General features: G+C 28.2%; 60 protein-coding genes (1 of these 60 running past the window's edge). 56 read left to right on the top strand and 4 right to left on the bottom strand.

The window, feature by feature from the left end; all coding sequences use genetic code 11:
- From der to H9660_RS03030, 21 genes are all read left to right on the top strand, one after another.
- On the top strand, positions 1 to 302 hold the 3' portion of the coding sequence (gene der, locus H9660_RS03130) for a ribosome biogenesis GTPase Der (protein WP_191748455.1). It extends 1,015 nt beyond the left edge of the window; only the last 302 of its 1,317 coding nucleotides appear in the window; its start codon lies beyond the left edge, outside the window; its stop codon occupies positions 300 to 302.
- Between the two features lie 2 nt (positions 303 to 304).
- On the top strand, positions 305 to 1,300 hold the full coding sequence (locus H9660_RS03125; protein ID WP_191748453.1) for an NAD(P)H-dependent glycerol-3-phosphate dehydrogenase: 996 nt from the start codon (positions 305 to 307) through the stop codon (positions 1,298 to 1,300).
- Positions 1,301 to 1,483: 183 nt separating this feature from the next.
- Entirely contained in the window at positions 1,484 to 2,962 is a 1,479-nt protein-coding gene (gene spoIVA, locus H9660_RS03120; protein WP_191748451.1) for a stage IV sporulation protein A, read from the top strand.
- 255 nt (positions 2,963 to 3,217) lie between these two features.
- Positions 3,218 to 3,613 carry a PBECR3 domain-containing polyvalent protein gene (locus H9660_RS03115; protein WP_191748449.1) on the top strand — a complete coding sequence of 132 codons (396 nt, stop codon included), beginning with the start codon at positions 3,218 to 3,220 and terminating at the stop codon, positions 3,611 to 3,613.
- A 237-nt stretch (positions 3,614 to 3,850) separates the two neighbouring features.
- A complete protein-coding gene (locus tag H9660_RS03110) occupies positions 3,851 to 4,843 on the top strand; it encodes an asparaginase (RefSeq protein WP_191748447.1) in 993 nt (330 codons plus the stop codon).
- Positions 4,844 to 5,058: 215 nt separating this feature from the next.
- Positions 5,059 to 5,940, top strand: a complete 882-nt coding sequence (locus H9660_RS03105; RefSeq protein WP_191748445.1) for a YicC/YloC family endoribonuclease — start codon at positions 5,059 to 5,061, stop codon at positions 5,938 to 5,940.
- A 14-nt stretch (positions 5,941 to 5,954) separates the two neighbouring features.
- Positions 5,955 to 6,224 (top strand): extracellular matrix/biofilm regulator RemA, encoded by a 270-nt coding sequence (gene remA / locus H9660_RS03100; protein WP_191748443.1) that lies wholly within the window; start codon positions 5,955 to 5,957, stop codon positions 6,222 to 6,224.
- Positions 6,224 to 6,862, top strand: coding sequence for a guanylate kinase (gmk, locus tag H9660_RS03095; protein WP_191748441.1), 639 nt, complete (start codon positions 6,224 to 6,226; stop codon positions 6,860 to 6,862). The genes remA and gmk overlap by 1 nt, the downstream gene beginning before the upstream one ends.
- Positions 6,843 to 7,067 (top strand): DNA-directed RNA polymerase subunit omega, encoded by a 225-nt coding sequence (rpoZ, locus tag H9660_RS03090; protein WP_191748439.1) that lies wholly within the window; start codon positions 6,843 to 6,845, stop codon positions 7,065 to 7,067. Before gmk ends, rpoZ begins: the two co-directional genes overlap by 20 nt.
- 1 nt (position 7,068) lies before the next feature.
- Positions 7,069 to 8,268 (top strand): bifunctional phosphopantothenoylcysteine decarboxylase/phosphopantothenate--cysteine ligase CoaBC, encoded by a 1,200-nt coding sequence (gene coaBC, locus H9660_RS03085; protein WP_191748437.1) that lies wholly within the window; start codon positions 7,069 to 7,071, stop codon positions 8,266 to 8,268.
- 55 nt (positions 8,269 to 8,323) lie between these two features.
- The gene (gene priA, locus H9660_RS03080) at positions 8,324 to 10,522 is read left to right on the top strand and encodes a primosomal protein N' (RefSeq protein ID WP_191748435.1); all 2,199 of its coding nucleotides are present in this window, start codon (positions 8,324 to 8,326) and stop codon (positions 10,520 to 10,522) included.
- A 12-nt stretch (positions 10,523 to 10,534) separates the two neighbouring features.
- Complete coding sequence (gene def / locus H9660_RS03075) at positions 10,535 to 10,978, top strand: peptide deformylase (RefSeq protein ID WP_191748433.1); 444 nt, start codon at positions 10,535 to 10,537, stop codon at positions 10,976 to 10,978.
- Positions 10,979 to 10,990: 12 nt separating this feature from the next.
- The gene (gene fmt / locus H9660_RS03070) at positions 10,991 to 11,917 is read left to right on the top strand and encodes a methionyl-tRNA formyltransferase (protein ID WP_191748431.1); all 927 of its coding nucleotides are present in this window, start codon (positions 10,991 to 10,993) and stop codon (positions 11,915 to 11,917) included.
- A 25-nt stretch (positions 11,918 to 11,942) separates the two neighbouring features.
- The gene (locus H9660_RS03065; protein ID WP_191748429.1) at positions 11,943 to 12,641 is read left to right on the top strand and encodes a zinc metallopeptidase; all 699 of its coding nucleotides are present in this window, start codon (positions 11,943 to 11,945) and stop codon (positions 12,639 to 12,641) included.
- A gap of 11 nt (positions 12,642 to 12,652) precedes the next feature.
- Complete coding sequence (gene rsmB, locus H9660_RS03060; protein ID WP_191748427.1) at positions 12,653 to 13,972, top strand: 16S rRNA (cytosine(967)-C(5))-methyltransferase RsmB; 1,320 nt, start codon at positions 12,653 to 12,655, stop codon at positions 13,970 to 13,972.
- An 8-nt stretch (positions 13,973 to 13,980) separates the two neighbouring features.
- A complete protein-coding gene (gene rlmN, locus H9660_RS03055) occupies positions 13,981 to 15,012 on the top strand; it encodes a dual-specificity RNA methyltransferase RlmN (protein ID WP_191748425.1) in 1,032 nt (343 codons plus the stop codon).
- 14 nt (positions 15,013 to 15,026) lie between these two features.
- Positions 15,027 to 15,746: a Stp1/IreP family PP2C-type Ser/Thr phosphatase gene (locus tag H9660_RS03050; protein ID WP_191748423.1), complete on the top strand. Its 720-nt coding sequence runs from the start codon at positions 15,027 to 15,029 to the stop codon at positions 15,744 to 15,746.
- A gap of 1 nt (position 15,747) precedes the next feature.
- A complete protein-coding gene (gene pknB, locus H9660_RS03045) occupies positions 15,748 to 17,745 on the top strand; it encodes a Stk1 family PASTA domain-containing Ser/Thr kinase (RefSeq protein ID WP_191748420.1) in 1,998 nt (665 codons plus the stop codon).
- A 102-nt stretch (positions 17,746 to 17,847) separates the two neighbouring features.
- Positions 17,848 to 18,717: a ribosome small subunit-dependent GTPase A gene (rsgA, locus tag H9660_RS03040; protein ID WP_191748418.1), complete on the top strand. Its 870-nt coding sequence runs from the start codon at positions 17,848 to 17,850 to the stop codon at positions 18,715 to 18,717.
- Positions 18,711 to 19,355 (top strand): ribulose-phosphate 3-epimerase, encoded by a 645-nt coding sequence (rpe, locus tag H9660_RS03035; RefSeq protein ID WP_191748416.1) that lies wholly within the window; start codon positions 18,711 to 18,713, stop codon positions 19,353 to 19,355. Before rsgA ends, rpe begins: the two co-directional genes overlap by 7 nt.
- A gap of 4 nt (positions 19,356 to 19,359) precedes the next feature.
- Complete coding sequence (locus H9660_RS03030) at positions 19,360 to 19,995, top strand: thiamine diphosphokinase (RefSeq protein ID WP_191748413.1); 636 nt, start codon at positions 19,360 to 19,362, stop codon at positions 19,993 to 19,995.
- Positions 19,996 to 20,213: 218 nt separating this feature from the next.
- Here the strand turns inward: H9660_RS03030 and rpmB are convergent, their stop codons facing one another.
- Positions 20,214 to 20,405: a 50S ribosomal protein L28 gene (rpmB, locus tag H9660_RS03025; protein WP_008678335.1), complete on the bottom strand. Its 192-nt coding sequence runs from the start codon at positions 20,403 to 20,405 to the stop codon at positions 20,214 to 20,216.
- A 260-nt stretch (positions 20,406 to 20,665) separates the two neighbouring features.
- Between rpmB and H9660_RS03020 the strand changes: the two genes are divergently transcribed.
- The 6 genes from H9660_RS03020 to H9660_RS02995 all read left to right on the top strand — a co-directional run bounded on the left by H9660_RS03020 (position 20,666) and on the right by H9660_RS02995 (position 26,465).
- Positions 20,666 to 21,013, top strand: a complete 348-nt coding sequence (locus H9660_RS03020; protein ID WP_191748411.1) for an Asp23/Gls24 family envelope stress response protein — start codon at positions 20,666 to 20,668, stop codon at positions 21,011 to 21,013.
- Positions 21,014 to 21,024: 11 nt separating this feature from the next.
- Positions 21,025 to 22,668, top strand: coding sequence for a DAK2 domain-containing protein (locus H9660_RS03015; RefSeq protein ID WP_191748409.1), 1,644 nt, complete (start codon positions 21,025 to 21,027; stop codon positions 22,666 to 22,668).
- A 96-nt stretch (positions 22,669 to 22,764) separates the two neighbouring features.
- Complete coding sequence (recG, locus tag H9660_RS03010; RefSeq protein ID WP_191748406.1) at positions 22,765 to 24,795, top strand: ATP-dependent DNA helicase RecG; 2,031 nt, start codon at positions 22,765 to 22,767, stop codon at positions 24,793 to 24,795.
- 64 nt (positions 24,796 to 24,859) lie between these two features.
- Positions 24,860 to 25,414, top strand: a complete 555-nt coding sequence (gene rsmD / locus H9660_RS03005; RefSeq protein ID WP_191748404.1) for a 16S rRNA (guanine(966)-N(2))-methyltransferase RsmD — start codon at positions 24,860 to 24,862, stop codon at positions 25,412 to 25,414.
- A 16-nt stretch (positions 25,415 to 25,430) separates the two neighbouring features.
- On the top strand, positions 25,431 to 25,907 hold the full coding sequence (coaD, locus tag H9660_RS03000) for a pantetheine-phosphate adenylyltransferase (RefSeq protein WP_191748516.1): 477 nt from the start codon (positions 25,431 to 25,433) through the stop codon (positions 25,905 to 25,907).
- 21 nt (positions 25,908 to 25,928) lie between these two features.
- On the top strand, positions 25,929 to 26,465 hold the full coding sequence (locus H9660_RS02995; protein ID WP_191748402.1) for an ATPase: 537 nt from the start codon (positions 25,929 to 25,931) through the stop codon (positions 26,463 to 26,465).
- On the opposite strand, the gene ylbJ is transcribed toward H9660_RS02995, so the two are convergent.
- Both ylbJ and H9660_RS02985 read right to left on the bottom strand, forming a co-directional pair.
- Positions 26,451 to 27,638, bottom strand: coding sequence for a sporulation integral membrane protein YlbJ (gene ylbJ, locus H9660_RS02990; RefSeq protein ID WP_191748400.1), 1,188 nt, complete (start codon positions 27,636 to 27,638; stop codon positions 26,451 to 26,453). The two genes, H9660_RS02995 and ylbJ, sit on opposite strands and share 15 nt — an antisense overlap.
- Before the next feature lie 51 nt (positions 27,639 to 27,689).
- Positions 27,690 to 28,892 carry a nucleotidyltransferase gene (locus tag H9660_RS02985; protein ID WP_191748398.1) on the bottom strand — a complete coding sequence of 401 codons (1,203 nt, stop codon included), beginning with the start codon at positions 28,890 to 28,892 and terminating at the stop codon, positions 27,690 to 27,692.
- Between the two features lie 219 nt (positions 28,893 to 29,111).
- Between H9660_RS02985 and pta the strand changes: the two genes are divergently transcribed.
- The 19 genes from pta to H9660_RS02890 all read left to right on the top strand — a co-directional run bounded on the left by pta (position 29,112) and on the right by H9660_RS02890 (position 46,403).
- Positions 29,112 to 30,113 (top strand): phosphate acetyltransferase, encoded by a 1,002-nt coding sequence (gene pta / locus H9660_RS02980; RefSeq protein ID WP_191748396.1) that lies wholly within the window; start codon positions 29,112 to 29,114, stop codon positions 30,111 to 30,113.
- Positions 30,114 to 30,140: 27 nt separating this feature from the next.
- Entirely contained in the window at positions 30,141 to 31,337 is a 1,197-nt protein-coding gene (locus tag H9660_RS02975; protein WP_191748394.1) for an acetate kinase, read from the top strand.
- 200 nt (positions 31,338 to 31,537) lie between these two features.
- Positions 31,538 to 32,047, top strand: a complete 510-nt coding sequence (locus H9660_RS02970) for a YceD family protein (RefSeq protein ID WP_191748392.1) — start codon at positions 31,538 to 31,540, stop codon at positions 32,045 to 32,047.
- A 2-nt stretch (positions 32,048 to 32,049) separates the two neighbouring features.
- Positions 32,050 to 32,235 carry a 50S ribosomal protein L32 gene (gene rpmF / locus H9660_RS02965; RefSeq protein WP_008678357.1) on the top strand — a complete coding sequence of 62 codons (186 nt, stop codon included), beginning with the start codon at positions 32,050 to 32,052 and terminating at the stop codon, positions 32,233 to 32,235.
- A 56-nt stretch (positions 32,236 to 32,291) separates the two neighbouring features.
- Positions 32,292 to 33,290 (top strand): phosphate acyltransferase PlsX, encoded by a 999-nt coding sequence (gene plsX, locus H9660_RS02960; protein ID WP_191748390.1) that lies wholly within the window; start codon positions 32,292 to 32,294, stop codon positions 33,288 to 33,290.
- A 75-nt stretch (positions 33,291 to 33,365) separates the two neighbouring features.
- Positions 33,366 to 33,596, top strand: a complete 231-nt coding sequence (gene acpP / locus H9660_RS02955) for an acyl carrier protein (protein ID WP_191748388.1) — start codon at positions 33,366 to 33,368, stop codon at positions 33,594 to 33,596.
- 121 nt (positions 33,597 to 33,717) lie between these two features.
- Positions 33,718 to 34,416: a ribonuclease III gene (gene rnc / locus H9660_RS02950; RefSeq protein WP_191748386.1), complete on the top strand. Its 699-nt coding sequence runs from the start codon at positions 33,718 to 33,720 to the stop codon at positions 34,414 to 34,416.
- A complete protein-coding gene (locus tag H9660_RS02945) occupies positions 34,409 to 35,446 on the top strand; it encodes an elongator complex protein 3 (protein WP_191748384.1) in 1,038 nt (345 codons plus the stop codon). The genes rnc and H9660_RS02945 overlap by 8 nt, the downstream gene beginning before the upstream one ends.
- A 182-nt stretch (positions 35,447 to 35,628) precedes the next feature.
- On the top strand, positions 35,629 to 39,192 hold the full coding sequence (smc, locus tag H9660_RS02940; protein WP_191748382.1) for a chromosome segregation protein SMC: 3,564 nt from the start codon (positions 35,629 to 35,631) through the stop codon (positions 39,190 to 39,192).
- Positions 39,193 to 39,207: 15 nt separating this feature from the next.
- The gene (gene ftsY, locus H9660_RS02935) at positions 39,208 to 40,119 is read left to right on the top strand and encodes a signal recognition particle-docking protein FtsY (protein WP_191748514.1); all 912 of its coding nucleotides are present in this window, start codon (positions 39,208 to 39,210) and stop codon (positions 40,117 to 40,119) included.
- A 210-nt stretch (positions 40,120 to 40,329) separates the two neighbouring features.
- Positions 40,330 to 40,659 carry a putative DNA-binding protein gene (locus H9660_RS02930; RefSeq protein WP_191748380.1) on the top strand — a complete coding sequence of 110 codons (330 nt, stop codon included), beginning with the start codon at positions 40,330 to 40,332 and terminating at the stop codon, positions 40,657 to 40,659.
- A 19-nt stretch (positions 40,660 to 40,678) separates the two neighbouring features.
- Positions 40,679 to 42,031 (top strand): signal recognition particle protein, encoded by a 1,353-nt coding sequence (gene ffh, locus H9660_RS02925; RefSeq protein ID WP_191748378.1) that lies wholly within the window; start codon positions 40,679 to 40,681, stop codon positions 42,029 to 42,031.
- A 33-nt stretch (positions 42,032 to 42,064) separates the two neighbouring features.
- On the top strand, positions 42,065 to 42,310 hold the full coding sequence (rpsP, locus tag H9660_RS02920) for a 30S ribosomal protein S16 (RefSeq protein WP_066893821.1): 246 nt from the start codon (positions 42,065 to 42,067) through the stop codon (positions 42,308 to 42,310).
- A 45-nt stretch (positions 42,311 to 42,355) separates the two neighbouring features.
- On the top strand, positions 42,356 to 42,595 hold the full coding sequence (locus H9660_RS02915; RefSeq protein WP_066893819.1) for a KH domain-containing protein: 240 nt from the start codon (positions 42,356 to 42,358) through the stop codon (positions 42,593 to 42,595).
- 202 nt (positions 42,596 to 42,797) lie between these two features.
- The gene (gene rimM, locus H9660_RS02910) at positions 42,798 to 43,295 is read left to right on the top strand and encodes a ribosome maturation factor RimM (protein ID WP_191748376.1); all 498 of its coding nucleotides are present in this window, start codon (positions 42,798 to 42,800) and stop codon (positions 43,293 to 43,295) included.
- A complete protein-coding gene (gene trmD / locus H9660_RS02905; RefSeq protein WP_191748374.1) occupies positions 43,285 to 43,998 on the top strand; it encodes a tRNA (guanosine(37)-N1)-methyltransferase TrmD in 714 nt (237 codons plus the stop codon). The genes rimM and trmD overlap by 11 nt, the downstream gene beginning before the upstream one ends.
- Before the next feature lie 113 nt (positions 43,999 to 44,111).
- Positions 44,112 to 44,462 (top strand): 50S ribosomal protein L19, encoded by a 351-nt coding sequence (gene rplS / locus H9660_RS02900; RefSeq protein WP_191748373.1) that lies wholly within the window; start codon positions 44,112 to 44,114, stop codon positions 44,460 to 44,462.
- 263 nt (positions 44,463 to 44,725) lie between these two features.
- Positions 44,726 to 45,589, top strand: coding sequence for a ribosome biogenesis GTPase YlqF (gene ylqF / locus H9660_RS02895; protein WP_191748370.1), 864 nt, complete (start codon positions 44,726 to 44,728; stop codon positions 45,587 to 45,589).
- Between the two features lies 1 nt (position 45,590).
- Positions 45,591 to 46,403 carry a ribonuclease HII gene (locus H9660_RS02890; RefSeq protein ID WP_191748512.1) on the top strand — a complete coding sequence of 271 codons (813 nt, stop codon included), beginning with the start codon at positions 45,591 to 45,593 and terminating at the stop codon, positions 46,401 to 46,403.
- A gap of 4 nt (positions 46,404 to 46,407) precedes the next feature.
- Here H9660_RS02890 and H9660_RS02885 read toward each other — a convergent pair whose 3' ends face one another.
- Complete coding sequence (locus tag H9660_RS02885; RefSeq protein WP_191748368.1) at positions 46,408 to 46,779, bottom strand: YraN family protein; 372 nt, start codon at positions 46,777 to 46,779, stop codon at positions 46,408 to 46,410.
- A gap of 104 nt (positions 46,780 to 46,883) precedes the next feature.
- Between H9660_RS02885 and H9660_RS02880 the strand changes: the two genes are divergently transcribed.
- The 10 genes from H9660_RS02880 to H9660_RS02835 all read left to right on the top strand — a co-directional run bounded on the left by H9660_RS02880 (position 46,884) and on the right by H9660_RS02835 (position 57,473).
- Positions 46,884 to 48,407: a YifB family Mg chelatase-like AAA ATPase gene (locus H9660_RS02880; RefSeq protein ID WP_191748366.1), complete on the top strand. Its 1,524-nt coding sequence runs from the start codon at positions 46,884 to 46,886 to the stop codon at positions 48,405 to 48,407.
- An 11-nt stretch (positions 48,408 to 48,418) separates the two neighbouring features.
- Positions 48,419 to 49,459: a DNA-processing protein DprA gene (gene dprA / locus H9660_RS02875; protein WP_191748364.1), complete on the top strand. Its 1,041-nt coding sequence runs from the start codon at positions 48,419 to 48,421 to the stop codon at positions 49,457 to 49,459.
- 43 nt (positions 49,460 to 49,502) lie between these two features.
- Positions 49,503 to 51,593, top strand: a complete 2,091-nt coding sequence (gene topA, locus H9660_RS02870) for a type I DNA topoisomerase (protein ID WP_191748362.1) — start codon at positions 49,503 to 49,505, stop codon at positions 51,591 to 51,593.
- A gap of 196 nt (positions 51,594 to 51,789) precedes the next feature.
- Complete coding sequence (codY, locus tag H9660_RS02865) at positions 51,790 to 52,566, top strand: GTP-sensing pleiotropic transcriptional regulator CodY (RefSeq protein WP_191748360.1); 777 nt, start codon at positions 51,790 to 51,792, stop codon at positions 52,564 to 52,566.
- A gap of 225 nt (positions 52,567 to 52,791) precedes the next feature.
- On the top strand, positions 52,792 to 53,493 hold the full coding sequence (gene rpsB / locus H9660_RS02860; protein ID WP_191748359.1) for a 30S ribosomal protein S2: 702 nt from the start codon (positions 52,792 to 52,794) through the stop codon (positions 53,491 to 53,493).
- 87 nt (positions 53,494 to 53,580) lie between these two features.
- Positions 53,581 to 54,492, top strand: a complete 912-nt coding sequence (gene tsf / locus H9660_RS02855) for a translation elongation factor Ts (RefSeq protein ID WP_191748357.1) — start codon at positions 53,581 to 53,583, stop codon at positions 54,490 to 54,492.
- A 68-nt stretch (positions 54,493 to 54,560) separates the two neighbouring features.
- Complete coding sequence (gene pyrH, locus H9660_RS02850) at positions 54,561 to 55,277, top strand: UMP kinase (protein ID WP_191748355.1); 717 nt, start codon at positions 54,561 to 54,563, stop codon at positions 55,275 to 55,277.
- Between the two features lie 9 nt (positions 55,278 to 55,286).
- Complete coding sequence (frr, locus tag H9660_RS02845) at positions 55,287 to 55,844, top strand: ribosome recycling factor (protein ID WP_191748353.1); 558 nt, start codon at positions 55,287 to 55,289, stop codon at positions 55,842 to 55,844.
- Between the two features lie 56 nt (positions 55,845 to 55,900).
- On the top strand, positions 55,901 to 56,662 hold the full coding sequence (locus tag H9660_RS02840) for an isoprenyl transferase (RefSeq protein ID WP_191748351.1): 762 nt from the start codon (positions 55,901 to 55,903) through the stop codon (positions 56,660 to 56,662).
- A gap of 16 nt (positions 56,663 to 56,678) precedes the next feature.
- Positions 56,679 to 57,473, top strand: coding sequence for a phosphatidate cytidylyltransferase (locus H9660_RS02835; RefSeq protein WP_191748349.1), 795 nt, complete (start codon positions 56,679 to 56,681; stop codon positions 57,471 to 57,473).
- The last annotated feature ends 198 nt before the right edge of the window (positions 57,474 to 57,671 follow it).

Genomic DNA, 57,671 nt, shown 5'->3' with positions numbered 1-57,671 from the left:
AAGTTTTAGAAATAGCAAAAGAATGTTATGACAATTACTCAAAGAGAGTTCCGACTGGAATATTAAATGAAGTTATAAATAAAGCAGTACTTATGAAAGAACCGCCAATAGTTGGTCTTAAGAGATTAAAGATTTATTATGCTACACAAGTAGCAGCGAAACCACCTAAATTTGTTTTCTTTGTTAATGATTCAAATGCAAGACATTTCTCTTATGAAAGATATATAGAAAATCAATTGAGAGATAGTTTTGATTTTAGTGGTACTGGTATTCAAATAGAATATAGGGAAAGGAAGGAATAATTATGAGTAATGTGGCTTTTTTAGGAGGAGGTAGTTTTGGAACTGCCCTAGGTATCTTATTAGCTAATAAGGGATATAAAGTTAACATATATGATAGAGATAAAAATGTAGTTGACGATATAAACATTAATAGAAAAAATGATAAGTATATTAAGGAATTAAATATACCTAAAAATGTCACTGCCTATAATAATCTTCAAGAAACATTAAATAATTCTAAGTTTGTAGTTTTATCTGTACCATCACATGTAATAAGAAGTGTTTCAAGATCTTTAAAAGGTAAGGTAGATAATGATGCTATTATTATTAGCATAGCAAAAGGTATTGAAGAAGGAACTAATTTAAGGCTATCGGAAGTTATAGAAGAAGAACTTCCGAGTAATAAAGTTGTTATATTATCTGGACCAAGTCATGCAGAAGAGGTGGCCTTTGATATACCAACTACAGTTGTGGTTTCATCTAAAGATAAAGATGCAGAAGCTAAGGTTCAAGAACTGTTTATAACTAATAATTTTAGAGTTTATACTAATAATGATTTAGTTGGAGTAGAAATTGGAGGTGCAGTAAAAAATATTATTGCATTAGCTGCAGGAGTATGTGATGGAATAGGATATGGTGATAATTCTAAGGCAGCACTTATGACAAGAGGTATGGCTGAAATAGTTAGAATAGGTCAAAAGCTTGGAGGAAATCCAGAAACCTTTCTTGGATTAACTGGAATGGGAGATTTAATAGTTACTTGTACTAGTCCCCACTCAAGAAATAGAAGAGCTGGATTTTTAATTGGTAAGGGTGAATCTACAGAAGAAGCAATTAAGGATGTTGGAATGGTTGTTGAAGGTATTAAAGCTTGTAGAGCTTTTTATGAGTTGAAAGAAAAGCTTGGTGTAGAAATGCCAATAACTGATGTTTTATATAAGATTTTATTTGAAAATAAAGATCCTAAAGATGCTGTAGTAGCACTTATGGAAAGAGAAAGAAAAAGTGAAATATATTAAATTTATAGGAGAAAAGCATTTATTGTTTTTCTCCTATTTTTTCTTTTTAAATCATATTCAGTAATATTTAAAAAGAAAAAATAGTATATTACTATATAAAGAATTAAAAAGTTTAAAAAGTTGTATATTTTTTAATTGTTTAGAATATATATATAGTGTTAAAAATAAATAGGAGGTTACAACGTGGACAGCTTTAATATATATAAGGATATAGCTGAAAGAACACAGGGGGACATATATGTTGGTGTTGTTGGTCCTGTAAGAACTGGAAAATCAACATTCATTAAAAAATTTATGGACCTTATGGTAATACCAAAGATTGAGAACAATTATAAAAAAGAAAGAGCAAAGGATGAATTGCCTCAAAGTGGATCAGGCAAGAGTATTCATACAACTGAACCAAAGTTTGTTCCAAATGAAGCTGTAGAAATTACAATTGATGAAGAAATAAAATTTAAGGTTAGAATGGTGGATTGTGTTGGATATATTGTAAAAGGTGCTGTAGGATATATGGATGGTGAAGATGCTAAAATGGTAAATACACCATGGTATGAATATGAAATTCCATTTGAAGATGCAGCAGAAATTGGAACTAGAAAAGTTATAACGGATCATTCTACTATAGGACTAGTTGTTACAACAGATGGAAGTATAACAGGAATAGCAAGAGATGAGTACTTAGAAGCGGAAGAGAGAGTAATAGATGAGTTAAAAGCCATAAACAAGCCTTTTATAGTTGTACTTAATACAAAACATATAAACTCTTCTGAGACAAGAGCGTTAAAAAAAGAAATAGAAGAAAAATATGATGTTGCAGTCCAAGTAATGGATGTAGCAAATATGAATGAAGAAGATGTTGAAAATATCTTTAAACATGTACTTAAAGAATTCCCAGTTAAAGAAATAGAAATAGATATGCCATCTTGGGTAGAAAGATTAGAACCTGATAATTGGCTTAAGAAGGATTTCTTTAATGTTGTTAAAGAAATGTGTGAAAATATTAATAGAATAAGAGATATAAAAAGTGTAGTAAACACATTAAAGGATGAAGAAAGTTTAGCTCCAATTGAAATGAATTCAGTAAGTTTAGGAGAAGGCAAAGCTAATATAAAATTAAAACCTAAGGATGGTATTTTCTATAACATATTAAGTGAAATTTGTGATTTAGATGTAAAAAGTGAAAGTGATTTATTATCTTTAGTTAAAGATCTTAATTTTGCAAAGAAAGAGTATGATAAAGTTAAAGATGCTTTAATTGATGTTAGAGAAACTGGCTATGGGTTAGTACCCCCTCAACTTTCAGAAATGAAGTTTGAAGAACCTGAAATAGTTAAACAAGGAAATAGATTTGGCGTAAAATTAAAGGCATCAGCTCCTTCTTTACATTTTATTAAAGCAAATATAAAAACAGAAATAAGTCCTATTATGGGATCAGAAAGAGAAAGCGAAGAATTAGTAAATTCTTTAATGGAGCAATTTGAGGAAGATCCAGCATCATTATGGCAAAGTAATATGTTTGGTAAGCCTTTAGAAGTATTAATAAAAGACGGCTTACAAAACAAACTATATAAAATGCCAGAGGATGTACAAGTTAAAATTCAAAAGACACTACAAAAGATAATTAATGAAGGTAGTGGTGGATTAATTTGTATAATATTATAGAAAAAATATTTATTTAAAATATTTTTTAATGATATAAAAGATGTGTTTTTAAATTATAAGTATATATAATATTAAAAGGGTGATGTAGTAACAGCCCTTTTTTTATTTATAAAATTATATAGGTGAAATTTTAATTTGAAATTTATTATTAAATTTTAATAAGTCATAATTTTTAGGAAATTAAATTGATAAATTGAATATTATATACAAAGAACTTAAAAGCTAATATACAACTATAAAGAATTGGGGTGTATTATGGAAAATAGATTTTATACCTATAAGAGAGTGGGATATTTTAATAATAGAATGGCTGAAAACTTAGGGGTGAAATTTACAGGAACCATTTATGCTTCGCCAGGAGTAATAAAGCATATTAAAAAAAGACATGGAAAACATTTAGGTAAAAAAATAATAAGTAATATTATAGAATACATGAGAGAGATTTTAGAAAAACCAGATTATATAGGGGTATATAGACTGACAGAAAATGAAATTCATGTGGAGATTATAAAAAAAGATAAAGCAAATATATTAATAGGGATAGATATTAATTCTAAAAGAGATTATATTCACGTTTCAACCATGTATCCTATTACTGATAGTAAAATATATAATAGACTTTATAGTGGTAAAATAATTAAATGTAGTTAGTAAATAGAAGTTGAAAGATTAAAATGATAAATATATAATTAGTAATATAGGTTAAGATATATTGTTGAGGTGAGAAAGGGCTCCTCACGCGCTGGCTTTTCAGTAAAAAGAGATGTAGGATACGCCGACCTACCTACAATATATAATTTTATTTTAAACTTTTGGATAAACCAAGAGTTTTTATTTTGGTAATTATTAATATTTAATGTAATAAGTATAAAACTTTAGGAGGAAAAAATGAAGAAAGTAGCAGTTGTATTTAATGGGGGAACTATATCTATGAAAGTTGATGAAAGAATCAAGGCTGCTGTTCCTAGTTTGACTGGTGAAGAAATAATGTCTATGGTAACAGGAATAGAAAATTATGCAAATATAGAATCTTATAGTTTTTCAAGTAAGCCTTCACCTCATATGACTATAGAAAATATGTTGGAGCTTAGTAAGTTTATAAGGGAATTAGTTGATAGAGATGATATAGATGGTGTTGTATTAACACATGGAACGGATACTTTAGAAGAAACTGCTTATTTTTTAGATTTAACAATAGATACTGAAAAAGTAATAGTAGTAACAGGTGCTATGAGAAGTAGTTCAGAGCTTGGTTACGATGGTCCTTTTAATTTAGCAACCTCTATTTGTACAGCAATTTCAGATGATGCTAAAGGCAGAGGAGTTTTAGTTTGTTTTAATGGTGAATTAAATTCTGCAGCAGAAGTTACTAAAGTAAATTCAATGGCTTTAAATGCATTTAAAACGCCAAATTTTGGGCCTATAGGAATAGTTGATAATAATAAAGTGTTTTTCTATAGAAATACAATTAAACATAAGGTTTATCATGTTGAGAGTATAAGAGAAGATGTAGCTTTAATTAAATGTGTAGCTGGAATGACATCTGACTTTATTGATTTTGTAATAGATAAAGGTTATAAGGGGATAGTTATTGAAGCACTTGGAAGAGGAAATGTTCCACCAGAAATGGTTATGGGTATAAAAAGAGTTTTAAGGAAAAATATACCTGTTGTTGTAGTTTCAAGATGCTTTGAAGGAAGAGTACATGAATCATATGGGTATGAGGGTGGAGGAAAAATGCTTAAGGATTTAGGAGTTTTCTTTGAGGAAAGTATGCCAGGTCAAAAAGCTAGAATAAAATTAATAGTAGCCTTATCAAGTGAAAAGGCTATAGATATAAAAGAATCCTTTAAGAAAAATATAAATGATACTAATAATTAGTAGATATTAAGGTAAAGTACATACATCATAATATAATTAAATATAATATTTTAATCATATTAAAGGTTATAGTACAGAAATGCTATAACTTTTTTTGCTTAAATGTTAATAATTTGTGAACAAATCATTGACAATAATATAGATTATCTTTTATATTAAATGTATTCGCTATAATAATATATAAATTATGTTTTATAAAAGCTTTGGAGGCATATATGGTTAAAAGTATGACTAGTTTTGGTAGAGCTAGTAATGAAGAAGGAAGTAAACACTTATTTTCAGTAGAAATGAAGAGTGTAAATAGTAGGTATTTAGATGTAAATGTAAGAATGCCTAAAAGTATTATCTCACTAGAGGAAGAAATAAGAAAGTTAGTTAACTCAAAGCTTTCAAGAGGTAAAGTAGATATATTTATAAATCAAAAAAGTTATTCCAAAGGTGATGGTATTGCTAAAGTAAATATTAAGCTAGCAGAAAGCTATTTTAACTGTTTAAAAGAAATAGAAGAAAAACTGCAATTAAAAAATGATGTTACAGTACTTCAAATAGCAAGGTTTCCTGATGTAATTGATATTGTTGAAGAAGAAGATTCAGTAGAAGAAATTTGGCAAGTGATTAAACCTCTTATAATATCATCTTTAGATATGATGGATAATATGAGGAAAATTGAAGGTGAAAAGCTAAAAGAAGATATATTAGCTAAGTTAATTGAAATTGAAAATATAGTTTTAAGTATAGAGGAAATTTCATATACTGTACCTAATGCTTATAAGAAAAAAATAGAGTTAAGACTTAAAGACTTATTAGATGGAGTAGATATAGATGAAGGTAGAATTGCTCAAGAAATTGCAATAATTGCTGATAAGTCTGCTGTAGATGAGGAAATTACAAGATTAAAAAGTCATCTGAATCAAATGAGGATTACATTTGAAGAAGGTGGTCAAATAGGGAGAAAACTTGACTTTATTATTCAAGAAATGAATAGAGAAGCTAATACAATAGCTTCGAAATCTAGTGATATGGATATGACGAATTTCGTCATTAACATAAAAAATCTAATAGAAAAAATAAGAGAACAAGTGCAAAACATAGAGTAAGTAGGAGGAAAGTAATGGGAATAAAATTAATTAACATCGGATTTGGGAATATAGTTTCTGCTAATAGACTTGTAGCTATAGTAAGCCCAGAATCAGCACCTATTAAGAGAATAATACAAGAAGCAAGAGATAGAGGTATGCTTATAGATGCTACTTATGGAAGAAGAACAAGAGCAGTAATTATAACAGATAGCGACCATGTTATTTTATCAGCAGTTCAACCAGAAACAGTTGCACATAGATTAGTTGTAAAAGATGAAGTAGTAGAAGAGGTTGATGAATAATGCATAGCAATAGAGGCGTTTTAATAGTTATTTCAGGACCTTCTGGTGCAGGAAAAGGAACAATTTGCAAAGCTCTATTAGAGAAGCATGATAATATTTATATCTCTGTTTCTGCAACAACTAGATCTCCAAGAGAAGGAGAAATAGAAGGTGTAAATTATTATTTTTTAACTAAGGAAGCTTTTGAACAAAAAGTTAATGAAAATGGATTTTTAGAATATGCAAATGTACATGGAAACTTTTATGGAACTCCTAAGGTTAACGTTGAGAAGATGTTAGAAGAAGGTAAGGATGTAATTTTAGAAATTGACATTCAAGGAGCACTGCAAGTAAAGGAAAACTTTAAAGAAGGGGTATTTATTTTTATACTACCACCATCAATGGAAGAACTAAAGAAAAGAATAATTAAAAGAGGTAGTGAAACAGAAGAATCCTTAATGACTAGATTTAAGAATGCATATAAGGAAATTAATTATGTTTCAAAATATAACTACGCAGTAGTTAATGATACTTTGGAATTAGCAGTTTCAAAAGTTGAATCAATTATAGCTGCTGAAAAATGCAGAGTTGATAGAATAAAAGAAAATACAATTTTAGATTCTAAGGAGGGCTTAATTCATGAACAACTCTATGATTAATCCATCAATAATGGATTTACTTCAAAAGGTAGATGATAGATATTCACTAGTAATAGTAACTTCAAAAAGAGCTAGACAATTAATAGATGGGAGAGAACCATTAGTGGTAACAAAGTCTAAAAAGCCTCTTACAATTGCTATTAATGAAGTTAATGCAGGAGAAGTTGGTTACGAATCAACTGTAACAAAAGAAGGTAACAAGTAAAATGGATACAAAAAAATGTGTATGTATAGGAGTAAGTGGTGGAATAGCTGTTTATAAAGCTTTAGATATAATAAGTGCTTTAAGAAAAAAGGATATAGATGTAAGAGTTATTATGACTGAAGCTGCTACAAAATTTGTTACTCCTTTACCATTTCAATCTTTAAGCCAAAATATGGTGGTAACAGATATGTTTGCTGAACCAAAAGCTTTTGAAATACAACATATTTCTTTAGCTAAAAGAGCTGATGTATTTTTAGTAGCTCCAGCAACTGCTAATATAATAGGAAAAGTTGCAAATGGCATAGCTGATGATATGTTATCAACTACTATTATGGCAACTAAGGCAAAAGTTATTTTTGCACCTGCAATGAACACTAATATGTATGAAAATAAAATAGTTCAAGAAAATATACAAAAACTAAAAAATCTTGGATATGAGTTTATAGAACCTGATTCTGGATTGCTTGCATGTGGTGATGAAGGAAAAGGTAAATTAGCAAAACCAAGTGAAATAGTTGAAAAAGTAATGGAAGCATTGAATAATAGTAGTCTTGAAAAAGACTTAATTGGAAAAAATGTTTTAATTAGTGCAGGTCCTACTAATTCTAGTATAGATCCAGTTAGATTTATTACAAATAGGTCTACTGGGAAAATGGGATATTTCTTAGCAGAAGAGGCTAGAGACAGAGGTGCAAATGTTACATTAGTTTCTGGTCCAACTAATTTAAATCCACCAAGTGGTATTAAAGTTATTAATGTAGTCACTAATGAAGAAATGAAAAATGCAATTTTAGATAATTATGATAATAGTGATATAGTTATAAAATCAGCTGCTGTTGCAGATTATAAAATTAAAAATTATAGCAATAAAAAAATAAAAAAAGATGATGGAGAGCTAGTTTTAACTTTTGTTAGAGATAATGATATTTTAAAAATATTAGGTGATAACAAAAAACATCAGATTTTAGTTGGATTTGCAGCTGAAAGTAATGATGTAGTAGAAAATGCTAAAAAGAAGATTGTAAAAAAGAACTTAGATTTTATTGTAGCTAATGATATAACAAGTAGTGATACTGGATTTGCTAGCGATGATAATAAAGTTATTATCCTTTCTAAGGATGGAAAAGAAATATATTTAGATAAGATGAATAAAAGAAAAGTTGCATCTAAAATATTTGATACTATATTAAGAAAGCGCTAAAATGCGCTTTCTTTCATATAAGACTAAAATAGTACCTAATAAAAGGGTGATAAATTTGAAAATATATGCAGAAATTATAATTAATAGTGATGCTTTGGAAATAGATAAACCTTTTACTTATGAAGTACCAGAAGATTTTATTAATGATATAAGCATAGGGCAATGGGTTAAAGTACCATTTGGTATAAAAAATAATATTGTAGATGGGTTTGTATTAAATTTAAAAGAAGATAATATAAGTGGAGTTAGAATAAAAAAAATTAAAGCAATTTCTTTAATAAATCCACTTTTAACTAAAGATGATATAAAATTAGTTGAATATTTAAGAGAAAATTATTTGTGCAAATATATAGATGGAATAAGACTTTTAATTCCACAAGGAGTTCTAAAAGGTATAAATAATAAATATAAGATTGTTGTTGCTATAACAGATAAAAAAGTTCCAAGTGATATAGAAGAAAAATATAATGATATATTAAGTTTTATAAAAGATAATAATGGTAAGTTTAATAAAAGCGAATTAACAAAATTATATGGTTTATCAATTTATAAGATAAATAAGCTTATTAATGAAGGATACTTAAAAGTAGAAGAGGAAATAGTATATAGGTATAATTTAAAAGAGTATGTTAATTATAAGGAAAAAGAACTAACAGAAGATCAACTTAGAGCTATAAATCAAATACAAAAGTCTAATAAAAATGTTTTTTTGCTAAAAGGTGTTACTGGATCAGGAAAAACAGAAGTTTATATGAACTTAGTTAAAGAAGCTATATGTAATGAAAAATCTGCAATTATTCTAGTCCCTGAAATTTCATTAACTCCACAAATGATAGAGAGATTTAAAGGGAGATTTGGAAGGGAAGTAGCTGTTTTTCATAGTAAATTATCAGATGGTGAAAGATATGATGAGTGGTATAGAGTAAAAGAAGGTAAAGCAAAGGTTGTTATAGGCGCTAGAAGTGCTTTGTTTTTACCACTTGAAAACTTAGGAATAATTATTATAGATGAAGAACATGAGAATACTTACAAATCTGAACAAAATCCAAGATATGTTACAAGAGAAGTTGCAGAATATATAAGTACTCTTAAAAATTGTAAAGTTATTTTAGGATCAGCAACTCCATCAATTGAAACTTATTATAGAGCAATAAGTGGTGAAATAGAACTTATAGAACTTAAACATAGAGTAGATAATAAACCTATGCCAATTATTGAAATAGTTGATATGAGAGCAGAATTAAATAGTGGAAATGTATCTATGTTTAGTAGAAAATTATTTTCAGAAATGAAGCTATCCTTAGAAAAAAAAGAACAAATTATATTATTTTTAAATAGGCGTGGATTTTCTACTTTTGTATCATGTAGAAGTTGTGGCCATGTATTTAAATGTCCTAAATGTGATATTTCAATGACATACCATAAAAATGGATATTTAATATGTCATTATTGTGGTCATGGAGAAATGCAATCTAAAGTTTGTCCAAAGTGCAAAAGTAAATATGTAAAACATTTTGGAACAGGAACTGAAAGAGTTGAGGAAGAGGTAAAGAAGTATTTTCCGAAAGCTAAAGTTTTAAGAATGGATATGGATACAACAAGAAATAAAAATTCACATGAAACTATTTATAATTCTTTTAAAAATGGTGATGGAGATATACTTATAGGAACTCAAATGATCGCAAAGGGGTTAGATTTTGAAAATGTAACTTTAGTTGGTATATTGGCAGCAGATATGTCTTTGAATGTACCGGATTATAGATCGGCTGAGAGAACTTTCCAAATAGTTACTCAAGTTTCAGGAAGGGCAGGAAGAGGTAATAAAGAAGGAAAGGTTATTCTTCAAACATATAGTCCGAGTAATTATAGTTTAAATTATGCTAAAAATTATGATTATGAGGGATTTTATAATGAGGAATTTACTACTAGAGGTTTGATGTATTATCCTCCTTTTGGTAAAATATTATTGATAAACGCTTCATCAAAAAATGAAAGCTTATTAAAGAATTTTATGAATACATTGAAACAAGAATTGAATATTATATACAATAATGAAGATAATATAGAATTTCTAGGACCTGTTCCATGTATAATATCTAAAATAAAAGATAATTTTAGATGGCAAATAATATTTAAAGGTGATATATCTTTAGATTTTTGTAAAAAAATCAAAGATAAACTTTATCAATTAAATAAGAATGTATATAATGAAATAAAAGTAACAATTGATATAAATCCAAATAATTTAACTTAGGAGGTAAGTTTAATGGCAATTAGAAATATTAGAAAAAACGGTGATGAAGTTTTAAGAAAAAACTGTAAAAATATAACTGAAATAACACCAAGAACTATAAAATTAATAAATGATATGGCAGATACTATGTATGAAGCTGATGGAGTTGGTCTAGCAGCTCCACAAGTAGGAATACTTCAAAGAATATTTGTTATAGATGTATATGATGATTATGGACTTAGAGTATTTATAAATCCAGAAATATTAGAAGTTTCAGGAAGTCAAATAGGTGAAGAGGGATGTTTAAGTGTTCCAGGAGAAGCAGCAGAAGTTGAACGTCCAAACTATGTAAAAGTAAAAGCTTTAAATGAAAAAGGTGAAGAGTTTGTTTTAGAAGCTACTGAACTTTTAGCAAGAGCTATATTACATGAAAATGATCATTTAAATGGAAAACTGTTTATAGATTATTTAAAATAAAGGAGGTTTAACATGAAAATAGTATTTATGGGAACTCCAGATTTTGCAGTACCATCTTTAAGAAAGATAATTAATACTTTTGGGGTAGAATGTGTATTTACTCAACCAGATAAACCAAAAGGAAGAGGAAAGAAAATAGCATATTCACCAGTAAAAGAAGTAGCTTTAGAGCATAATATAAAGGTATTACAACCTATGAAGTTAAAAAATGATATAGAAGCAATAGAATATTTAAAGGAATTAAAACCAGATTTTATTATTGTTGTAGCTTTTGGTCAAATTTTAACTAAAGAGGTTTTAGATATACCAAAGTATGGCTGTATTAATTTACATGCATCCCTTCTTCCAATGTATAGAGGTGCAGCACCTTTAAATTGGGCTATAATAAAAGGTGAAAAGAAGTCAGGCAATACAACAATGCTTATGGATGTTGGATTAGATACTGGAGATATGCTTCTTAAAGATGAAGTAGAAATATCAGAGGATATGACAGCTGGAAATCTTCATGATATTTTAATGGAAAGAGGAGCAGATTTATTAATTAAGACTATAGAAGGATTATATGGTGGGGATATAATACCAGAAAAGCAAGAGGGTGAAACTTTTTATGCAAAGATGTTAAATAAAGAGTTAGCTTTGATAAATTGGAATAATTCTGCGATAGATATTCATAATTTAATTAGAGGACTTAATCCTTGGCCAATTGCTTATACTAATTATGAAGATAAAAGTATGAAAATATATGAAAGTAAAGTTTTAAAGGAAGATAGCAAAAAAGAACCTGGGACTATAGTTGGTGTTTCTAAAGAAGGCATAAAGGTTGCTACTTTGGATGGAACTTTACTAATAAAGAAAATACAATTTCCAAATGGAAAGCCTTTAACTATAGAACAATATATAAATGGAAACGAAATTAAGGTAAATAGTAAGCTTTACTAAAATATAATGTAAAGGAGATGGATATATGTTTTATCCAGGATTTTATTTTGATCCAACCTATTTAATTTTATTACCAGCAATGATAATAGCTTTTTGGGCACAATTTAAAATAGATAGTGCATATAAAAAATATAAGGCTGTTAGAATAGCAAGCGGTGTTACAGGAAGTGAAGTTGCAAGAAGTATTTTAGATGGAGCTGGACTTTTTGATGTAAGAATTGAAAGGTATGGAAAGCATCTTGGAGATCATTATGATCCTTCTTCAAGAGTAATAAGGCTTTCACCTGAAGTATATGATGGAGTTACAGTTGCAGCAGCAGGAATAGCAGCTCATGAGTGTGGGCATGCAATTCAACATCAAACTCATTATGCACCTTTAGTTTTAAGAACTAGAATAGCTCCAGCAGTAAATATAGCAAGTAATGCTTCAATATGGCTATTTATGATAGGTATATTTTTAGGGAATCCTTTATTTGCTAGGATAGGAATAATATTTTTTAGCTTAGCAGTACTTTATCAAATAATAACTCTTCCAGTGGAGTTTAATGCTTCAAGAAGAGCTTTAAATATTTTAGAAACAAGAACATTTTTATATGGTGACGAGATAAAGGGAGCACAAAAGGTTCTAAATGCAGCAGCCATGACATATGTTGCAGCAACTTTAATGGCTATTTCTCAATTAATTAGATTAATAGCCTTAAACAACAGATATAATGATAATTAAGAGGTAGAAGTATGAATAGTAGAAAACTTGCAAGACAAATAATACAAAGAGTATTAGAAGAAGGAGCTTATTCAAATTTAGTTTTATCAAAAGAATTAAATAGAGATGATATAGAAGAGAAGGATAAGGGACTTATTACAGAAATAGTTTATGGAACTTTAAGAAGAAAAAGAACTTTAGATGTGCTAATAGGAAATTTTGTTAAAGATATAAAATTAATAGATAAAACTGTATTAAATATATTAAGAGTTGCAATTTATCAAATGTATTTTTTAGATAAGATACCAGAATATGCAGCATGTAATGAAGCTGTAGAGGAAGCAAAAGAAGTTTCTATTGAAGCTTCAAAACTTGTTAATGGTATTTTAAGAAACTATATTAAAGATGAAAAAGAAATAATGGTTCCAGGAAATAGAATAGATGAAATTGCATATAAGTTTTCTTTTGAGCCATGGATGATAAGACTTTTTATAAAGCAATATGGTGAAGAAAGAACAAAAAAAATAATGGCTGGTCTAAATGAAACACCAAAAGTTACTGTAAGAGTAAATGAATTTAAAGGTGAGTATGACGAAGTTTATGAAAAATTAGAGCAAATAGGATATGACATAGAAGAGGGATATGCTTGTCCAGAGGCTATAACAATTAAAGGGGGAAAAGGAGTAGAAAATAACGAAGTGTTTAAAGAAGGACTTATTACAGTTCAAGATGAAAGCGCTATGTTAGTAGCTCCTTTATTAGAGTTAAAAGAAGGAGATAAGGTTTTAGATTTATGCGCAGCTCCAGGTGGTAAAACTACTCATATAGCTGAATTGTTAGGAGATACAGGGGAAGTTCTAGCATTTGATTTACATGAAAATAAATTATCTTTAATTGAGGAAAATGCTAAAAGATTAGGATTAAGTAATATTGTATGTAAAGAAATGGATGCGACTAAACTTAATAGCGAATATATTAGCTATGGAGATAAGGTCTTAATAGATGTACCTTGTTCAGGTCTTGGTATAATTAGAAAGAAACCTGAAATAAAATGGAATAAAACAAGACAACAATTAAGAGATTTAATTGAAATACAAAGAAATATTATGGAGAATGCATGGCAATATTTAAAACCGAATGGAATAATGATTTATTCTACATGTACTCTTAATAAAGAAGAAAATGAAGAAAATATAAAATGGTTTTTAGATAAACATAAAGATGCTGAAATAGAAAAAATATATATCGGAAATAATAATAATTTCATATATAATGCAGATAAAAGTTTAACTATATTACCGAATGATTCCATGGATGGTTTCTTTATAGCAAAAATAAAGAAGATAAAATAGGTGATATAATGGAAAATATTTTAGATTACAATTTAGACGAAATTTCAGTGTGGATGAAAGAAAATGGAGAAAGTGCTTTTAGAGCTAAGCAAATTTTTTCGTGGATTTATAAAAATGTTTGGGAATTTGATGATATGAAAAATTTACCAAAGTCTTTAATAGAAAAGATGAAGGAGAATTTTTACATAGGAGTTCCAGAAGTTGTAGAAGAATATGAATCAACTTTAGATGGAACAAAAAAGATATTATTTGCATTTAAAGATGGAAATATAATTGAAAGTGTTATTATGAAATATAAATATGGTAATTCTATATGTATTTCTACTCAAATTGGTTGTAGAATGGGATGTAAGTTTTGTGCTTCAACTTTAGAAGGTAGAGTTAGAAACTTAACAGCAGGAGAAATATTATCAGAAGTAATAGTTGCTCAAAAGGTTCTAGGTGAAAGAATTTCTAATATAGTATTAATGGGAAGTGGAGAACCTTTAGATAATTATGACAATGTAACTAAGTTTTTAGATTTAGTTAATGCTGATTATGGACTTAATATAGGTCAAAGACATATAACACTTTCTACTTGTGGTATTGTGCCTAAGATTTATGAATTAGCAGATAAGGGATATAGTATTACATTAGCAATATCACTTCATGCTTTTAGTGATGAGAAAAGAAGGCAAATAATGCCTATAGCTAATAAATATTCTATTAAAGAAATTTTAGAAGCTTGTGATTATTATTTTGAAAAGACAGGTAGACGTATAACTTTTGAATATTCTTTAGTATCTGGAGTTAATGATGGAAAGGAAGATGCAAAATCTTTATCCAAATTATTAAAGGGAAGACAATGTCATATTAATTTAATACCTGTAAATGAAATAAAAGAAAACACTTTAAAAAGACCTTCTAAGAAAACTATAGAAGAATTTGAGAAAATTGTAAGTGAACATGGTTTAGATGTTACAGTAAGAAGAGAAATGGGTAATGATATAAATGCTGCTTGCGGTCAATTAAGGAGAAACTTCTTAAAGACTAAAAATTAGAGGAGTGGGTGTTGGTGACTGGTATAAAAAGTGATTTAGGTAATATAAGAACCTTAAATGAGGATTATGCTGAGTATTATGAAGATGATAATTATAAGATTTATGTTTTAGCAGATGGGATGGGAGGTCATAATGCAGGTGAAATTGCAAGCAAAACGGCCTCTAAAGCTCTTATAAAATATATAAAAGAAAATATAAATCTTTATAACCATAAAGATTTATTAGAAAAAGCTATGAAATATGCTAATTTAAAGGTATATAATTTATCTCATTGCTCAGATACTTATAATGGGATGGGCACTACTTTAGTAGCATGTCTTATAACAAAAGAAATAAGTGTGGTAGCTAATATTGGGGATAGCTCCTGCTTTGGAATAAAGGATAGAAAGATTACAAAAATAACTAAAGATCATTCTTTAGTACAAGAACTTTTAGATTGTGGAAGTATTTCAAAAGAGCAAGCAATTAATCATCCTCAAAAAAATGTTATTACAAGAGCTGTTGGTACAGAAGAGGATGTGAAAGTTGATTTATTTGAAGTGGGAAAAAGTAAATTTGAATTTTTCTTAATGTGTAGTGATGGGCTTACTAACGAAATTAATTTGGAAAATGTATTAAATTTTGATATTGAAGAAAAAGAAATACAAAATATTTGTGAAAAACTTATAGAAAGTGCTAAGTTTAATGGTGGAAGAGACAATATAACAGTAATGTTATTTGGAGGAGAGGTGTAATATGAACGGAATTATTTTAGGTGGTAGATATGAACTTCTTGAAAAAATAGGGGAGGGCGGAATGTCTGAAGTCTATAAAGCAAAATGTAATAAGCTAAATAGATTTGTGGCAGTAAAAATATTAAAAAAGCAATTTGCAGACAATGAGGAAATAGCCCAAAAATTTAAGAGAGAAGCAACTGCCATTGCAAATTTATCAGATACTAATATAGTAAATATACTAGATGTTGGAACTCAAGAAGATATAGATTATATAGTAATGGAATATGTAAGCGGAAAAACTTTAAAAGAGTTAATTAATTATAGTGGAAAGCTTAGTTATACTACTGCTATAAAAATAGCTCTTCAAATAGCAAAAGCATTAGACTGTGCACATAGAAATAATATAATTCATAGGGATATAAAGCCGCAAAATATTTTAGTTACAGAAGCAGGTGAAGTAAAGGTTACAGATTTTGGGATAGCTAAATCTACTGACTCTCAAACAATAACTAATACTACAAGTATTATTGGTTCAGCTCATTATCTTTCACCGGAGCAGGCAAAGGGAACATATATAGATTTTAGATCTGATATATATTCATTTGGAATAGTGTTATATGAAATGGTAACAGGAAGGTTACCCTTTGAAGGCGACTCGCCAGTTACTGTTGCTTTAAAGCATTTACAAGAAGAGCCAGTTCCACCTAAAAATATAAATAGTGCTATTCCAGATAGCTTAAATAAATTAATACTTAAAGCAATTAAAAAAGAGCCGATAAAGAGATATCAAAATGCTAAGGAAATAATTCAAGATTTACAAAAAATCCAAGAGAATCCTGATATTATAATTGGAGATAATATTAATAATAATGATAACACAATTATAATGGCACCTATAAATACAATAAAGTCATCTAATATTTCTAAGGCAGAAGATGATTATTATGATGATGAAGATTTTGATGATGAATATGATGAAGATTTTGATGATGATTATGAGGATAAACCTAAGAAGAAAAATAATAAAAAAACTTTAAAGAAAATATTAATATCTATTGGGGTTATTTTAATAATATTAATTTTAGGTTCTGTAGGATTTTTCTTAGCAGGGGGAACTGGTAATAGCAAAGAGATAGAGGTTCCTAATATAGTTGGAAGTAAGTTTGATGATGCTAAAAAGCAATTTGAAGCTTTAGGTCTTAAGCTAGAGATTAAGACTACTGAGAAAAGTGATAAACCAGAAAATACTATATTAGAAACAGATCCTAAGGCAGGTATGAAGGTTAAAAAAGGAACTGTAATAAATGTTATAGTATCAGCTGGAGAAGAGCAAATAGATATGCCTGATGTTAGAAATTATGAAAAAACAACAATTGAGCAAACTTTAAAGTCTAAGGGATTAAATAATTATATTATAACTGAAGAGTATAATGATACTATTGAAGTAGGATATTTTATAAGACAAAATCCAGCAGCTGGAACAAAGATAAGCAAAAATACTGAAATAAATATAGTAATTAGTAAAGGGCCAGAAACTAAATTCATAGATGTTGCAAATGTAATAGATAAGACATTAGCTGATGCAAAGGAAGCATTAAAAGGCTTTGAGGTTAAAGTTATTGAAGAAGTAACACATGATGAATCTAAAGATGGTATAGTGCTATCTCAAGATAATCAGGGAAAGAAGTTACAAGAAGGAGCTACTGTTACAATAACAGTAGGAAAATATGAAGTGCCTCTAGTTGATATTAGAAATGAAGTTGGATTAGCTGAAAATCAAACTCTTATAGTGGCTAAGTCTAGAGCTGAAGGTGCTGGATTTAAAGTAGAGGTAAATGGACCTAATCAAGATGATGCAATAGTTACAGGTTTTACAGAGAAGGTTGAAAAAGGTGGAACCATTACTATAAACACTAAAAAAGTAGAATCAGAAAATCCTCAAAATAATAATGGAAATAGTGCTGGAAATAATAGTGGGCATAACGGTTCTGAAAATAATAATGGGAATAATAACTAAAGGAATCAGCTTTAAGCTGATTCTTTTTTGTGAAAAAATATTTGCATTTTTTATTGTAATCTGTTTATTATAAATATAAAGATAAAAATATTTGGAGGAATTATGGAAGGAAAAATAATAAAAGGTATCGGTGGGTTTTACTATGTTAAAACTAAAGATGAAATTATAGAATGTAAAGCTAGAGGGAAATTTAGACATAAGGATATGAAACCTATGGTTGGTGATAATGTTCTTATTAATGTTTCTAATGGAAAAGGTGTAATTGAAGAGATATTTGATAGAACTTCAGAATTAATAAGACCTACAGTTGCAAATGTTACTCAGGCTTTTGTGGTATTTGCAATAAAAAATCCAGATATAAATTTCGATCTTTTAAATAGATTTTTAATTTTATGTGAATATAATAATATAAAAGCAATAGTATGTTTAAATAAAGTAGATTTAGCAAGTGAAAAAGAAAGAGAAGAAATAAAAAATAAAATTAATGATATAGGATATGATGTTTTATTTATAAACGCTAAAGAGGGAATAGGAATAGATATGCTTAAGGAAAGGTTAAAAGGAGAGGAAACAGTTTTATGTGGTCCTTCTGGAGCTGGAAAATCAACACTTATAAATACACTTATAAATAGAACTCATATGGAGACAGGTTCTGTATCAGAGAAAATAGGTAGAGGAAAGCATACAACAAGACATAGTGAGCTTATTGAAATTGAGGAAGGCTATTTAGTTGATAGCCCAGGATTTTCAAATATAGATATTAGTTTTATGGATAAAGAAAATCTTAGATATAGTTTCCCGGAATTTGAAGAATATAATCATAGTTGTAAATTTAGAGGATGCCTTCATAATAAAGAACCACAATGTGCAGTTAAAAAAGCATTAAGTGAAGGTGAAATAAATGAATATAGATATAATTTTTATATTAGAATATTAGAAGAACTACAAGAGGGGGAAAAGTACAAATGGTAAAAATATCACCATCAATACTATCAGCTGATTTTTCGAAGTTAGGAGAAGATGTTATAAATGTAGATAAGGCAGGAGCAGATTTTATTCATATAGATGTAATGGATGGAAACTTTGTTCCTAATATAAGCTTTGGATTACCTGTAATAAAATCAATTAGAAATAAAACAGAAAAGATTTTTGATGTTCATCTAATGATAGAAAATCCATCAAGATACATAGATGATTTTATTGAAGCTGGTGCTGATATAATAACTATACATTATGAATCAGAAAAACATATAGATAGAGCAATTGAATACATAAAGTCAAAAGGAATTAAGGCAGGAGTTTCATTAAATCCTGGAACTCCAACATGGGTATTAAATGATATAATTGAAAAATTAGATTTAGTTTTAATCATGTCAGTTAATCCAGGCTTTGGAGGACAGAAGTTTATTCCATACTCTTTAAATAAAATTAAAGAAGTTAAGGAAATGAGTTTAAATAAAAATAAAGATTTGCTTATAGAAGTAGATGGAGGAGTTGATAAAAATAACTCTAAGTCTATAATCGAAGCAGGGGCAAATGTTTTAGTAGCGGGTTCTGCTATATTTAGAGATGGAAATCTTAAGGAAAATATAGAAGCAATAAGAGGTTAATAAAATGAAAGCAGTTATTATATCAGGAGGAAAAGAGCCTTCAAAAGATATATTGTTTAAGGAAATTAAAGATGCTAATTTAATAATTGGTGCAGATAAAGGCTGTGAGGTATTATATAAATATAATATTACTCCTGATTATATTTTAGGTGATTTTGATTCAGCTGATGCTAATATAATAAATTCACTTGAAAATAAAGCTAAAAGGAAAATTAAATTTAAAAGAGAAAAGGATTATACTGATACAGAAATAGCATATAATTTAGCTGTAGAAAAGGGAGCCACTGAAATAATATTATTAGGAGCTACTGGTACTAGGTATGATCATTCCCTAAGTAACTTTGGACTTATGCTAAGGGGGCTTAGAAAATCCATATTAGTAAAAGTAATAGATGATAATAATTATATTTTTTTAATTGATAAGCCTAGAACCTTATATGGAAATATAGGCGATACAATTTCTTTCCATGCATATTGTGAAGAAGTTAAAAATTTTAATATAAATGGAGCTAAATATAATTTAAGTAATTATAATTTAAAATTAGGTGATAGCTTAACTACATCAAACGAATTTATGGAAGAAAAGATAAATATAACTTTTGATAGTGGAATAGTAATGGTTCTTTATACAAAAGATTAAAAATTAATCACTCATTTTATTTATTTGCATACAATGTAATAAATAGATGAGTGATTTTTAATGGAGGAAAGTATGAAGATTATAGCTATTAAACTGCCTAAGTTTTTATCTAATTTAATTAAATTTTTTAGAAGGAAGTAATACATAGGAAAAATAAAAAATTTAATTTATAAAATAAAAAATGCAATTGATTAATCAATTGCATTTTTTATTTGAACTTATATTGCTCTTTGAACCTTACCAGATCTAAGGCATCTTGTACATACATGAACTGTCTTTGGTGTTCCGTTAACTAAAGCCTTTACTCTCTTTATGTTAGGAGCCCAAGTTCTCTTTGATTGACGATGTGAGTGGGAGTATTGAGTTCCAGATACAACCCCTTTATTACAAACTTCGCATCTTCTTGCCACTTGAAAACACCTCCTTGTTTTTGAAGATAATTTCTCTTCAATAGGACAGATTAAATTTTAACATAGTAATGCTTAGAAAAGCAAGGGGAAATAGTAAAAAAGTGAAAAAACTTTTTTTATTTTAAATTTAATAGATATTTTAATATATATTTTAATATATATATTGATATCTTCATATAATAGCTATGTAATATTTACTTGAATAATAAATATAAGTAATATAAAATAGAGAGTATAGATAATTATAAGGAGGATTCTGTATGGTAGGATATTCAAATGAACTTGGAAATATACATTACTCTGAAGAGGTACTTGCAAAGATAGTAGGATTATCAACAATGGAATGCTACGGTGTTGTAGGTATGGTTTCCAAGAATGCAACAGAAGGACTATGGGAATTAATGAGAATAGAAAATTTAAGTAAGGGTGTAAAATTAAAATTTGATAATGATAAATTAATTGTAGAATTATATGTTATGGTTGAATATGGAACAAAGATTTCTGAAATAGCCAATAATATTATACAAAAGGTACGTTATAGTGTGGAAAACTTTACTGGATTAAAAGTTTCATCTGTTACAGTAAATGTTCAAGCAGTTAGAGTCTAGGAGGTAAAAAGATGAAATATCAGACAATAAATGGCCATAATTTTTACAATATGGTTGTTAATGCTAGTAATAGATTGTTGGAAGAAAGTGAATATGTTAACTCGTTAAATGTATTCCCAGTACCAGATGGTGATACTGGAACTAATATGTCTGCTACATTTAAGGCAGCTGTAAAAGAAATAGAAGGACTTAATACTGAATCTATTGCTGAAGCTTCTAAAAAGCTAGCTAAGGGAGCTTTAATGGGAGCAAGAGGAAATTCAGGAGTTATTCTTTCTCAAATATTAAGAGGTATATCTAAAGGATTAGAAGGAAAAACAGAAGTGAATGCAGTAGAACTTGCTATTGCATTTAAAGAAGGTAGTAATTCAGCTTATAAAGCTGTTATGAGACCTACAGAGGGTACAATACTTTCAGTTATAAGAGCAGCATCAGAAGCAGCTATAGAAACAGATGTAAAAGATATAGTAGATTTAATGGATGTAGTTGTAAATGCAGCTAAAGTAATGCTTGACAAAACTCCAGAATTATTACCAGCTTTAAAAAAGGCAAAAGTTGTAGATTCAGGTGGAATGGGATTATATATAATTTTAAAAGGAATGTATGATGCTTTAAAGGATGATATAAAAGCTGAAATTAAAGATATCAAACCTTCTGAAGCTAAAATGCAAGGAGCACAAGGCACTGAGGATATAGATATTAAATTTGGTTATTGTACAGAGTTTATAATTTTAGCTGATGCAAGTCATGCAGATAAATTTAGAGATGATATAATTCCTATGGGAGATTCTCAAGTTGTAGTTGGATATGAAGATGTTATAAAGGTTCATATTCATACAAATGATCCAGGGGCTGTATTAGCAAAAGCTGTTAAGCTTGGAGAATTATCAAAGATAAAAATTGATAATATGAGAGAAGAACATAGAGAAGTTTTACTAAGTAAGGAAGAATATAATCTTAAAAATGAAAATAAAGAAGAAGTTATAGAAGCAGAAGAAAAGAAATATGCTTTTGTTGCAGTTGCAATGGGAGAAGGAATAACTAATATATTTAAAGACCTTGGAGTAGACTATGTTATTGAAGGTGGGCAAACTATGAACCCATCTACTCAAGATATAATGGAGTGTATTTCAAAATTAAATGCTGAACATATCTTTGTTTTACCTAATAACAAGAATATAATAATGTCTGCGAATCAAGCAGCAGAAATTTCAGATAAGGATGTTAGAGTTATTCCAACAACTACTATTCCACAAGGTATAACATGTGTAACTATGTTTAATCCTGAAAGTGAAGTAGATGAAAATGAAGAAAGCCTAAAAGAAACAATGTCAATGGTTAAAACAGGCTCTGTAACTTATGCTGTAAGAGATACAGAAATGGATGGAATAGAAATAAAAGAAGGAAATATGCTTGGATTAATCGAAGGAAAGATTAAGAAAGTTGGTTCATCATACTGTGATGTAGCTGAAGAAGTTCTTAGTGAAATGATAGATGATGAAAGTGAATTAATTACAATTTTCTATGGTGCTGATGTTTCAGAGGAAGAAGCTAACGAATTTGCAGCAAAAGTAGAGGAAAAATATGAAGATTTAGATGTTCAATGTTATAGAGGAGCACAACCTTTATATTATTTCTTAATGTCAGTAGAATAAATATAAATAAATTTATAAAAGCACAAGTGACTACTTTATTTACATAAGTGGAAACTTGTGTTTTAATATTTATGAATAAAAATTTGAGGTGAGCAAATGAATATAGGAGTGGAAGTTTCAGCTTTAAAAGGTGTAGGACCAAAGCTTACTGAAAAGCTTAATAAATGTGGTATTTTTACAATATATGATTTGCTTTTATATTTTCCGAGAGATTATGAATTTATAAGAAGTGATGTAGAAGTTAATGAAATAGATGGTGAAGAAAAACAAATTTTAACTTGTAGGGTTATAGGATATGATAGAGATGTAAAGACTAAGAGTGGAAAAGTTATATCTGTAATAAAATTTGATTATAAAGGAAACATAGTTCTAGGGAAGTGGTTTAATCAAAGGTATATAAGAAATAGTTTCAAACTTAATGAATCTTATGATTTAGTTGGGAAATTCAAAAGAAATGGAAAACTATTAGAAGTAATTAACCCGATGATAGGCTGCAAAGATGCAAAGGAAAGTGAGATTATACCCAAGTATCCTCTTAAAGGAGATTTAAATGATAAGATAATAACCAAAATAATTAATCAAGTATTAGATAATGTTGTTATAACTGATAATTTACCTAAAAATATTTTAGATAAATATAATATGATAGATTTAGATACAGCTATTAGAGAAATACATTTCCCTAAGGGAAAGATTGAATTAAGTAAAGCTATATCAAGACTTAAGTTTCAAGAACTTTTTACATATTCAATGAAACTTTTATTACTTAAAAATAATTTAAGAAGCAATGATGGGATATCATTTCAGTGGCATGATGAATTAAGAGATTTAAAGGAATCATTGCCATTTAGTTTAACTGAAGCTCAAACAAAGGTAGTAAGAGATATACTAAGAGATCAAAAAAGTAAATATTCAATGAATAGATTAGTTCAAGGAGATGTAGGTAGTGGTAAAACAATAGTTGCATTAATTGCTCTATTTAATGTAATAAAAAATGGATATGTTGGAGCTTTAATGGCACCTACTGAAATATTAGCGAATCAACATTATTTAGAAGCTTTAAAGATTTTTGAAAAATTTGATATAGATATAGAACTTTTAACTGGCAGTACTAGTGCAAAAGAAAAGAAACGAATAAAAGAAAAAATAGCAGAAGGTAAACCTATGTTAGTTGTAGGAACTCATGCTTTAATTCAAGAAGATGTTGAATTTAATAATCTAGGTCTTGTAATAACTGATGAACAACATAGATTTGGAGTTGAACAAAGAAATAGGTTAATAAATAAAGGAAGAAGACCAGATGTTTTAGTTATGACAGCAACACCTATTCCAAGAACGTTAGCTTTATATATGTATTCTGACTTAGATGTTTCGATAATTGATAAGCTTCCACCGGGAAGAAAAAAGATAGATACAAGATTTTATTCTGATAATGAAAGAAATAGTGCATATAATTTAGCATTAGATGAAATAAAAAAAGGAAGGCAAGTATATATAGTATGTCCTTTGATTGAAGAAAATGAAAAGTTAGAATTAAATTCAGTAGAAAAATTATATGAAGAGTTGAAAGAAGATTTTTTTAGTGATATAAGTGTAGAAATTTTACATGGTAAAATGAAACCAAAAGAAAAAGATGAAATAATAGGTAAGTTTAAAGAAAATCAAGTTAAAGTGATAATTTCAACCACAGTTATAGAAGTTGGTGTAAATGTTCCTAATGCATCTATTATGATAATAGAGAACTCTGAGAGGTTTGGATTAGCGCAGTTACATCAATTAAGAGGAAGAGTTGGAAGAGGAGAATATGAATCCTATTGTATTTTAATTGGAAATGCTAAAAATGAAAAGACTAAAAAGAGAATGGAAATTATGACAACATCAACTGATGGATTTTATATTTCAGAACAAGACTTAAAATTAAGAGGAGCCGGGGAAATGTTTGGGCTTAGACAGAGTGGAGACATTGGCTTAGTTTTGGCTGATATTTATGAAGACATAGATATTTTAAGATGTGCAAGGCATGAAGCTAATAATTTAATTAATTCTAAAGAAAGAGAAAATGTAAAATTATGCAGTGAAATATCTAAATCTATTGAAAGATATAGTCGATATATTTGTTTTAATTAAAAAAATTGTATATAAATAAATATTGTGTTAAAATTGTAATATTAGTACCTAAGGAGGAAATTAAATGAGGATAATAGCAGGAAAAGCAAGAGGAAGAAAGTTAATACCTCCTGAAAGCTTAGAAACTAGACCAACTTTAGATAGGGTGAAGGAAGCGATGTTTAGTATGATACAAAATTATTTACCTGATGCTGAGGTTGTAGATGTTTTTGCTGGAACAGGAAGTTTAGGACTTGAAGCAGCTAGCAGAGGAGCTAAAGAAGTTTACCTTGTAGATAAAAGCAGCACTACTTTTCCTTTGTTAAAAAAGAATATTGAGAATTTAAAATTTCAAGATTTTTGTTTTGCACTTAATTTAGATTCATATGATGCATTAAGTATGTTAAGCAAAAAAGGAAAAATTTTTGATGTTATATTTATAGATCCGCCTTATTGCAAAGAAATGATTCCTAAAGCGATTGAGATAATAAAAGAAAATAATATGTTAAAGAAAAATGGTATAATAATTACTAAGATAGACTCTATAGAAGATATATATGAAGGATATAAAGATATTACATTACTAAAAAGTAAAAAATATGGCAATACAACAGTATGTCTATATAATTATGAGGAGTAAATAATAGGTGAAAGAAATGAATATTGCAATTTATCCAGGAAGTTTTGATCCAATTACTAATGGGCATTTAGATATAATAACTAGAGGAGCAAAAATATATGATAAGCTTATTGTTGCTGTCTTAGTTAATGTAGATAAAAATTGTTTGTTTAGTATTGAAGAGAGAGTTGAACTAATAAAAAGAGTAACAAAGGATATAAAAAATGTAGAAGTTTTAAGCTTTGATGGATTGTTAGTTGATTTTGCAAAGTTACATAATTCTAAAGTTATTTTAAAAGGATTAAGAACTATGTCTGATTTTGAATATGAATTTCAGATGGCTCTTATGAATTCAAAACTTGATTCAGAAATTGAAACTGTATTTATGATGACTTCATCAGCATATTCATATGTTAGTTCTTCTTCTGTAAAACAAGTTGCAAAGTTTGGTGGAAATATTAATGGTCTTGTACCAGATGAGTTGATTTTAGAAGTAAAGAAAAAATTTAATTAGATATTTTAAGGGGGAGTAGGGATGGAGAAGATTGAAGTAAATATTATTGAACTTTTAGAATTTTTAGAAGAATTAATTGAAACGGCACCTAAGGTTCCTATAACAGGGAAAAGTGTAATTGATAAAAAAGAATTTTTAGAGGTTATTGATCAAATAATAAATCATCTTCCAGATCAAATAAGAAAAGCTCAGTGGGTTATGAATGAGAAAGATAGAATCTTAGGAGATGCTCAAAAGCAATATGAATCTACAAAGTCTGAAATAATGGAAATGATGAAACAAAATGTTGAAAATCATGATATTGTTAAGGAAGCTAAGGTAAGAGCAAATGAAATAATTGCCTTAGCACAAAGAGATGCTAAGGCAATTAGAATAGGTTCAAGAGAATACTCAACTGAAATATTAGCTCAATTAGATAGAGAAATAGAGGAAAAAAGAAATAATCTTATTTCAGATATGCAAAAGGCATTTGAGTATACTGCAAAAGAAATAGATGAAAAATTAAGTGAAACAGGTACCAAAATTAAGGAGAATATTTCTGAGTTAAGAGGAATGTAGTTTTTTATTTATAAAATTTATTATAAATGAAAATAATAAAGGGATTAATAATAATAAATACATTAAGCCAAATAATTTATATATAATTACTTCATAATTGTAATTAGGAGAAGAATTAAATGTAGGCACCGATATAAGAATAAAGGTGCTGGCTATAAATGTTATTATAAAACCTATTATTCCTTGAAGAAATTTTAGTGATATATATCTTTTAAAATTAGGAGAATCTTTACTTACAATGGAAGATACTTGAGCTATGATAGATAAACTAGAAAAACATAATATAAAACTAATTATACTTAATTTTAAACTTATAGATAAGTTTAATGTTGATATTAGTTTACATCCATTAGTGAATTCTATACTACCTAAGAAAAGATTATATATTAATCCAGTAGGCAATCTAAATAAGTTTTCTAAAAAGCTAAAGGCAGCACTTATTAAAGTGGTGCTTTTTATTATGTTTATAATTACTGAAAAAATAATTACGAATGCACTTACATTTAATGTAGTATTTATTGCATTTTCCATAGATAATTTTAAGTTATCTCCAAAATTTGATTCTTTAAATGAGATTTTATTTTCAAATTTATTTGTTTTGTTTTTAGTATTTTTTTTAGTAATCATACCAATTATTATGCAGGATAAATAATTAGCTATTAAAAGTATATACCCATACTTAATATTATTTAGCATAGCAACAGCGACAGATCCTAATATAAAAACAGGGCCTGCATTAGAAGCTATATTTAATAATCTTTCATATTCATCTTTATGTATATATCCTAAATTATATATATCTGAAGCATATTTAGCACCTAATGGATAGCCACAAATAAAACTTGCTATAATTGGAAAAGATGAATTTTTAGAAAGTCCAAGTGGCTTACAAATTAGTGGACCTAATATTTTTGAGTAAAGAGATATTCCATCGTAAGATATAAGTAAATTACATATAACACTAAATGGAAATATTGTAGGTAATATAGCATATAATACAAGTTTTGCTCCATTTATTGCGGATTCAATACTTGTTTTTAAATTTACAATAAAAAAAATAATGAAAATAGTTATAAAAAAACACATTAGATAATTTCTTTTAATATTAAGAAGTTTAAATAAGATAGCTACAAGTAAAAAAATAAAAAGCCATAGAATATAAATACTAATCATAAAATTTACCTCCTATAGTATTTATATTCATATTGCTTTTTAATATTAATATTATTTTATTATTGGTGAATTTAAATAATCACTTAAAGGATTTAATTTACTATTTAAAATAGAATAAGCTTTTGTTCCTTGAATATCTAAATCTAATAGAGGATTATTTATGTTTTTACTCACCTTTGTAATGATTGGGATACTTGATTTTTTTTTCATTTCTTTTAATATAAGTCTACCTTTATCATTAAAACCAAGTACACGTGCATATAAATACTCTTCTTTAATTAATTCATCAAAAGAAAAAGTATCTAATGATAAAAAAATTTGAGTTAGTAATCTAGAGATTTTAGTATAAGTATACCTTTTGCTCTTAACTCTAAAAATTAAATCTTCATAGGTAGAACTATGATATATTTCTTTTAAAAATTTATTATCTAAACCTTCTTTTGCTTCGAAAAGATTGTTAAAGTTAATACAATTTGTTAATAATCTATACTTTATGTAATTATACATTTTTTCTTGAAAAACAAGATTATAATTCTCTTGGTTTAGATTATGGAAAACTTCTAGAGAATTATTAGGCATATAGTTGCTTAAACTTTTTATATCTTTACCTTCTCTTAATTTTTCTCTAATACTAGTAGCAGAAGAAAAGATACTACTAAGTTCCTTATCATTGTATTTAGAACCTTCTCTTTTTAATGTTAATGGAGTTATATTGCTATTTATTTTAAGTAAGGCTTTAATATATTCAATTCCTAAAATATTATTAGAGCTAGAAAGAATTTCTGTCAAAGATGCATCATTTAATATTTTTATCAAAGCTTCTTCTCTAGCTTTTACATATGTTACACCGGAATTAAGATTGTCTTTAATAATTTCTTGAAATTCTATAGATTCATTAGTTAAAAAAGTAGCAATCTTTTTTAGTGAATCTATAGAGCCACATTCACTTCCAAAAAAAATATTATTTACAACTCCAATTTTATCAAGAATATTTATTGCTCCTTTTGCAAAAAATTCAGCAGAAGAAATAGCATAAAAGGTTGGAAGTTCAATTACTAAATCTACACCGTTTAATAAAGCCATCTCAGTTCTTTTCCATTTATCTATAATAGCGGGTTCACCTCTTTGAACAAAGTTTCCACTCATTATACAAATTACGGCATCACAATTAGTTTCTTTTTTAGCAGAATTAAGATGAAGCATATGTCCATTATGAAATGGATTATATTCTGTAATTATTCCTGTTATATTCATAAATACACTCCTTAATGGGAAATATAAAATCATTATAACATAATAATTTTATAATAAAAGTCAATTATATGCCTATGTTTAAAGGATGAAAAATATTGTTCTGAATATTTGCAATATAAAGAATTAAATCTTTTCATTAATTAAGGTTGAAAATTATAGTTATTTAGGGGTATATTAGTATATGGGAAAGTCAGTATTTCGTGAAAGGAGAATATGATTATGGAACTTATGAATAAATTGTGGGAATCAGCTAAGGCTGACAAAAGAAGAATAGTTCTTCCAGAAGGTGATGAGGAAAGAACTTTAGTTGCATCTCAAAAAATTCAAGAGTTAGGTTTAGCCTATGTAATTTTAGTAGGTGATAAAGAAGTTATAGAAAATAAAGCTAAGGATTTAGGTGTTAATCTAGATGGAATTGAGATAGTAGATCCTAACAAATCAGATAGACTAGAAGCTTATGTTAATGAATTTTATGAATTAAGAAAAAATAAAGGTATGACTTTAGAAAAAGCAGAAAAAATAGTTAGAGATCCTTTATATTTTGGAACAATGATGGTTAAATTAAATGATGCAGATGGTATGGTTTCTGGTGCTGTACATACAACAGGAGACTTATTAAGACCAGGTCTTCAAATAATTAAGACATCTCCAGGTGTATCAGTAGTTTCAAGTTTCTTTATAATGATGGTTCCAGGTTCAAAGTATGGTGAAGATGGTATGTTATTATTCTCAGACTGTGCTGTAAATCCAAATCCAACATATGAACAATTAGCTGCTATAGCTATAGCAACTGCTGATACTGCAAGAAATCTTTGTAAAATTGAGCCAAGAGTAGCTATGTTATCTTTCTCAACTATGGGAAGTGCAGATCATGAGATGGTAGATAAAGTTAGAAAGGCTACTGAGCTTGCAAAAGAATTAAGACCAGATTTATTAATAGATGGAGAATTACAATTAGATGCAGCTATAGTAGATAAAGTTGCTGCCCAAAAAGCACCAAATAGCAAAGTTGCTGGAAAAGCTAATGTTTTAATATTCCCAGATCTACAAAGTGGTAATATAGGATATAAATTAGTTCAAAGATTTGCAAATGCAGAAGCAATAGGACCTATGTGTCAAGGATTTGCAAAACCAATAAATGATTTATCAAGAGGTTGTAGCTCTGATGATATAGTAAATGTAGTTGCTTTAACTGCAGTTCAAGCGCAAGCACAAAAATAATTATATATTGGAAGGAGAAAAATACAAATGAAAGTATTAGTTATTAATTGCGGTAGTTCATCGCTAAAATATCAATTAATTGACATGTCAACAGAAGAATCTTTAGCACAAGGATTAGTTGAAAGAATAGGGATTGAAGGATCAGTTTTAACACAAAAGGTTGAAGGAAGAGATAAATATATAGTTAAACAACCTATGGCTGACCATAAAGTTGCAATAAAATTAGTTTTAGATGCATTAGTAGATAAAGAAAATGGAGTAATATCATCAATGGATGAAATTACAGCTGTTGGACATAGAGTAGTTCATGGTGGAGAAAAATATAAATCTTCAGTAGTTATAAATAGTGAAGTTAAAGATTATATAAAAGAATGTTTTAAACTAGCACCTCTTCACAATCCAGCAAATATGATTGGAATTGAAGCTTGTGAAGAACTTATGCCAAATACGCCAATGGTAGCTGTTTTTGATACTGCTTTCCATGGAACAATGCCAGAAGAAGCATATCTTTATGCATTACCATATGACTTATATAAAAAGCATGGAATAAGAAAATATGGATTCCACGGAACTTCTCATAAATATGTATCACAAAAAGTTGCAGAAGTTATGGGTAAGGATATAAAAGATTTAAAAATAGTTACTTGTCATTTAGGAAATGGTGCAAGTTTAGCTGCTATAAAAAATGGTGTTTCTATAGATACTTCAATGGGATTCACTCCACTTGAAGGTGTAGCTATGGGAACTAGAAGTGGTAGTATAGACCCTGCTATAGTTACTTTCTTAATGAAAGAAGAAGGTTTATCAGTAGATGAAGTTAATGATTTATTAAATAAAAAATCAGGTGTTCTTGGTATATCAGGAATTAGCTCAGACTTTAGAGATATAGAAGATGCGGCATTTAAAGAAGATGTTCATAGAGCAAAGTTAGCTCTTTCTATATTTGAATATAAAGTAAGAGCTACAATTGGATCTTACGCAGCTATAATGGGCGGTGTTGATGCAATAGTATTTACTGCTGGTGTTGGTGAAAATGGACCAGAAACTAGAGAATCTATATTAAAAGGATTAGAATTCTTAGGTGTTGAAGTTGACACAGAAAAAAATAACGTTAGAGGAAAAGTTAGAGAAATATCTAAAGAAGGATGTAAAGTTAAGGCATTTGTAATCCCAACTAACGAAGAATTAGTGATAGCAAGAGATACTGTTGAGTTAATTAAGTAATAAATTATTAAAAGTGCATAATTATTAGTGAGTTATTTAAATAAAATCGCTTGACTTTTAATCATGCACTTTATATAATAAATTGTGTTTATTCGGCAAATATTTATCTAAGGAGTGAAATGAAGCTTTGCTCAAGCTATGTACATAATGTACATAATGTATCCTGAAGGATATGAGGACATGATCTAGAGCAAATACATATGATTATACAATTTTCAGACCTAATTTCATCAAAGAATAGAAAAAAAGAAGTCAATATAACATATGATTTAGCTCCACTTTATTTTGATGGAGAAAAAATAGAAGCTGTGGAAGCTTTAAAAGTAGTTGGAAATGTTATTTCTAATTCAGATGTTTTAACTTTAAAAGCTTCAATAAAGACAAGTTTGAAACTTCATTGTTCAAGATGCCTAGAGGCCTTTATCTATCCAATAGATATTGATATAGAAGAAAGGTTTACAAATAATAAGGAACTTCAAAATGATGAAGAAATTATTTTTGTAGATAGCAATACCTTTGATATTGCTAAATTTGTTGAAAATGTTATTATTTCAACCTTACCTATTAAGAGACTTTGCACAGACAGCTGTAAGGGACTTTGTTACCAATGTGGTAAAAATCTTAACGAAGGTTCTTGTCATTGTGAAACAAATGATGTAGACTTAAGACTGGCAAAGTTACAAGAGTTGTTTGGAAATAAGGAGGTGTAGTAATGGGAAATCCTGCGAGAAAAACATATAGAGCAAAGAGAAATTCAAGAAGAGCTCAAACTTTTAAGGCGAGCTTACCTGGAATAGTTGAATGTCCACAATGTCATGAAATGAAGTTAGCTCACAGAGTTTGTAAGAACTGTGGATTCTATAAAGGTAAAGAAGTAGTTGCTTCAGTAGAAGAATAAAGAAAGTCAAATGACTTTCTTTTCTTTATATATAAGGAAAAGAGGTGAAAGGTATTATGAAAATAGCTATAGATGGAATGGGTGGAGATAATGCACCTAAAGCTGTAGTTGAAGGTGTTATAAAAGCCCTTAATGAATACCAAGGAATAGAATACTATATAACAGGACCAAAGGAAAAAATTGAAGAGGAATTAAAAAATTATACATATGATAAATCTTTAATTAATATAGTTGATGCTAGAGAAGTAATTTCACCAAATGAACATCCTGTAATGGCTTTAAAGAAGAAAAAAGATTCAAGTATATGCAAGGCATTAAAGCTTGTAAAAGATAAGGAATGCGATGCTGTAATATCTGGGGGGAGTACAGGCGCATTTTTAGCAGGATGTACCCTTATAGTAGGTAGAATTAAAGGGATTGAAAGACCGGCACTTGCACCTATAATGCCAGGTAAAAATGGAAGTTTTATGATAGTAGATGCTGGAGCAAATGTTGATTGTAAGCCAAACTATTTAGTTCAATTTGCAAAAATGGGTAAAATATATTACCAAGGAGTACTAGGAAAAGAAAATCCTTCGGTAGGACTTGTTAATATTGGAGCTGAAGAAGAAAAGGGAAATGAATTAACTAAAGCTGCACATAAATTATTAAAAGAAGAAAAATTAAATTTTGTAGGAAATGTAGAACCAAGAGAGACATCGAATGGAGATGTAAATGTTTTAGTTTGTGATGGCTTTGTTGGAAATACTTTGTTAAAAATGTATGAAGGTGTTGCATCAACACTATTAAGTATGATAAAAGATGAAATTTTATCAAGTGGATTACTTAGTAAGTTAGGAGCTTTATTTTTAAAGCCTGTATTTAAATCATTAAAAATAAAGTTTGATTATAAGGAATATGGTGGAGCACCATTCTTAGGTGTTAATGGGATATGTATAAAGGCTCATGGAAGCTCAGATGGGAAGGCTTTTAAAAATGCTATAAGACAAACTAAGACTTTTTATGACAATAAAGTATTGGAGAAAATTAAAGAAGAACTACAAAATAATATATAATTATGCCAATATGTATATTGACTAGATAAATAATATATAATATTATCTAAATGATATATGTAGGAGGTGATTTAGATGTTCGATAAAGTTAGAGAAATTATAGCTGAAAAATTAAGTATTAATGAAGATAATATAACAATGGACTCTTCTTTTGTAGATGATTTAAATGCGGATTCATTAGATTTAGTAGAGCTTATGATGGCGTTAGAAGACGAGTTAGATACTGAAATTCCAGATGAAGAAGCAGAAAACTTCAAAACTGTTGGAGATGTAGTTAAGTATTTAAAAAATCATGTAGAAGAGTAATTGAATCCCGCAAATGCGGGATTTTATATTTAATTTTATTAAAAATAGTTTATTCTTGAATTGGCTCTCTTAAAGAATATTAAAAAGCAAATTGAAGAATAAACTTCGAGGAGTTGTGAATATGGCGAAGTTTAATATTAATGAAATTGAGGAGTATATAGGATTAAGTTTTAATGAGCCTAAGCTTTTAAAAACTGCATTAACACATAGTTCTTATGCAAATCAACATAGAGATGAAGAATATAATGAGAGATTTGAGTTTTTAGGTGATTCAATATTACAGTTATGTATAACAGAATATTTATTTCTAAACTATAAAAATAAAAGTGAAGGTGAATTAACAAAAATAAGAAGTCTTATTGTTTGTGAAAATTCTTTATATGAGATAGGGAAAAAGTTGAATTTAGGATATTTTATTAGAATAAGTAAAGGAGAAGAATTAACTGGAGGAAGAGAAAGAGTTTCTATAATTGCAGATGCTGTTGAAGCATTACTTGCTGCAATATATTTAGATAAGGGGTTAGAATTTGTTAAAGACTATATTTTAGGGCATTTCAAAGATATTATAAATAAGGCAATTAATAATGATATAGTTTTAGACTACAAAACTAAGCTTCAAGAAGAAATGCAAAAGTCTGGAGAAGTCACCATAGTATATGAATTACTTAAGTATGAAGGACCTCCACATAGAAGAAAGTTTTATACTTCTGTAATTGTGGAAGATAAAGAACTAGGTCAAGGCGAAGGATATAGTAAAAAAGAATCTGAACAAAATGCAGCAAAGGAAGCATTAAAATCGTTGGAGGTAGTAAATGCGTAAAAGACATTATATTATTCCTATATTTATATCTCATATAGGTTGTCCTCATCAATGTGTATTTTGCAATCAAGATAAAATAGCAAAGGAAGTTGAAGAGGAAGTTACAGATAGGGATGTGAGAAATACTATAGAAGAGTATTTAAATACTATAGATCATGATAAATCCACAATAGAAGTATCATTTTTTGGTGGAACTTTTACTGCTATAGATGTTAATAAACAAAAAGAATTATTATCTGTAGCAAAAGAATATAAAGAAAAAGGTTTTATAGATAAAATAAGAATGTCAACTAGACCTGATGCTATTAATAAATACATATTAAGTTATTTGAAAGACTACAAGGTGGATATAATAGAGCTTGGCGTTCAATCCTTAGATGATGAGATTTTAAAACTTTCTGGACGTGGACACAGCGTAAAAGATGTAGAAATTGCTTCTAAATTAATAAAAGAATATGGCTTTACATTAGGACATCAAATTATGCCTGGACTTCCTGGAGATAATTTTGAGAAAGATATAGAAACAGCTAAAAAGTCCATTGAGATGAAACCAGATATATGCAGAATTTATCCTTCCTTAGTTATAAAGGATACTCCAATGGAGAAAATGTATGAAAGAGGAGAATATAAACCATATTCTTTAGAAGAAGCTGTAAGTATTTCTAAAGAATTATACAAGCTTTATACTAAAGCAAATATAAATATAATTAGGATTGGACTACAACCAACTGAAAATATAACTTGGGGAAAAGATTTAGTAGATGGACCTTTCCATCCTTCTTTTAGAGAATTAGTAGAAGGAAGTCTTATTTGTGAAAGTATAAAAAATGCTATTAAAGAAGATGAAAATATAATAATTGAAATTAATTCTAAAGATTTAAGTAAGCTTTATGCTAATAAAAAATTATACTTTAATGAACTTAAAGAAAGTATTAATGGAAATATAAATATAAAGATTAATGATAAAATAAACAGAGGGAATTTTAATATAATTGTTGTAAAAAGAGTTGAAAAGATAAGTATAGGGTAGGCAATAAATTGCCTACCTTATATTGATATTTTTTAATCTTTACTATAAACTTAAATAGTAGATAGGAGTGGAGTTATGAAGAAGAAAACAAGACAAAGATTTATGTATGTAATTACTATATTTTTAGCTATTATGTTTTCTATGAGCTTATTAGTATCATTGGTTAGATAAGGAGTGTATCTATGTTTTTAAAATCCCTAGAAATAAGAGGTTTTAAATCTTTTGCAGATAAAACCAATTTAAAATTTAAAAAAGGTGTAACGGCAGTAGTTGGTCCTAATGGAAGTGGAAAAAGTAATATTTCAGATTCTGTAAGATGGGTTTTGGGAGAACAAAGTGTAAAAACTTTAAGAGGCGGAAAAATGGAAGATGTTATTTTTGCTGGAACTCAATTTAGAAAGCCTGTTGGATTAGCTCAAGTTTCACTTACTTTAGATAACTCTGATAATTCTTTAGATACTGATTACTCAGAAGTGACTGTAACAAGAAGAATATTTAGATCAGGTGAAACTGAGTATTTAATAAATAATCAAAAATGTAGGTTAAAAGATATACATGGATTATTTATGGATACTGGTATAGGTAAGGAAGGATATTCACTTATTGGACAAGGTAAAATAGAAGCTATTTTAAGTGGAAAACCTGAAGAAAGAAGAGCTTTGTTAGAAGAGGCTGCAGGAATTGTTAAGTTTAAATCTAGAAAAGAAGAAGCAGAAAAAAAACTTTCCAATACTGAAAATAACTTAGTAAGAATTAGAGATATAATCTCAACATATGAAGAAAGATTAGAACCTTTAAAAGAAGAAAGAGAAAAAGCTTTAAAGTATACAGAACTTGCAGAATCATTGAAGGTTAGAGAGGTTTCTTTATTAGTAAATAATATAAAATCTATAGATAAAGATATTAATGAAGTTAATAATGAAATAGATATAAGAAATAAAAATATAAAAGATAAAAAAATAGAGTTAACTAAAGCAAAAGAGGAATTGGTATCCTTAGAAAATAAAATAGAGGAATTAGAAAGTAAGAATGATAAAGAAAAAAGTGAATATTATTCGAAGAAAGAAGAAGTAAATCAAAGTTTAAATGATATAGAAATTTTTAAAGAGAGAATTAAGAACTTTGAAGAAATAATTAAAAAAGATTTATTAGAAGTAAAGTCCTTAGAAAATACTCTAAATATATCAAAAGAAGAAAAAGAATCCTTAATAAAAGAATTAGAAGATAAGATAAAAGAGCAGATACATAAGGAAAATCAAATTAAGGAATTTGAAAATACAATTAAAAATTTAAACTTTGAAATAAAGAATTTTGAAGATGAAATATCGAAAATAAAAGAAGAAGAATTTGAAATATTGAGAAAAACTTCTGAAACTAATAATACTATTTCATTGTTAAACAAGGAAATAGTAAATAAAGAAGAACTTACTTTAAATGGAGAAAACAATTTAAAGACAATAGAGGGAAATATAAGTATAAATTTAGCAACTATATCAAGTATAAATGAGAAGGTAAACTCTTATAAAAAACTAAGAGAAGAAATTCAACAAGTTATTATAGAAAATAAAAAAAAGATTGGATCTTTAAGTGGGCAAGTAACTAAGAAAGAAACGATTATAAGAGAAAGCTTAAAAAAGATTAATACTATAGAAGGTAAATTAGCAACTCTTAAAGATTTAGAAAAGAGCTATGAAGGTTATCAGCTATCTATTAAAAGATTGATGGAAAGAATAGATCGTGGGCAAATAACTTATGCAAAAGGAACTAAAGTTTTAGGAGAAATATTTAAGGCAGAAAAAAGATTTGAAACTGCAATAGAAATAGCTTTGGGTGGAGCTATTTCTAATATAATTACTGAAGATGAAAATATAGCTAAATTATTGATAGATTATCTAAAGAAAAACTCTCTAGGAAGAGCAACATTCCTTCCTCTTAATATAATTAAGGGAAGTAGAGTTAATATTTCAAATGATATTAAAAATTTAAAAGGATATCTAGGCATAGCATCTGATTTAATTTCCTTTGATTCTAAATATAAGGAAATAATGGATTATTCATTGGGGAAAACTATTATAGCTGAAACTATGGAAGATGCTTTAAAGATATCTAAGGTAGGTTCTCATAAGCTTAGAATAGTAACTTTGGATGGGGAAGTAATAAGTCCTGGCGGAGCTCTTACAGGTGGTAGCATATATAAGAAAAATAATTCAAGCATTTTAGGTAGAAGAAGAGAAATTGAAGAATTAGAAGAAGGTTTAATTGAAAATAAAAAGAATTATAATTTAGAATTAGATCTTCTTAAAAAAATAAGAGATGAAATTAAACTAATAGATGAAGATAATTTAAATAAAAGTGATGAAGTTCATAGTAAGAATATTGATATTACAAGATTAGAAAGTGAAGTTAAGGCCTTAGAAAATGAAAGTTTAAAACTAAAAAATGCTTTAGAAGTTTCAAAAAAAGAAATAATTTTAAATAAAGAAGCGTTGATAAAATTAAATAAAGAAATTGAAAATAAAGAAGAAGTTTTAAGTAAACTTAATGAAACAAAAGTTAATAATAAAGAAAAGGTAGATAGTTTACAAAAAATACTTTTAGAAAAAAATGAATCTTACAATAAAATTAAGGAAGAAAACATTCAAATTAAAATTAATAAGGCTAAACTAGATGAAATAGTTTATTCAAGACAAACTGATATTAACAGAAAAGAAAAAGAAGAAAAAGAAAGAGAAGAAAGAATTTCATTACTTAAAGAAGATAATGAAGAAAAGAAAAATAATATTGAACATTTAAGAAAAAAGATTGATGAGAAGATATTATTAATTGAAACTATAAATAAAAGATTAACTGAACTTGAAAATATATTTAAGGTAGATGAAGCTAATAGAATAAGTTTAAAGGATAAGTTAAAAATAAAGGATGGGGAAACTTCTGAATTAATTGAAGAAATAAGATCCTTAGAAAACGAACTTAATAAAAAAGAAATTTCATTTGCAAAATTAGAAAGTGAAAAAGAAAATTATTATTTCAGATTAAATGAAGAATTAAATTTAACATTAGCTGAAGCTATGGAAGTTGCAATTGAAGTAGATAATATATCTAGGGTTAAAGATGAAATATTTAAATTGAAATCGCAAATAACTTCTTTAGGGACTGTAAATTTAGCTGCAATTGCTGAGTATGAAGAAGTCTGTGAAAAATATAATTTTATGGCATCTCAAGAAGAGGATTTAAATAAGGCTAAAGAAGAACTAATGACAGTTATAAATGAAATGACAGTGAAAATGCAAGAGTTATTTAGCGAAAATTTTAAGATATTAAATAAAAACTTTAATGAAACATTTGTAGAATTATTTAAAGGTGGTAATGCTGAACTTATATTAGGTGAAGGTGATGAGCTTACAGCAGATATAGAAATAAATGTTCAACCACCAGGTAAAAAGCTTCAAAATATAAATTTAATGTCAGGTGGAGAAAAAGTTCTTTCTGCAATAGCATTATTATTTGCAATATTGAAAATGAAGCCAACACCATTTTGTATTTTAGATGAAATTGAAGCAGCTTTAGATGATGCAAATGTATATAGATATGCAGAATTTTTAAGAGAGTTTTCTGAAAACATACAATTTATAGTTATTACACATAGAAAAGGTACTATGGAAGCTAGTGATGTTATGTATGGAGTTACTATGGAGGAAAAGGGAGTTTCTAAGGTAGTTTCTGTAGATTTGAGTAAAGAAAGGTAGGAGATAGCTATGGCTATATTTGGAAAGATATTTGATAATTTAAAAACAGGTCTATCAAAAACAAAGGATGCACTAACAGATAAAATAAACGAAACATTAAAGTTAGCTATTACAATAGATGATGATTTATATGAAGAACTTGAAGAAATACTGGTAATGTCTGATATTGGTATGGATACGACTATAGAAATAATAGATAGATTAAAAGCTAAGATAAGAAAAGAAAAAATCAATGATCCTAGTGAAGTATATCCTGCTTTAAAAGAAGTGATAAAAAATATGCTTCTTGAAGGTACTGAAGCTTATTCAAATGAAGATGGTAAAAAAGTTATGTTAGTAATTGGTGTAAATGGAGTAGGTAAGACGACTTCAATAGGAAAGCTTGCAGCAAAGAATAAAGCAGAAGGAAAGAGAGTATTACTTGCGGCAGCTGATACATTTAGAGCAGCAGCTATAGATCAATTAGAAGTTTGGAGTGAGAGAGCTGGAGTTGATTTAATAAAACATAGTGAAGGGTCAGATCCTGCAGCAGTAGTTTTTGATGCTGTTAATGCAGCTAAATCAAGAAAGACAGATTTGTTAATATGTGATACTGCAGGTAGACTTCATAATAAGAAAAATCTTATGGATGAACTATCTAAGATAGGAAGAGTAATAGATAGAGAATTTGAGGGGGCATCAAAAGAAACTCTATTAGTTTTAGATGCAACAACAGGACAAAATGCAGTGATACAGGCAAAGCAATTTATGGAGGCATGTCCTATAGATGGGATAATATTAACTAAATTAGATGGAACAGCAAAAGGTGGAGTTGTAATATCTATAAAAAATACTTTAAATATTCCAGTTAGATATATAGGAGTAGGAGAAGGAATAGAAGATTTACAAGAATTTGATGCAGAAAGCTTTGCAGAAGCACTATTCTAAATTAAAAATTAAGAATTAAGAATGAAAAATTTATGTTGAAATTCAGAGGAATCTGAATTTCTTAAAATTCATAACTTAGCAAAGTTAAGTTATTTCCATAATTCTTAATTCTACATTTTACATTTTAAATTTTTTATAGGGTGTTAAGTAAAAGTACTTGACAGTATAGAGTTGTTTTGTTAAAATCTCTTTTGTGGGTAAGGTGATGAAATGGAAGATAGGGTTGAGATTTCATTATTAATGGATTTATATGGGCCATTATTAACTGAAAAACAATATAAAATTATGGAGCTTTATTATAATGAGGATTTATCCTTAGCTGAAATTGCTGAATTGAATAACACAAGTCGTCAAGCTATCCATGATTTAATAAAGAGATGCTATAAACAATTTCTATCCTATGAGGAGAAACTTAATTTGCTTGAAAAAAGTTTTAAGCAAGAAGAAATAATTATTAATCTTCTTAATGATTTAAAAGATAAATATTCTTTAAGCACAGAAGATTATAATAAATATAAAAATATATTAGAAGAGTTATAAAATCATAGGAGGGTTTAATATGGCTTTTGAAGGTTTATCCGATAAATTACAGGAAGCTTTTAAAAAACTTAGAGGTAAAGGAAAGCTTACTGAAAAAGATATAAAAGAAGCCATGAGGGAAGTAAAACTAGCTTTGCTAGAAGCTGATGTTAACTTTAAAGTAGTTAAGCAGTTTATTTCTAGAGTTAGCGAAAAGTGTGTTGGTGATGAAGTTTTAGAAAGCTTAACTCCAGCGCAACAGGTTATAAAAATAGTTAACGAAGAACTTACTGAACTTATGGGAGGTAGTGAAAGTAAATTAAACTTTAACTCTGTAGGTCCAACTGTAATAATGATGGTTGGTCTGCAAGGGGCAGGTAAGACCACAATGAGTGGGAAGCTAGCACTACAACTTAGAAAACAAAATAAAAAGCCTCTATTAGTAGCCTGCGATATATATAGACCAGCAGCTATAAAACAATTAGAGGTAGTTGGAAAGCAGATTGATATTCCAGTTTTCCAAATGGGTGATAAGGTTAATCCAGTTGATATAGCAAAAGCAGGAATAGCTCACGCAAGGGAAAATGGAAATAATGTAATAATAATAGATACAGCTGGTAGACTTCATATAGATGAAACTCTTATGGATGAATTAAAATCTATAAAAGAAGAAGTTAAACCTCAAGAAATACTACTTGTTGTAGATTCTATGACAGGTCAAGATGCAGTTAATGTTGCTGAAAGCTTTAATAATATATTAGATGTTTCTGGTGTTATTTTAACTAAACTTGATGGTGATACTAGAGGTGGAGCAGCTTTATCAATAAGACATATTACTGAAAAACCAATTAAATATATTGGTGTAGGCGAAAAAATGAGCGATTTTGAAGTTTTCTATCCAGATAGAATGGCTTCAAGAATATTAGGAATGGGCGATGTCCTTTCATTAATAGAAAAAGCTCAGCAAGCCTTTGACGATAATGAAGCTAAAGAACTAAGTGCCAAGATGCTAGAAAATGATTTTACTTATGAAGATTATTTAAGCGCAATGGAACAAATGAAAAAACTTGGATCTTTAAGCAAGATAATTGAAATGATACCTGGATTACCAAAAGAAGCAAAAGATATAGATTTCGATGCTGGTGAAAAAGAATTAAATAAAGTTAAATCTATAATATATTCTATGACACCTAAAGAAAGAAGAAATCCAAAGCTTATAGCAGGTTCTTCTTCAAGAAAGAAAAGAATTGCTAAGGGATCAGGTACTTCACTACAAGATGTTAATAAACTCATTAAGGGCTTTGATATGATGAGAAAGCAAATGAAACAAATGAAATCTTTTCAAAAGAAATCTAAAAAAGGATTCTTTGGTAAATTACCTTTTATGAGTTAAAATAAATAGTATTTTTTGAAGGAGGTGAAAAACATGGCAGTAAAAATCAGATTAAGAAGAATGGGTGCTAAGAAAGCTCCTTTCTATAGAATAGTTGTTGCTGATTCAAGAGCACCAAGAGATGGTAGATTCATCGAAGAAATTGGATACTACAATCCTTTAACTGAACCAGCTGAAATCAAAATCAACGAAGAAAAAGCTACTAAATGGGTTCAAAATGGAGCTCAACCAACAGATGTAGTTAAGAGACTATTTACTCAAGCAGGACTAAATAAGTAATTTTTAGGAGGTGAACTCTGTAATTAAATATAATTACAGGTGTTTATGAAGGAATTAATTGAAGGTATAGCTAAATCCCTTGTGGATAATCCAAATGAAGTTCATGTAAATGAAATACAAGGAGAGCAATCAATTATTCTGGAACTAAAGGTTGCTCCTGCAGATATGGGAAAAGTAATAGGCAAACAGGGAAGAATAGCAAAGGCTATTAGAACTGTTGTAAAAGCAGCAGCCATGAGAGAAGATAAAAAAGTAGTAGTTGAAATTATTGATAAGAAGAGTTAGGGTAATCCTAACTCTTTTTAATTAAGATTATAAGTATATTTTTATTAGGAGGTTGTAATACTTCTAATGTGTCTATATAATGAAAATGGAAATATTAGAAATATTAATATGCAAAATAATAAATTTTGAAATACTAATTAGGTAACAAATGAAATATATTATTTGTTTATATACAATATATAATAAAGATAAGAGGTGCAATATGAAGGAAATTTTAAGAGTTGGTAAAATAGTTAATACTCATGGATTAAAAGGAGAAGTTAAAGTAATACCATTAACAGATGATCCTAAAAGATATAATGAATTAGAATTTGTTCTTATAGATGGAATAAAGAGAAATATAGAAGGTTGTAAATATCAAAAGGATAGAGTTATTGTTAAAGTGGAAGGGATTAATTCTATTGAGGAAGCTGAAAAATATAAAAATAAATATATGGAAATTCCAAGAGAGTATGCAGTTCCTTTAGAAGAAGATACTTATTATATTGCAGATATAATAGGATGTAATGTATATGATACTGAAGGAAAAGACTTAGGGAAAATTTATGATGTAATTCAAACAAAAAACAATGATGTATACTGGATTAGAAAGCCTAAAGAACTTTTAATACCTGTACTTTTAGATATAGTTACAGATATTGATGTTGAAAATAAAAAAATAATCATAAAACCTGTAGGAGAATGGCAAGATGAAGATTAATATTCTTACATTATTTCCTGAAATGTTTGATATTTTTAATCATAGTATAATTGGAAAAGCTAAGGACAAGGGAATTGTAGAAATTTCACCTATAAATATTAGAGATTTCACATTAAATAAACATAAAAAAGTAGATGATTATCCTTATGGAGGAGGAGCGGGAATGGTAATGACTCCTCAGCCTCTTGTAGATTCTATAAGACACTGTAAGAAAGAAAATAAGGGAAAAGTTATCTTCTTAGGGCCAAGAGGAAAAACTTTTAATCAAAAAATGGCAATGGAATTAGCAAAAGAAGAAGAGCTTATTTTTGTATGTGGACATTATGAAGGTATAGATGAAAGAGTCTATAAGTACATAGATTTAGAAATATCTTTAGGGGATTTTATATTAACAGGTGGAGAAATGGCAGCTATTCCAGTGGTGGATTCTATTTTAAGATTAAGAAATGGAGTTTTAGGAAAAGAAGAGAGCTATGAAGATGAATCATTTTCAGAAGGGTTACTTGAATATCCTCAGTATACAAGACCTGAAGAATTTGAGGGAGAAAAGGTTCCGCAGGTTTTACTTTCTGGGCATCATGAGAATATAAGAAAATGGAGAAGAGCACAATCTTTAATTCTGACAAAGGAAAGAAGAAAAGATTTATATGATAAAATTATCTTGAGTAAAGAAGATAAAAAAATATTAGAAAAATATAAATAAAATATTGAATAATAATATTAATTATGTTAGAATTACCTTTGTGTTAGTACGGGCGGTCCTCTGTCAAGAACTTGTTAAGAACGTCTAATAAAAATTTAAGGAGGGACTACACAATGAACGAAATAATAAGAGCTATAGAAGCAGAACAATTAAGAAATGATCTACCAAACTTCAACGTTGGAGACACTGTTAAAGTTTATGTTAAGATCAAAGAAGGATCAAGAGAAAGAATCCAAATGTTTGAAGGAACAGTTATTAAGAAGCAAAACGGTGGATTAAGAGAAACTTTCACTGTAAGAAGAGTTGCTTACGGAACTGGAGTAGAAAGAACTTTCCCAATGAACGCTCCAAGCATTGATAGAATGGAAGTAGTAAGAAAAGGTAAAGTTAGAAGAGCTAAGTTATTCTACTTAAGAGATAGAGTAGGTAAGGCTGCTAAAGTTAAAGAATTAAACGTTAGATAATAATCTGATGATTAAGTAAGGGACTTTTTTAAGTCCCTTTTTCTTTAATATATAGGAAATTATAAAAAGTTTTTATGTATATTAACTATTTTTAATTTACTTCATTTATCTTTTAAGTATGCTATATAAGATTGTTATGACTTGGAGCTAAGGCTACTAAAAAAGCAAACTTATATAGCATTATTTTTATTTGAATTAAACAATATTTATATAATAAAATTTATACATAACTATGATTAAATATTTAATACGGAGGAATTAATATGGGTAAAATAAACTGGTTTCCAGGGCATATGAAAAAAACTCAAAGAGAAATTAAGGAAAATTTAAAATTAGTAGATGCGGTAATAGAAATTAGAGATGCAAGAATACCAAGAAGTTCAGCCAACCCTGATATAGATAAACTTTGTGAAGGAAAACCTAGAATAATACTTTTAAACAAAAGTGATTTATCGGAAAATAAAGTAACTAAAATGTGGATCAATCATTTATCTTCAGAAAATGTTAAAGTTTTAGAGGTGAATTGTTTAACAGGGAAGGGATTAAATCAAATAAAACCTACATTAGATTTATTACTAAAGGAAAAGCATGATAGATTAAAAGCTAAGGGATTAGTAAAAATTCAAATGAGAGTTATGGTAGTTGGTATACCTAACGTAGGAAAATCTACATTTATAAATAAAATGGCAAAGAATAATATAGCTAAAACAGGGGATAGACCAGGTGTTACAAAGAGCAAACAATGGATAAAGACTAAAATGGATATTGAAATGCTAGATACTCCAGGAGTTTTATGGCCTAAATTTGAAGATGAAAAAACAGCTCTTAACCTTGCTTTTACAGGTGCAATAAAAGATGAAATTATGGATATTGAGGAATTATCTTTTAATTTAGTCAAGAGACTACAGGAATATTATAAAGCTAATTTGATAGAAAGATATAAAATAGATGATGTTAATGAAGATCCTCTTGAGACACTGAATAGCATTGCAAGAAAAAGAGGATGTTTAATTAAAGGCGGCGAAATAGATTATAATAGAATTGCAGTAATTTTATTAGATGAATTTAGAGGTGGAAAAATAGGAAATATTTCATTAGAACATCCAAATGAAGAAATTGAGGAATAGTATGGAATTATTAAATATTAATATTGAGAGTTTAAGTTATAAAGATATAAAAAGTTTTGTAGATAAGATAAATATAAAAGAAGAAAGAAATAATGCAGAACTTGTATATTTAATTGATAAATTAGCTTTAGATAATAGAAAAAATGTTAAAGCATTAAGTGAAAAAATAAAAAAAGAAAGAGAAAAGATAAAACTTGAGTGTGAAAGAGTAAAAAAAATGTATAATTTTGATAAAGGATTTGGAAATTATACATATGTAGCAGGTGTAGATGAGGTTGGTCGTGGACCTTTAGCAGGACCTATTGTTGCATGTGCTGTTATTTTAGATTTAAATGTATTAGATGATGAGTTAATTCTTTGGCTAAATGATTCAAAGAAATTATCAGAAAAGAAAAGAGAGGAATTAGCAAAAGAAATTAAGGATAAAGCATTAGCTTACTATATAGCAGAAAAATCAAGTAATGAAATTGATAAAAATGGAATAGCATTTTGTAATAACCAGATATTTTTAGAAGCATGTAATTCTATGTCCATAAAACCAGATTTAGTTTTGTCAGATGGATATTTAGTTAAAGGGATAAATATAGAAAATAAATCTGTAATTAAAGGAGATGCAAAATCAGCATCTATAGCTGCAGCATCTATATTGGCTAAGGTTTATAGAGATAATTTAATGAAGGAATATTCAAAGGAATATCCTTATTATGCTTTTGAAGAAAATGCTGGTTATGGTACAACTAAACATATAGAAGGAATAAAAGAATATGGACCATGTAAAATACACAGAATGTCATTCTTGAAAAATATATTATAATATTTTAATATAACCTAAAAGCATCTTTTAAATGATTTATATCATATAAATTATTATTTTTATTAAAATAAATTTCTATAACATCAAATCTACAATTATAATTAAATAATTTATTTTTAATTAAAAAATATTTAGACATACTAATTATTTGTTTTTGTTTTAAGTAGGTAACAGCTTCATTTGGTAATCCAAAGGTATAGCTATACCTACTTTTTACTTCTATAAAAACTATAATATCTTTGAATTTACATATTATATCTATTTCTCCATTTCTAGTTCTAAAATTTCTACAAATAATATCATAATTATTTTTCTTTAAAAATTCTAATGCTAAACTTTCTCCATAGTTACCAATATCTTTATTATATTTTTTCATAAAATCACCCTTTTTAAATATTGACTATAATAATATAAAAAATTCATATATTTATGATTAATAAATAATTCTTATGGTCAATAATCTTTAAAGAGGTGAGTGATTTGTCGATAGAAATTATAAGTGCAACAAATAATGCTTTAGATGGAATGCTTATAACAGTTGAAGTAGATATTAATAAAGGAATGCCAAGTTTTAGCATAGTAGGTTTACCGGATACTTCTATAAAGGAATCAAGGGAAAGAGTTAGATCGGCTATAGTTAATAGTGGATATGAATTTCCACTAGGAAGAATAACAATAAATTTAGCCCCAGCTGATATAAAGAAAATAGGATCATTATTAGATTTACCTATAGCTTTAGGAATTTTAATGAAATCAAATCAAATTAAGAATACGGATTTAAATGATTTTATTGTTTTTGGAGAACTTTCTTTGGGAGGAGATTTAAAAGAAATAAAGGGTATTCTTCCAATTGTATTTCAAGGTGAAAATATGAAAAAAAACAATTTTATATTTCCCTTAAGCAATTTGAGAGAGCTTAGATATTTTAATGTAGGAAATTTTTATCCTTTTAGAAATTTAAATGAAGTTATATCTTTTATTGAAAACAAAGATTTATTACCATATATATTTAATGAAGAAAAAGAATTTGATGAAGAAAGTGTATTTGATTTTGGAGAAGTTGTAGGACTTAAAACTTCTAAAAGAGTTATGGAAATTTCAGCTGCTGGAAGGCATAATGTTCTTTTATATGGAGCTCCAGGATCCGGTAAAACTATGCTAGCTAAAGCTTTACCTTCAATAATGCCACCACTTAATTATAATGAAGAAATAGAAATAGCTAAAATATATAGTGCTTCTGGTTTGTTTCTTGGAGAAAATAGAATAACAAGACCCTTTAGGTCTCCTCATAATACAATAACTAAAACTGCTTTAGTTGGAGGGGGAAAGGAAGTTAAGGCTGGTGAAATAACATTAGCACATAATGGAGTATTGTTTTTAGATGAGATTTTAGAATTTAAAAGAGATGTGTTAGAGGTTTTAAGAGAACCTTTGGAAGAAAAAGTGATTAATATTAATAGAATTAATGGAACTTATAAATTACCATCTAATTTTCTTTTGATAGCAGCATGTAATCCTTGTCCCTGCGGCCAGTATTTGGGGTTTGGTGGTGATAATAAATGTGTTTGTAGTGAATGGGAAAGAAAAAGATATATGGCAAGGCTTTCAAGAGCATTATTGGACAGAATAGATCTTTTAAATTATGTACCAAAGCTAAAATGTGAAGATATAAATAAAAAAAGTGATAACTTAAGTTCTAAACAAATGAGAGAAAGAGTTATAAATGCAAGAGAAATACAAAAATATAGATTTAGAGAAAGCAGATATAATTATAACTCTGAAGTAAGAGGAAAAGATATAGATGCTTTATTTAATATAGATAATTCAGCTAGAATATTATTATCTAGCTATTATGAGAAGTTTGATTTAAGTATGAGAGGATATGATAAAATTTTGAAAGTTTCTCGTACTATAGCTGATTTAGATAATAAAGAGAAAATATGTGAATATCATATATTTGAAGCTCTAGGATATAGAAAGAATATAGAAGGTGAAATTATATAGGAGGTATTTTGATGAATTATGATGAACTATGGTTTATTTTATTAAAGCTATCTAATGAAAAGAAAGTTAATTTAATAAAAAAATATAAAAAAGAAGAAGATATAAGAAAAAATAAAGACAAAATAAAAGAATTAAGAGATATAAATCTAACTGAATTAACTGATGAAAAAATTATTGAATTTAATAAGTATACAAATAATAATGGTATCGGATATATTACTATTAATTCTAAAGAATATCCAGATATTTTAAATCATCTTCATGAACCTCCTTATGTATTATTTTATAAGGGAAATTTAGATTTATTAAAAGGGAGTTTAGGAGGGATAATAGGTGCAAGAAAATGTACTAACTATGGAGCGGAGATAGCAAAGATAATAGGGAAGGAATTAAGTGAAAATAATATAACTGTAGTTAGTGGATTAGCGGCAGGAATAGATTCTATAGCTCAAAAAAGTGCTATAAATTATAGGGGAAAAACCATAGGTGTATTGGGATGCGGAATAGATGTTATTTATCCTAAAAATAATAAGTTTTTATATGAAGAAATAGTTAAAAATGATGGACTTATTATATCTGAATATTTACCTAAAACTCCACCAATGGCATATAATTTTCCAAGAAGAAATAGAATAATTAGTGCTATAAGTAGTAAATTAGTTATAATAGAAGCAACAGATAAAAGTGGAAGCTTAATTACTGTAAATTTTGCATTAGAACTTGGAAAGGATATAATGGCAGTACCAGGTCCTATTATTAATGGAAATAGTTCTGGATGTAATAAATTAATAAGGGACGGAGCTAAGCCATTTACTGAAATAGATGATTTATACGATTTTTTTAGTATTAAAAAAGAATATAAAATAGAAATCAATAAAAATAGTTCTAAAATAGAGTTATTACAGGTTATAAATAGTGAACCTAAGCATTTAGATGATATATTAAATTCTGTAAATGTTGACAGGAAGGTATTGTTTGAGTTATTATTTGAAATGCAAAATAGAAATGAAATTATTTGCCTTCCAGGCAATTTTTATGCTAAATCAATATAAATCAAAGGGGGTGTAACTCCAAAAATAAAATGGAGTTTTATATATGGGACAGAATCTTGTAATAGTGGAATCGCCAGCAAAGGCTAAGACTATAGGGAAATATCTTGGTAAAAATTATACAGTTGAAGCATCAATGGGACACGTAAGAGATTTACCTAAAAGTAAATTAGGAGTAGATATAGAAGATAATTTTAACCCTAAGTATATAACAATAAGGGGAAAAGGGGACTTAATTGCTAAATTAAAAAAAGCAGCAAAAAAAGCTGACAAAGTTTATCTTGCAACTGACCCTGATCGTGAGGGTGAAGCAATATCCTGGCATTTAGCTAATATATTAAAAATACCAGAAGATAAAAAATGTAGAATAGTTTTTAATGAAATAACTAAAAATGCTGTAAAAGCTTCTATTAAAGAAGCTAGACAAATAAATAATAATTTAGTAGATGCACAACAAGCTAGAAGAATATTAGATAGATTAGTTGGATATGAAATAAGTCCAATATTATGGAAAAATGTAAAGTGGGGACTAAGTGCTGGTAGAGTACAATCAGCAGCTTTAAAACTTATTTGTGATAGAGAAGAGGAAATTAAAAAGTTTATACCTAAAGAGTATTGGACTGTTGACTGTATAGCAACAAAAGATAGAAAGAAGTTTCCTATTAAGTTAACACATTACAATGGTAAGAAAGTTGAAATAAGCACTAAAGATGAAAGTGATAAAATTATTGAAGAATTAAATAAGAATAGCTTTATAGTTTCTAAAGTAAAAAAAGGAACTAAAATTAAAAATCCGTTGCCTCCTTTTACTACAAGTACTTTACAACAAGAAGCGTCAAAAAAATTAAATTTTATGACGAAAAGGACTATGTCTATAGCCCAAGTGCTATATGAAGGTGTAGAAGTTAAGGGGTATGGAACTGTTGGTTTAATTACTTATATGAGAACAGATTCTGTTAGAATCTCTGATGAAGCACAAGGAAAAGCATTAGAATTTATAAATGATAATTTTGGAAGTGAATACGCTCCAAATAAACCTAGAGTATATAAAGGAAAGAAAAATATCCAAGATGCACATGAAGCAATTAGACCATCTGTTATTGAAATAACACCAGAAATTGCAAAGAAATCTTTATCTCCAGAACAATATAAGTTATATACATTAATTTGGAACAGATTTATGGCAAGTCAAATGGCTTCATGTGAATTAAATACAAATAGTATTGAAATATTAAATGGTAATTATAAGTTTAAGGCAAATGGATCTACTGTTAAATTTGATGGATTTATGAAGCTTTATGAATATTTAACAGAAGAAGACAATGAAGATGTGTCATTACCTGTATTAAAAGAAAATGATGAGTTAAGCAAAGTAAATATAGAAGCAAAACAACATTTTACTCAGCCACCAGCAAGATATAGTGAAGCATCTTTTGTTAAATTGTTAGAGGAAAAAGGGATAGGAAGACCAAGTACTTATGTTCCTACTATATCAGTGTTATTAAGTAGAGATTATGTAAATAGAGAAAAGAAAAATTTAGTTCCTACAGAGCTTGGTTTTATTGTTAATAATATAATGAGCGACTATTTTGAACAAATTGTAGATGTAGAATTTACTGCAGATATGGAGAAAAATTTAGATCATATTGAAGAAGGGCAAGAAGAGTGGAGAAAAGTTGTAGGAGAGTTTTTCAGTCCATTAAAAACAGCTTTAGAGAAAGCGGAAAAGGAAATATCTAAGGTTGTAATTGAAGATGAAGTTAGTGATGTCCCATGTGATAAGTGTGGTAGAATGATGGTTATTAAGCATGGAAGATACGGTAAATTCTTGGCTTGCCCAGGATATCCAGAATGTAAAAATGCTAAACCTATTGTGGAAGAAATTGATGCACCATGTCCAAAATGTGGTGGAAAAATTCTAGCTAAAAAAAGTAAAAAAGGTAAGAAGTTTTTTGGATGTGCAAATTATCCAAGTTGTGATTTTGTAAGTTGGAATGAACCTTTAAAGGATAAGTGTCCAGAATGCGGAAATTACATGGTGTTAAAATATAGTAAAACTAAAGGGAATTATGCTCAGTGTTCCGATAGTAATTGTAACAAAATTGTTACTATAACTAAGGAAAATAATGAGGAATAAAAAAAAGAAACTGATTACAGCTTGATAATGTGTTAAAATATATAAATTTTATAAAGCAATGTCGAAAATAGTAAGAAATTTGTTGAAAATAAAAATGGCCTATGATAGACTTAATAGGTAATGGAGATGTTTTTGGAAAATTTATATAATTTGAAATTTTCTAAAAATTATGGTTTATATTATAGGAGGAAGTTGAATGTCAGCATTATTAAATAAAACAAGAATGTTAAATAAGATATTACAAAAATCAGGAACAGATCCAGTAGCTTTTGAAGATATATGCGATTTATTAAGTGATGTTTTATCATGTAATGTATATGTAACAAGTAGAAAAGGAAAAGTACTTGGATATGCATTATCAAAAAGTTTTGAATGTGATGTCATGAAAAAACAAGTAGTTGAAGAAAAGAGATTTCCAAAAGACTATAATGAAAATTTATTAAATATTCACGAAACTGTAGCTAATTTATCTAATGAAGGATTATGTTTCTTTGAAGATGAAGGAAACTGCAAGTTGGAAGATAAAATAACTACTATAGTTCCTATAATGGGTAATAGAGAAAGATTAGGTACTTTAATTCTTGCAAGATTTGGAGAATATTTTACTGATGATGATCTAGTTTTAGCAGAATATAGTGCAACTATAGTTGGTCTTGAAATATTAAGAGCTAAACAAGTTGAAATAGAAGAAGAAGCTAGAAAAAAAGCAGTAGTTCAACTTGCTATTGGAACATTATCTTATTCTGAACTTGAAGCAGTAGAACATATTTTTGGAGAACTAGACGGAAATGAAGGATTACTAGTTGCTTCTAAAATTGCAGATAAAGTTGGGATAACAAGAAGTGTTATAGTAAATGCTTTAAGAAAGTTTGAAAGTGCTGGTGTTATAGAATCAAGATCTCTTGGAATGAAGGGAACTCACATTAAAATATTAAATGAAAAGTTACTTGATGAATTAAAAAAGATTAATTAACATAAAATAAAAACGTTAAATCACTTAAGTGATTTAACGTTTTTTATATTAAGAAAATATTTATAAAGTAAAATTATCTTTTATATAAAAAAATGTTGCCACTATAATAACCTTATGTTATACTAACAAAGGTAAGAAATACACACATTATCCAATTTATAAAGTTGGTGCCTAAATAGGAATCTTTATAAGAAGATAATGGAGGAAATAACCAGGAGGTAGAAAATGGCAGTTATATCAATGAAACAATTATTAGAAGCAGGTGTACACTTTGGACACCAAACAAGAAGATGGAACCCTAAGATGGCTCCTTATATATTCACAGAAAGAAATGGAATATATATAATAGATCTTCAAAAAACAGTTAAAAAAGTAGATGAAGCTTACGAATTCATTAAAGAAGTAGCAGCTGAAGGAAAAGATATCTTATTTGTAGGAACTAAGAAGCAAGCTCAAGAAGCTATTCAAGAAGAAGCAATAAGATCAAACATGCACTTCGTTAATAATAGATGGTTAGGTGGAATGTTAACTAACTTCAAAACTATTAAAACTAGAATTAATAGATTAGAAGCTTTAAAGACTATGGAAGAAGATGGAACTTTCGATGTTTTACCAAAGAAAGAAGTAATTAAATTAAAAGGTGAAATGGAAAAGTTAGAAAAGAACTTAGGCGGAATCAAGAACTTAGATTCTAATAATATTGGAGCTATATTCGTAGTTGATCCAAGAAAAGAAAAGAATGCTATTTCAGAAGCTAAAATTTTAGGAATACCAGTTGTAGGTATCGTAGATACTAACTGTGATCCAGAAGAAGTAGATTATGTAATTCCAGGAAATGATGATGCAATAAGAGCTGTTAAATTAATAACTGCAAAAATTGCTGATGGTATAATCGAAGCAAGACAAGGCGAACAATTAGCTGAATAATAAAATAAAAAGAAGGTAGGTGAGTTTTCTCATTTACCTTTTAACCTAGATAATAAGGTTTACAATAAGTTAGGAGGAATTAACGTTATGATAACTGCTCAATCAGTTAAAGAATTAAGAGAAAAAACTGGTGCAGGAATGATGGACTGCAAAAAAGCTTTAACAGAAGCTCAAGGAGATATGGAAAAAGCTGTTGAAATATTAAGAGAAAAGGGTCTTGCTGCCGCTGCTAAAAAAGCAGGAAGAGTTGCTGCAGAAGGTATAGTAAAGACTTATATATCAGAAGATAGCAAATCAGCTGGTATAGTTGAGTTAAACTGTGAAACAGACTTCGTTGCTGCTAATGAAGAATTTGTAAACTTTGCTAATAGATTAGCTGAAATGGCATCAACAACTTCAGCTTCTACAGTAGAAGAATTTGTTGCTGAAAAATATGATGCTGAAAATACAGTTTCAGAAGCACTAACAGCTTTAATAGCTAAATTAGGTGAAAACATGACTGTAAGAAGATTTGAAAAATTCAACGTTGCAAGTGGAGTAGTTGAAAGCTATATTCACGGTGGCGGAAGAATCGGTGTTGTAGTAGAATTAAACTGTGAAGCTGACAATACTGCTGTATTAAAAGAAGTAGCTAAAGATGTTTGTATGCAAGTTGCTGCTGCTAACCCATCATTCTTAAGCAGAGAAGATGTTGATACAGAAGCTTTAGAAAAGGAAAAAGAAATCTATAGAGTTCAAGCTTTAAACGAAGGAAAACCAGAAAACATAGTAGAAAAAATGGTAATGGGAAGAATTCAAAAATACTACAAAGAAGTATGTCTTTTAGATCAAGCTTGGGTAAAAGATGGCGATAAGAGCATAAGCAAATACCTTCAAGAAAAATCAAAGGAAGTTGGTTCTCCTATAACTATCAATAAGTTTGTAAGATTCGAAAGAGGAGAAGGTATCGAAAAAGTAGAAGATAACTTCGCTGAAGAAGTAGCTAAGATGAGTAAATAATACAAAGGAGGGCACATATTGTGTTCTCCTTTTTTAGGAAATAACTTATATATATGGAGGTACTAAGAATGGATAAATGTCAATATAAAAGAGTTATACTTAAGGTTTCTGGCGAAGCTTTAGCAGGAGTAAATGGATTTGGATTTGACTTTGATATTATAAAAAGAATTACTTTAGAAGTTAAAGACTTAGTTAATATGGGAGTTGAAGTTGGGTTAGTAGTTGGTGGAGGAAATATATGGAGAGGTAGAAGTGGTGAAGGTATGGATAGATCACAAGCTGATCATATGGGTATGTTAGCTACTTGTATTAATGCTTTAGCTCTTCAAGATTCTCTTGAACAAAATGGAGTAATGACTAGAGTTCAAACAGCTATAGAAATGAAAGAAATAGCAGAACCTTTTATAAGAAGAAGAGCTGTTAGACACTTAGAAAAAGGAAGAGTTGTAATTTTTGCAGCGGGTACAGGAAATCCTTATTTTTCAACTGATACTACAGCAGCTTTAAGAGCAGCTGAAATTGAAGCAGATGTAATATTATTGGCAAAAAAAGTTGATGGAGTTTATGATAAAGATCCATATAAGTATAAGGATGCTAAAAAGTATGATACACTTACTTATATAGAAGTTCTTGAAAAAGGATTACAAGTTATGGATTCAACTGCGACATCTTTATGTATGGATAATAATATTCCAATCTTAGTATTTGGATTAGAAGAACCAGGAAATATAAAGAAAGCAATTTCTGGAGAAAAAATAGGAACTTTAGTTTCATCTAAAAAATAGGAGGTTATTATGATTAAAGACATTATTGTAAAAGCAGAAGATAAAATGAAAAAAACTATTTCAGTATTAAAATCTGATTTATCAACTTTAAGAGCTGGTAGAGCTAACCCAACAATGTTAGATAGAATTAAAGTTGATTATTATGGAAGCCCATGTCCATTAAGTCAAGTTGCTAATATTTCAGCTCCAGAGCCAAGAGTATTAGTAATTTCGCCTTGGGAAAAAAGCTTAATGAAAGAAATTGAAAAAGCTATTTTAGTTTCAGACTTAGGAATAAATCCTTCAAATGATGGTAGTGTTATTAGATTAGTAGTTCCAGAATTAACAGAAGAAACAAGAAAAAATTTAGTTAAAGTTGTTAAAAAGACTGGTGAAGATGCCAAAGTTGCTTTAAGATCTATAAGAAGAGAAGCAAATGATAAAATTAAAGCTCTAAAAAAAGATGGAGAAATAACAGAAGATGAACTTAAGAACTCAGAAGAAAAAGTTCAAAAAATAATAGATACTTACGTTAAGGAAGTAGATACGTTAATTACGGCAAAAGAAAAAGAGATTATGTCAATTTAAAACCTGCCTTTTAGCAGGTTTTTTTCCATATCAAATGGTGGAGGGAACATGAAGTTATGTTAGATGTTTTTAAAACTAGTAAAAAGAAAAAAGAAAATAAAGAAATAGTTTTAGACCAAAATAATATACCCAAGCATATAGCTATAATTATGGATGGAAATGGACGCTGGGCAAAGAAAAGAAAATTACCAAGAACTATGGGGCATAAAGCAGGTGTAGAAACAATAAGAAGAGTAATAAAAGAGTCGCATATTTTAGGTATAAAGTATTTAACTTTATATGCATTTTCTACTGAAAATTGGAAAAGACCAGATGAAGAAGTGTCAGCTTTAATGAAATTACTAGTAGAATATTTAAGAAGTGAATTAGCAGAATTAAATAAAAATGGAGTTGTAATTAAGATTTCAGGTGATATAACTAAACTTCCAAAAGAAGCACAAAGTGAAGTTTTAGAAGCTATTGAGGTGACTAAAAATAATACTGGTATAGTACTTAATATAGCTTTTAATTATGGTGGACGAGATGAAATTATTAGAGCAGTTAAGTTATTATGTGAAGAAGTGAAATCTGATAACATAAAGATTGAAAATATAGATGAAAAAGTATTTGAGAATTATTTATATACTAAAAATATACCCGATCCTGATTTAATTATAAGACCTTCAGGAGAGCAAAGAATTAGCAACTTTTTATTATGGCAATGTGCATATTCTGAGTTTTGGTATTCTAACGTTTGCTGGCCTGATTTTAAGGAAGAACACTTACAAAAAGCCATATATGATTATCAACATAGAGACAGAAGATATGGTGGAGTATAGTATTTGAGGTGGAGAAATGAAATTAAATAGCAGATATATAGGAGCGGCTATGATAGCTCCGTTTATACTTTTCATATTCTTAGGAGGTATTTATCTTAAGGGATTTACAATAATTCTTTCTATAGCTGGATTATATGAGTTTTATAAAGCAGTTAGAGAAAAAAATTTCAATCCAATTCCTATGGTTGGATATTTACTCTTAGCATTATTTTATCTATTAGAAAATAACTTTGAATATATTATGTATATTATTGTATTAGCTACTGTATTTTTATTAATAATTCCAGTAGTTAATTTAAAATATACTTTTATAGATGTGGCAATAACTCTTATAGGATTTTTATATGTAGGAATGTTATTTAGCTTTATTCCATTGGTTAATGATAAACCATCAGGACAGTTTTTAGTTTGGCTTATATTTATTGGATCTTGGATATGCGATACAGCAGCTTATTATTCAGGGAAGTACTTAGGGAAAAGAAAGCTGTGCCCAGAAGTTAGTCCTAAGAAAACTATAGCTGGATCAATAGGTGGATTATTAGGAAGTGCATTAGGTTGTGGAATATTTGGTATTATTGTTTCTTCTTATGTTTCTGAAGTGCAAGTAATTCATTTCTTTTTAATAGGAACCTTATGTGGAATCATGGGACAGTTTGGTGATTTAGTAGCTTCATCAATAAAGAGATATGTTGGTATTAAGGATTATAGCAATTTAATACCAGGACACGGTGGAATTTTAGATAGATTTGATTCTATATTATTTAATTCAATAGTGGTATTTTATTATTTAACTTTTATTATTGGTATTTAAGAGGTAGGATGTTATAAACATCCTACTTTTTTGCTATCTAGGAAATTATATTGTTATTAAATGGTATGGATTAATAATAGTTATAATACAATTATAGTATGAAATAATAAGGGGAACTATTATGAGATTATATAATACATATTATAAGATAATTAACTTAATAATTACATTTGTAATAATTTCTGTTATTACAATAGG

The organism is Clostridium gallinarum, assembly GCF_014836325.1.
Lineage (GTDB): Bacteria > Bacillota > Clostridia > Clostridiales > Clostridiaceae > Clostridium > Clostridium gallinarum.
Note: the sequence above shows the minus strand (reverse complement) of the source record. Positions and strands in the feature narration are given on the sequence as shown.

What these genes read in the sequence shown, in the direction of transcription:
- H9660_RS02970 (WP_191748392.1), top strand. Translation starts at nt 31,538, where the DNA reads ATGATTATACAATTTTCAGACCTAATTTCATCAAAGAATAGAAAAAAA.
- H9660_RS03020 (WP_191748411.1), top strand. Translation starts at nt 20,666, where the DNA reads ATGGTAGGATATTCAAATGAACTTGGAAATATACATTACTCTGAAGAG.
- H9660_RS03115 (WP_191748449.1), top strand. Translation starts at nt 3,218, where the DNA reads ATGGAAAATAGATTTTATACCTATAAGAGAGTGGGATATTTTAATAAT.
- dprA (WP_191748364.1), top strand. Translation starts at nt 48,419, where the DNA reads ATGAATTATGATGAACTATGGTTTATTTTATTAAAGCTATCTAATGAA.
- coaBC (WP_191748437.1), top strand. Translation starts at nt 7,069, where the DNA reads ATGGATACAAAAAAATGTGTATGTATAGGAGTAAGTGGTGGAATAGCT.
- rpsP (WP_066893821.1), top strand. Translation starts at nt 42,065, where the DNA reads ATGGCAGTAAAAATCAGATTAAGAAGAATGGGTGCTAAGAAAGCTCCT.
- H9660_RS03065 (WP_191748429.1), top strand. Translation starts at nt 11,943, where the DNA reads ATGTTTTATCCAGGATTTTATTTTGATCCAACCTATTTAATTTTATTA.
- rpmF (WP_008678357.1), top strand. Translation starts at nt 32,050, where the DNA reads ATGGGAAATCCTGCGAGAAAAACATATAGAGCAAAGAGAAATTCAAGA.
- H9660_RS02985 (WP_191748398.1), bottom strand. Translation starts at nt 28,892, where the DNA reads ATGAATATAACAGGAATAATTACAGAATATAATCCATTTCATAATGGA.
- rnc (WP_191748386.1), top strand. Translation starts at nt 33,718, where the DNA reads ATGGCGAAGTTTAATATTAATGAAATTGAGGAGTATATAGGATTAAGT.
- ylqF (WP_191748370.1), top strand. Translation starts at nt 44,726, where the DNA reads ATGGGTAAAATAAACTGGTTTCCAGGGCATATGAAAAAAACTCAAAGA.
- plsX (WP_191748390.1), top strand. Translation starts at nt 32,292, where the DNA reads ATGAAAATAGCTATAGATGGAATGGGTGGAGATAATGCACCTAAAGCT.
- ylbJ (WP_191748400.1), bottom strand. Translation starts at nt 27,638, where the DNA reads ATGATTAGTATTTATATTCTATGGCTTTTTATTTTTTTACTTGTAGCT.
- H9660_RS02995 (WP_191748402.1), top strand. Translation starts at nt 25,929, where the DNA reads ATGGAGAAGATTGAAGTAAATATTATTGAACTTTTAGAATTTTTAGAA.
- H9660_RS02840 (WP_191748351.1), top strand. Translation starts at nt 55,901, where the DNA reads ATGTTAGATGTTTTTAAAACTAGTAAAAAGAAAAAAGAAAATAAAGAA.
- H9660_RS03110 (WP_191748447.1), top strand. Translation starts at nt 3,851, where the DNA reads ATGAAGAAAGTAGCAGTTGTATTTAATGGGGGAACTATATCTATGAAA.
- coaD (WP_191748516.1), top strand. Translation starts at nt 25,431, where the DNA reads ATGAATATTGCAATTTATCCAGGAAGTTTTGATCCAATTACTAATGGG.
- frr (WP_191748353.1), top strand. Translation starts at nt 55,287, where the DNA reads ATGATTAAAGACATTATTGTAAAAGCAGAAGATAAAATGAAAAAAACT.
- rimM (WP_191748376.1), top strand. Translation starts at nt 42,798, where the DNA reads ATGAAGGAAATTTTAAGAGTTGGTAAAATAGTTAATACTCATGGATTA.
- recG (WP_191748406.1), top strand. Translation starts at nt 22,765, where the DNA reads ATGAATATAGGAGTGGAAGTTTCAGCTTTAAAAGGTGTAGGACCAAAG.
- rpsB (WP_191748359.1), top strand. Translation starts at nt 52,792, where the DNA reads ATGGCAGTTATATCAATGAAACAATTATTAGAAGCAGGTGTACACTTT.
- H9660_RS02915 (WP_066893819.1), top strand. Translation starts at nt 42,356, where the DNA reads ATGAAGGAATTAATTGAAGGTATAGCTAAATCCCTTGTGGATAATCCA.
- H9660_RS02835 (WP_191748349.1), top strand. Translation starts at nt 56,679, where the DNA reads ATGAAATTAAATAGCAGATATATAGGAGCGGCTATGATAGCTCCGTTT.
- remA (WP_191748443.1), top strand. Translation starts at nt 5,955, where the DNA reads ATGGGAATAAAATTAATTAACATCGGATTTGGGAATATAGTTTCTGCT.
- pyrH (WP_191748355.1), top strand. Translation starts at nt 54,561, where the DNA reads ATGGATAAATGTCAATATAAAAGAGTTATACTTAAGGTTTCTGGCGAA.
- H9660_RS03030 (WP_191748413.1), top strand. Translation starts at nt 19,360, where the DNA reads ATGAAAGCAGTTATTATATCAGGAGGAAAAGAGCCTTCAAAAGATATA.
- topA (WP_191748362.1), top strand. Translation starts at nt 49,503, where the DNA reads ATGGGACAGAATCTTGTAATAGTGGAATCGCCAGCAAAGGCTAAGACT.
- acpP (WP_191748388.1), top strand. Translation starts at nt 33,366, where the DNA reads ATGTTCGATAAAGTTAGAGAAATTATAGCTGAAAAATTAAGTATTAAT.
- ffh (WP_191748378.1), top strand. Translation starts at nt 40,679, where the DNA reads ATGGCTTTTGAAGGTTTATCCGATAAATTACAGGAAGCTTTTAAAAAA.
- H9660_RS02975 (WP_191748394.1), top strand. Translation starts at nt 30,141, where the DNA reads ATGAAAGTATTAGTTATTAATTGCGGTAGTTCATCGCTAAAATATCAA.
- rlmN (WP_191748425.1), top strand. Translation starts at nt 13,981, where the DNA reads ATGGAAAATATTTTAGATTACAATTTAGACGAAATTTCAGTGTGGATG.
- def (WP_191748433.1), top strand. Translation starts at nt 10,535, where the DNA reads ATGGCAATTAGAAATATTAGAAAAAACGGTGATGAAGTTTTAAGAAAA.
- pknB (WP_191748420.1), top strand. Translation starts at nt 15,748, where the DNA reads ATGAACGGAATTATTTTAGGTGGTAGATATGAACTTCTTGAAAAAATA.
- H9660_RS02890 (WP_191748512.1), top strand. Translation starts at nt 45,591, where the DNA reads ATGGAATTATTAAATATTAATATTGAGAGTTTAAGTTATAAAGATATA.
- rpe (WP_191748416.1), top strand. Translation starts at nt 18,711, where the DNA reads ATGGTAAAAATATCACCATCAATACTATCAGCTGATTTTTCGAAGTTA.
- tsf (WP_191748357.1), top strand. Translation starts at nt 53,581, where the DNA reads ATGATAACTGCTCAATCAGTTAAAGAATTAAGAGAAAAAACTGGTGCA.
- rsmB (WP_191748427.1), top strand. Translation starts at nt 12,653, where the DNA reads ATGAATAGTAGAAAACTTGCAAGACAAATAATACAAAGAGTATTAGAA.
- rsgA (WP_191748418.1), top strand. Translation starts at nt 17,848, where the DNA reads ATGGAAGGAAAAATAATAAAAGGTATCGGTGGGTTTTACTATGTTAAA.
- fmt (WP_191748431.1), top strand. Translation starts at nt 10,991, where the DNA reads ATGAAAATAGTATTTATGGGAACTCCAGATTTTGCAGTACCATCTTTA.
- H9660_RS03105 (WP_191748445.1), top strand. Translation starts at nt 5,059, where the DNA reads ATGGTTAAAAGTATGACTAGTTTTGGTAGAGCTAGTAATGAAGAAGGA.
- H9660_RS02930 (WP_191748380.1), top strand. Translation starts at nt 40,330, where the DNA reads ATGGAAGATAGGGTTGAGATTTCATTATTAATGGATTTATATGGGCCA.
- H9660_RS02945 (WP_191748384.1), top strand. Translation starts at nt 34,409, where the DNA reads ATGCGTAAAAGACATTATATTATTCCTATATTTATATCTCATATAGGT.
- codY (WP_191748360.1), top strand. Translation starts at nt 51,790, where the DNA reads ATGTCAGCATTATTAAATAAAACAAGAATGTTAAATAAGATATTACAA.
- pta (WP_191748396.1), top strand. Translation starts at nt 29,112, where the DNA reads ATGGAACTTATGAATAAATTGTGGGAATCAGCTAAGGCTGACAAAAGA.
- H9660_RS02885 (WP_191748368.1), bottom strand. Translation starts at nt 46,779, where the DNA reads ATGAAAAAATATAATAAAGATATTGGTAACTATGGAGAAAGTTTAGCA.
- trmD (WP_191748374.1), top strand. Translation starts at nt 43,285, where the DNA reads ATGAAGATTAATATTCTTACATTATTTCCTGAAATGTTTGATATTTTT.
- rplS (WP_191748373.1), top strand. Translation starts at nt 44,112, where the DNA reads ATGAACGAAATAATAAGAGCTATAGAAGCAGAACAATTAAGAAATGAT.
- gmk (WP_191748441.1), top strand. Translation starts at nt 6,224, where the DNA reads ATGCATAGCAATAGAGGCGTTTTAATAGTTATTTCAGGACCTTCTGGT.
- rpoZ (WP_191748439.1), top strand. Translation starts at nt 6,843, where the DNA reads ATGAACAACTCTATGATTAATCCATCAATAATGGATTTACTTCAAAAG.
- H9660_RS03125 (WP_191748453.1), top strand. Translation starts at nt 305, where the DNA reads ATGAGTAATGTGGCTTTTTTAGGAGGAGGTAGTTTTGGAACTGCCCTA.
- H9660_RS03015 (WP_191748409.1), top strand. Translation starts at nt 21,025, where the DNA reads ATGAAATATCAGACAATAAATGGCCATAATTTTTACAATATGGTTGTT.
- rsmD (WP_191748404.1), top strand. Translation starts at nt 24,860, where the DNA reads ATGAGGATAATAGCAGGAAAAGCAAGAGGAAGAAAGTTAATACCTCCT.
- smc (WP_191748382.1), top strand. Translation starts at nt 35,629, where the DNA reads ATGTTTTTAAAATCCCTAGAAATAAGAGGTTTTAAATCTTTTGCAGAT.